Source organism: Micromonospora sp. NPDC004704 (genome assembly GCF_053601675.1).
In genome coordinates, this window is the sequence record NZ_JBSGCD010000038.1 from 1 (window position 1) to 56,704 (window position 56,704).

The window sequence follows — 56,704 nt, forward strand, 5'->3', positions numbered from 1 at the left end:
CAACCGACCCCGCCGCATCCTCGGCTACAAGAAACCCAAGGAAATCTTCGCCGAGCTACTAACCAGCCCGATTGCTTCCACCGACTGAGCACGGGCACTCTTTCTCTGTAAGTGTGCGGATCTTGGGGGGAGGGAGGGGAGGGGGTGTGCGTGCACGAGGGGTCCGCGCGGGGGCGCGGTAGCGTGGGCGGGTGCGAGAGAGCGGGCGGGGGACCGGAACGGTACGGCGATCGGGGCTGCGGCTGCGACCGGTGTACCCGGCCGGCTGGTGGTTCGACGCCCTGCTCCTGATCGGCCTGGCCGGCATCACCCTCGCCCTCGCCAACGGCCACCTCTACGGTCTCGACCAGTCCGTACGCGAGTGGAGCGACACCCACCGCCCCGATGTCGCGTACTGGATCGCGCGGGTGTTCAACTACCTCGGCCAGGGCGGTTGGCTGCTCACCCCGCTCGCCGCGATCCTCGGCATCGCCACGGGCCTGCGCTCCCGCTCGATCCGCCCCCTGCTGGTGGTCGCCGCCGCGTTCGTCGCCACCTACGTCACCATCGGGCCGTTCAAGGTCTGGACCGACCGGGCCGCCCCCAGCTCAAAACTGCCGCCCGAAGAGTCCGTCAAGATCTTCAACAACCATCTGCCCGTGGGCGAATACAGCATGTCCTACCCGTCCGGGCACGTCGCCAACGCCATCATCTGGTACGGCGTGATCTCCCTGCTCCTGGTCGCGCTGCTGCGTACGCTGGGCCGACCGGACCCGCCCACGGGCCTGGCACTGGCGATCCGGATCGCGCCCCCGGCGATCGTCTTCTGCACCACCACCTACCTGAGCTTCCACTGGATCACCGACAGCGTCGCCGGACTACTGCTCGGCCTCTTCGTCGACCGGATCCTCACCCGCGTCCTCTGGGACGACATCCCACTGCCGAGGCTGCCCGGCAACGTCGACCGACCCGGAGTGTTCACCTCCACCTCCTAGGCTCCCGCCCGTGGAACAACAGCGGACGGCATCGGGGCAGCTCGACCGGCGACTCGGCGTACCCGACGCGGTGGTCATCGGGCTCGGGTCGATGCTCGGGGCGGGCGTTTTTGTGGTCTTCGCCCCGGCGACCGCCGCCGCCGGCAGCGGGACCGGCCTGCTGATCGCACTCGCAATAGCCGGATTTGTCGCCTACTGCAACGCGACCAGTTCGGCCCGGCTCGCCGCCCGCTACCCCGAATCCGGCGGCACCTACGTCTACGGCAGGGAACGGCTCGGCGACCTCGCCGGCTTCCTTGCCGGCTGGGCCTTCGTCGCCGGCAAGACCGCGAGCTGCGCCGCGATGGCGCTCACCATCGGCGCCTACCTCTGGCCGGGCCAGGCCAGGACGGTCGCGGTGGTGGCCGTACTCGCCGTCACCGTGGTCAACCTCGGCGGGATCTCCAAGACCGCACGCGCCACCCGGTGGCTGGTCGCCGCAACCGTCACCGTGCTCGTCGCGGTCACGGCCGTCGGCCTCACCACCGGGTCCGCCGACGCGTCCCGGCTCGCCGACACCGCCGGCACCAGCGGGTACGGCGTACTCGGCGCCGCAGGGCTGCTCTTCTTCGCCTTCGCCGGGTACGCCCGGATCGCCACCCTCGGCGAGGAGGTACGCGACCCGGAGCGCACCATCCCGCGCGCGGTGCCGCTCGCACTCGGGCTGGTCCTGCTGGTCTACCTGACCCTCGCCGCGGTGACCCTGTCCGTGCTCGGCGCCGACCGGCTCGCCGCCTCGTCGGCACCGCTGGCCGACGTGGTGACCGCCGCCGGCCTACCCTCCCTCGCCTGGCTGGTACGCGTCGGCGCGGCGGTCGCCGTCACCGGCGTACTGCTGGCGCTGGTCGCCGGGGTCGGCCGGACCATGCTGGCGATGGCCCGACGCCGTGACCTGCCCGGTGCGCTCGCCGCCGTACACCCCCGTCGACGGGTCCCGCACCGGGCCGAGCTGCTGGTGGCGGGCGTGGTGATCATCCTCGTCAGCCTCGGCGACCTCCGTACGGCGATCGGCTTCTCGAGCTGCACCGTCCTGGTCTACTACGCGATCACGAACGCCGCCGCCCTCACCCTCGGCCGCGACAACAGCCGCCGACTCCCCGTACAACCGCTAGCCGTCCTGGGCCTGCTCGGCTGCCTACTCCTGGCCGCCACCCTCCCACTAACCAGCGTCCTCACCGGCCTTGCCGTCCTGGGTGTAGGCGCCCTAACCCACACCCTCACCACCACCCCCCGCCGCCCCACCCCCTGAACGCGATCTAGGGCAAATGGTGGCTAGTTGATCTCCACTAGCCACCATTTGCCCTAGATCGCGGACGAGAACGCAGCGGGTTAGCGGAGCCAGGTACCGGCGCGCATGACCCGGACGACCTGCAGGTCCTCGTTGAGTTCGACCAGGTCGGCGCGGTGGCCGGGCAGCAGGGCGCCGAGGTTGTCGCTTTGGCCGATGGCGCGGGCGGGGGTGGTGGAGGCCATCCGGCAGGCGTCGGGCAGGGCGATGCCGGCGTCGACCGCGCGGCGCAGGGCGGCGTCCATGGTGAGGGTGCTGCCGGCGATGGCACCATCCCGGGCCAACCGGGCCGCCCGGTCGGCGACGACCACCGTCTGGCCGCCCAGTTCGTACTCGCCGTCGGGCATGCCGGCGGCGGCCATCGCGTCGGTGATCAGGGCGGACCGGTCCGCGCCGCCGACCGAGGCGGCGAAGTTCAGCGTCCCGTCGTGCAGGTGGATGCCGTCGGCGACCAGTTCGCAGACCACACTCGCCGCGCCGAGCAGCGCGAAGACCGGGCCGGGTTCGCGGTGGTGCGGGGCACGCATGCCGTTGAACAGGTGGGTGGCGACGGTCGCCCCGGCGTTCACCGCGGCCATGGTCTGCTCGTACGTGGCGTCGGTGTGCCCGACCGCTGCGACCACACCCCGGTTGACCAGCAGCCGGATCGCGTCCAGTGCGCCCGGACGTTCCGGGGCGATGGTGACCATGCGGATCGCGCCCTCGCCCGCGTCGAGCAGTTCGCCGAGTTCGTCGAGCGACGGGTCGCGCAGGAACTCCGGGTTCTGCGCACCGCACCGGGCCTGCGACAGGTACGGGCCCTCGAAGTGGATCCCGGCGAGCACCCCCTCCTTGACCAGCGGCGCGAACGCGGAGGTTGCCTGGTGCATCAGCTCGGTCGGTGAGCTCACCAGGCTGGCCAGCAGGGTGGTGGTGCCGTGGGAGAGGTGGAAGTCCGCCGCCCCGCGGGCCGCTTCGGCGTCCCCGGTGGTGAAGGTGTGCCCGCCGCCGCCGTGGGTGTGGATGTCGACGAAGCCCGGCACGATCCAGTTCCCGTCCCGGATCGACGGATACTCGGCAACCGCGGTGATCCGCTCGCCGTCGAACTCCACACACCCCTGCCGGATGACTCCGGTCGGGGTAACCACCTTGCCAGTCACGCGATCCGTCACGAGGGCTCCTACTACCTGTCGGGGATGGGGGCGGTGTCGATGGCGTCGAGGGCGAGCAGTGCGGCACCGAGGCAGCCGGCTTCGTCGCCGAGGGCGGCCCGTACCAGCTTCGGTTCTCGGTGGAAGGTCAACCGGGCGCGCAGGGCGGCGCGCAGCGGAACGAGCAGTTCGTCACCCGCTTCGGCCAGGCCGCCACCGACCACCACCACCGCCGGGTCGTAGAGCGCCTGGGCGATCAGCAGCCCGTCGGCGAGCGCCTCGACGGTCTCCTGCCAGATCCGGGTGGCGAGCTTCTCCCCGGCCGTCGCCCGGCGTACGACCTCGGCCGCGCTCGCCGGTTCGCCGGCCAGTTCGGTGTAACGGCGGCCGACGGCGGCGGCCGAGGCGATCGCCTCCAGGCAGCCGACCTGGCCGCAGCCGCAGCGGGGTCCGTCCGGTCGGACGACGATGTGCCCGAGTTCGCCGGCCGCGCCGTGGGCGCCGACGTACGCCGTACCGTCGATGGTGAGGGCTGCGGCGATGCCGGTGCCGATGGCGACGAAGAGGACGTACCGGCCGCCCTGGCCGGCACCGATCCGCGCCTCGGCGATGCCGCCCGCGCGTACGTCGTGGCCGAGCGCCGCCGGCAGCCCCAGGCGCTCGGTGACCAGGGCCCGCAGGGGTACGTCGCGGAAGCCGACGTTCGCCGACCAGACCGCCACCCCGGCGGCCTCGTCCACCACACCGGGCACCGCGATGCCGACCGCGACCGGGTCGAGCCCGTCGGCGCGGGCCCGGTCGGCCAGGCCCTCGGCCACCCCGAGGATGGTCTGCACCACGGCTTCGGGGCCGCGATCGGCGCGGGTGGGGTGCCGTTCGGTGTGGTGGTTGGTGCCGTCCGGTCGGACCAGCGCGCACTTGATGCCGGTGCCGCCCACGTCGAGCGCGATCACCACGGTGGGGTGGGCGGAGGGGGTGGACCGGGCCGCCGGGGCGGCCCCGGTCACGTCAGCACCACGGAGCGGGTGAGGTTGCGCGGGGTGTCCGGGTCCAGGCCACGGCTGACGGCGAGGGCCACCGCGAACCGCTGGGCCAGGATCAGGTCGGCCATCGGGTCGAGCGGCGTACGCCCGGCGGCCCAGTCACCGAGCACGGTGTGGGTGCCGTTGGTGCGACTGTGGACGAAGGCGGCCCCGGTGCCGGCGATCTCCTCGGCCAGCCCCTCCGGGATGTCACCGAACGCCCACACCATCCGCCCCGGGCCGGCGATCGAGATCGGGCCGTGCCGGTAGTCCATCGCCGGGTACGCCTCGGACCAGAAGGTGGCCGCCTCCCGGCACTTCAGGGCGGCTTCCTGGGCGAGCCCGATGGTCCACCCCCGACCGAGGAAGGTCGCCTGTTCGATCTGGGCCGGGTCCACCGGCAGCGGTGCGCGTACGGCCACCTCGGCGTCGTGGGCCAGTGCGGTGAGGTTCTCGCCGAGATGTGCCCGGAGCAGCGCGAGTGCGCTGGTGGCGAAGCGGGTCTGCACCACTGACCGCTCGTCGGCGAACGGGAGTCGTACGTCCGCGCTGGCGAGGTCGACGGCGGGCGAGTCGGGGTCGCCGACGATGACCGTGGCGGGAGTCCGGCCGTGTACGGCGGCGAGCAGGTCGAGGACCTCGGTGGTGGTGCCGGAGCGGGTGATCGCGATGATCCGGTCGTAGTGGCGTCCGGCGGGGAACTCCGACGCCTGGAACGCGTCGGTCTCGCCCTGGCCGGCGCGTTCGCGCAGGGCGGCGTACGCCATGGCGATGAACCAGGAGGTGCCGCAGCCGACAACGGCGACCCGCTCGCCCCGTCGGGGAAGTGCGTCGGCCGACGGGCCGGCGAGTGCGGCGGCCTGTAACCAGCAGTCGGGCTGGCTGTTGATCTCCGCGTCGACGTACGCCATCAGGGCTCCTCGCTGGCGAGAAATGCTGCGCGATACCGTTCGTTCCGCACGTCTTTCGCGCGTTATTCTGCTCGAAACATGTTCGACCTGGCAACTGTGCGCAGGTTCGCGCAAGCGCTCTCTTTGCGCCACCGTAGTTTCGCGCACTAGTGTGCACGCAATCAATCACCGTACGTGCATGGAGGCTCGCGGTGGACCGGTACGCGAGATGGAACGCCCTGCTGGAGCTGCTGACCGAGAGCGGCCGGGTCAGCGTGGAGGACGCCGCCGCGCGGCTCGACGTCTCGCAGGCGACCATCCGGCGTGACTTCGACCAGTTGGCCCAACAGCAGATGATCAACCGGACCCGGGGTGGCGCGGTCGCCAACGGGGTCTCGTACGACCTGCCGCTGCGCTACAAGACGGCCAAGCACTCGGCCGAGAAGCAACGCATCGGGACCGCCGCCGCCGCACTGGTCTCACCCGGCATGGTGGTCGGCCTCAACGGCGGGACCACCACCACCGAGGTCGCCCGCGCCCTCGCCGTACGTCCGGACCTCAACACCAGCGCCGACGGTGCACAGCTCACCGTGGTCACCAACGCCCTGAACATCGCCAACGAGCTGTTGGTCCGGTCCCGGATGAAGGTGGTGGTGGCCGGCGGCGTCGTCCGGCCACAGTCGTTCGAACTGGTCGGCCCGCTCGGCGGGGCGCTCCTGCGCGAGGTCACCCTGGACGTGGCCCTGCTCGGGGTGGACGCGATCGACGTACAGCTCGGGGCCGCCGCCCACCACGAGGGTGAGGCGTCGATGAACAACCTGATGGTGGCCCGCGCGAAACGCGTGGTGATCATCGCGGACTCGTCCAAACTGGGCGGTCACGCCTTCGCCCGGATCTGCCCGGTGGAACGGGTCGAGACCCTGGTGACCGACTCCGGGGCGGATCCCGCCATCGTCGAGGGCTTCCGCCAGGCCGGCGTACACGTCATCACCGCCTGACCAGTATCAGGCATTTTGGGTGTTCGGGACCTCTCCCGCTGACATATCGACTACGGTGGCGCCAGTCATGACCGTTTGCACGGGAGGTCGGCGTTGACGGCCGTACTGGAGATCGAGGGTCTACGGAAGACCTACCGGAGCAGACGCCGTGGCACCCGGCACGCCCTGGACGGATTCGACATGCTGGTCGAGGCGGGGCAGGTGCACGGCTTCCTCGGTCCGAACGGCTCCGGCAAGACGACCACCCTCCGTACGCTGCTCGGTCTGATCAAGGCCAACGGCGGCCGGATGGCGCTCCTCGGCCGTGAGGTGCCGGCCGCCCTGCCCGACGTCGCCGGCTCGGTCGGCGCGATCGTGGAGAGCCCGCAGTTCTTCCCGAACTTCACCGCGCAGGACACCCTCTCCCTGCTGGCCGGTGCCGGCGGGGTCCCGCAGGCACGGGTCGCCGAGGTCCTCGAACTGGTCGGGCTCCGGGACCGGAGCAAGGACCGGGTCAGGTCCTACTCGCTCGGCATGAAACAACGCCTCGCGGTCGCCTCGGCCCTGCTGAAGAACCCGCGCCTGCTGATCCTCGACGAGCCGGCCAACGGCCTCGACCCCGGCGGCATCCGGGAGATGCGGGCGCTGATGCGCAACCTGGCCGAGTCCGGCATGACCGTCGTGCTCTCCAGCCACATCCTCGGCGAGGTCCAGCTCATCTGCGACTCCGTCACCATCATCTCGCGCGGCCGTCGGGTCGCCGCCGGTCCGGTCTCCGAGGTCCTCGCCCAGCACGCCGGCAGTGGCCTCCGGGTACGCCTGGAGGCTGCCGCCGAACTGCCGCTGGCGGCCGAGGCGCTGACCCAGGCCGGTGCACGGGTGAGCACCGAGACCGACCATCTGATGGTCTACGGCGTGGAGCAGCCCGCCTGGGTCAGCCGCACGCTCGCCGGCCACAACCTGTACGTCAGCGAACTCGCCCCGGTCACCGCCGACCTGGAGAGCGTCTTCCTGGACCTGACCGCCACCGCCCCGGTGCCCGGTCAGCACCGCCAGGTCGACGAGTCCGCGCTCGTCGGCGGCACGGGCACCGATCCAGGGCCCGCCGGATCCGGCGGTACGCCGGGAGGTTGGGGAGTATGAGCCTCTACACGACCGAACTGCGCCGGATCTTCAAACGCCGGGTGACCCGGCTGATGCTGGCCCTGCTCGTCCTCGGGCTGGCCGGGATCGCGATCGCCTTCACCGTGAACAGCCACAAGGTCGGCCCGGCGCAGGTGGCCGCCGCCGAGGTCCGGGCCGAGGCGGCGTACCAGGAACAGATGCGGTACCACGCGGAATCCGTACGCGCCTGCGAGGCGGCCCAGGCGGCCGGTGCGGGGACCGACCAGTTCCCGCCCGACTGCGGCCGGGAGTGGGCGCCGACCAGGGACAACTTCCAGGCGCAGTGGTTCATGCCGTACCAGTTCGATTTTCGTGAGGAGTTCGGCGCCTTCATCGCGATCTTCGCCGGCATCCTGGCGCTGTTCGCGTTTGTCGTCGGCGCCTCGTACATCGGGGCGGAGTGGCACACCGGCGGGATGACCAACCTGCTGCTGTGGCGGCCGAAACGGCTGACCGTCCTGTTCACCAAGCTGGCCGCGCTGCTCAGTACGCTGCTCGGCCTCAGCCTGGTGCTCGGTGCACTGTGGACGGCCGCGTTCTGGCTGATCGGCCGGTTCGACGGGATCACCGGGAAGATGACGCAGGGGGTCTGGGAGTCGTTCGCGCTCTCCGGTCTCCGCGCGGTCGGCCTGGTGCTCGCGGTCGGCGCGATCGCCTTCGGGCTGGCCTCCCTGGGCCGGCACACCGCGATGGCGCTCGGCGTCGCCGTGGGCGTCACCGTGGTCAGCGAGATCGGCGTACGGACCATCATGGGCCTGATCGGTACCCCGTTCGGTGACCGGTACGTCCTGTCCACCTATGCGCTGGCCTGGTTCGAGAAGAGGTGGACCCTCTTCGACTACGACGCGTGCAACTTCCGGGGAGGCGAGTGCGTACCGGGTGAACTGGTCGTCACCTGGCAGGACTCGGGCCTGGTCTTCGGCATCGGCACGGTGGTGGTCCTCGCCGCCGCGATCTGGTCCATGCGCCGCCGCGACGTCACCTGATCCGGCTCTCCTGTTCCCGTCCTGGGTAATGAGCTTCATCATCTGCCGTACTTGCTGGCTATATAAGTGCGAGTTATAGTTACGGTTGTGTGGGAGGTAAAACTGCACCCCGAGGTTGAGGCATGGTTTCTCGACCTCTGCCGGGTCGATCCCGCCAGTGCCGACCTCGTTGCCGAGGCCATCGACTTACTTGTCGAACAAGGGCCGGCGCTGGGTCGCCCACTCGTAGATCGTCTGAAGGGCAGCAGGTTCCATCACATGAAGGAACTGCGGCCCGGCTCGTCCGGCTCGACGGAGGTCCGCATGATCTTCGCGTTCGACCCTGTCCGGGAATCTGTGGTGCTCGTTGCAGGAGACAAGTCGGGGCAGTGGCAGGCCTGGTATCGCAGCGCCATCGCGCTGGCGGATGATCGCTTCGAGGAGCACCTCATGAGGTTGAAGGAGGAGCAGCGATGAGCGCGGCAGCGAACTGGCGCGAGGTCAAGGCCAAGGCGCGAGCCGCCGACCCCGAATGGGACAACGCCGACCGGGTTACCCGGCGCACGCACATGCGCGAGCAGATGCTCGCCGCAGTGAGCGGTGCGCAGTTGGCCGAGATCCGCAAGCAGCTGGGCATGACCCAGACACAACTCGCCGAGGCAGCCGGACTGTCACAGGCTCGTATCAGCCAGATCGAGAACGGTGCGGTAACCAGCCTGGAGAGCCTGCGGGCGTATGTCTCGGGCCTCGGCGGACACCTGGACATTGTTGCCCGGATCGGTAACATCCAGCTCAACGTCGCCTGACGGTCGAACAAGACCGTACGGCGGGGATCTGGGAGTTCGGGCCGGGCGCGATTAGGCTGGTGGGGCCGTGCGACGGGTGCGGCTGCCGAGGTCTGCGAGGAGCGCCATGAAGCCGGGTGCTGACGCTCCAGCCACCGACGACGACAATCCCGCAGCGACGCAGACCACCGCGCCGGTCGTACCGGGCCAGCGGATCGGCCCGGAACATCGGACCGAGCCGGAGCCGGCCGATCACGAGCCCGACGACGCCGAAGCGGCCGAGGAGCCGGCAGCCGCGAAGACCGTCGGGCTGACCGAGCGGGAGCAGGAGATCCTCGTCTTCGAGCGGCGGTGGTGGAAGCACGCCGGAGCCAAGGAGCAGGCGATCCGGGACTCCTTCGACCTGTCCGCGACCCGTTACTACCAACTGCTCAATGCGCTGCTGGACAACCCGGCCGCGCTCGCCGCCGAGCCGGTGCTGGTGGCCCGACTGCGCCGGCTGCGCGCCGCCCGCTCCCGTACCCGCCGCCGCTGACAGCCGATCACGCTGGCGGCAGGACGGGAACGGGTGTTACTTCTCGTACGTCCGAAGGCCGTTGCCGAGCGCGATGAACGTGGGCGCCCACTCGCCGACGAAGATGCCCCAGCGGTCCGCGCGGTCGATCTCCGCACCCTTTTCGAACTGCTTGGACATCAACCAGCAGCCGAATGACAGGGCGATGCTGGCAAAGCCCGCCGCATAGCAGTGGTCCGACTTCAGCCCCATGTCGTGCAGCTTCTGCAACATCTGGCCCCCCAATCGCGCGGTGTCGTCACCCGGGCGTGGGCGGGCACACCGTTCACGCTTGACGTTACCGTCGGTGACGGCGAAGGATCCTCGTGTTCGCGATAACCGTCCGCCCGGCACGTACTTTCGCCGGCTGCGCGGGTATTCCGCGCGTGGGAAGGGACTCATTCCCTGAGAGTGTCGGGTCCGTTCGGGTAGACATGGATCAAGGCGAAACTTCCTCGACAACCCTTCGATCGAGCGCAGCCCCGCTGCCTCGCGGCAGAGCCGGAGACCTCAGGATGATGCAGGTATGGTCCGCCTCCGAAGCGGCACCGGACCGACTGGCCAACGAGGATCACGTCTTCCAGTACGGGCAGCTCGTCGGCGTACTCGACGGGGCGACCGTGCCGGAGGGCTTCGACACCGGTTGCGTACACGGTCCCGCGTGGTACGTCCGCCGGCTCGCCGCGCGGATCGGCCTGGTCGCGGCGGACCGTCCCGGCGCCACCCTGATGGAGATCCTCGCGGGCGCGATCGACGCCGTACGCGGGGACCACGGCAACCGGTGCGACCTGGGTCATCCCGGCACCCCGTCCTCCACCGTCTGCATGATCCGGCAGGGCAGCGAGCACGTCGACTACCTGGTGCTCTGCGACAGTCCGCTGGTCGTGGACCTGGGCAGCCGGTTGCAGGTGATCACCGACGACCGGTTGGACACGACCATGGTCGGGGTGAAGTCGGCCGCGTTCGCGGGCGGGGCGGGCAACGACGACAGCGACCCGCAGGCGGGGTTCCGCCGCTCGGTGACCTGGCAGCGGCAGCAGATGAACACCCCGGGCGGCTACTGGGTCGCCGCCGCCGACCCGGACGCCGCGTACCACGCCATCGGCGGCGGGCTGTCGCTGACCGGGCCCGACCGGGTACGCCGGGTCGCCCTGCTCACCGACGGTGCGTCGTACGCGGTCGACAAGCTGGGCCTGTTCGACTGGCACAACCTGTTGGCCCTGCTCACCGCCGAGGGACCGAGCGAGTTGATCCGGCGGGTCCGTGCCGCCGAACAGGACAACGGCGACGGCCAGGACCGGCACCGTTTCAAGCGGTACGACGACGCCACGGCCGCCCTGTGCCGCTTCGACCGCTGACCCGCTGCTCGTCCGCTCTCACCGATCCCGTCCCAGATCGGAGTGCCACCGGAGCCGATCGACGTGGCGGGGCTACTGTCGGTCACCACCGCCCCGGCCGTTCATGCAGCCACGCAGGCTGTACCGGACAGGGCCTCTTGGCGTAACGGCCGCGCTTGGCCAAAGCGGTGGACGAGGCGGGTGCGCGCCGGGAACACTCCGAACGTGAGCAGCAACGTACAACTGACGCCGATCGACGAGCAGACCCTGGAGCCGTTGCTGTCAGTAGCCGTCGCGGAGGCGGAACCCGACGACGTGATGCCGCCGGTCGAGGCACCCGCCGGGTGGTCGCACGCACGGCGGGAGGCGTTCCGGGAGTTCCACCGGGCGCGCTTCGACGGCCTGGACGGCAACGCCCGTACGCTGATGTTCGCGATCATGGTCGACGGTGACGTGGTGGGTATGATCCGGATGAGTCACCACGACAGACCGGCGACCATGGAAACCGGGATGTGGCTCGGCAAGTCGGCCCGGGGTCAGGGCATCGCCGCCACCGCGTTGCGACTACTGCTCGCCGAGGCGGTCGGCGCCGGCGCCCGCCTGGTGGTGGCCGAGACCACCGCCGACAACGCCCCCGCCCTCGGCGTCCTGCGCCGCGCCGGCGCCGAGTTCGAACGCGACGGCGACGTGGTCCGCGCCCGCATCCGCCTCGGCTGACCACCCCGGCTCCCCACCCACCCCACCCGCCCCGCCCGCCCCCGCCCGCCCCACCCGGCGATCTTGCAGTTTGGGTGCCTGAAATTGCGGCATTAGTTCGGACTTGTGAACCACCACAACTGCAAGATCGCGGGCTTCGTGCGGTGGGGAGGGGGAGGGGGTGGGGTGGGGGTTAGGCGGTTTTGAGGCGGCTGCGGTAGGCGCGCATCGATGCCTGTGAGCCGCACGCGGCACTGCAGTAGAGGCCGGAGGTGTTGCGGGTCTTGTCGAAAAAGCCGGAGTGGCAGGAGGAGTTCTTGCACACCTTCACCCGCGACCAGCCGCCCCGGGCGGCGAGGTCCGCGACGGCGGCGAAGAGCGAGCCGAACGCCCCCGGTACGCCGGACTGGGACGCGACGAGCGTGCAGCCCTCGGCACTGATCCTCGGGGTGAGCGGGTAGCGCTCCGCGATGCGCTGGAGATATGCCTCGGCGTCCGGAACCGCCATTTCGTCGTCGACGCAGCCGGCGTGCGACCGGAGGATCGTGACGAAGGCCGCGCGCAGCTCCTGGGCGGCGACCGCATCGGAGTACGTGGCGGAGGGAGCGGCGTCGGCGAGGCCGGCTCTGGTCAGCCAGTCGGCCAGCCCGGTCCGGCCCTCGAGCAACTCGGGTTGTCCGTCGCCCGTGGGGCGGGTGTTGACGAAGCCCAGGATCAGATCCGAGCTGTCACACACGCTGGGCGCACAGGCGTCCGCCTCCGTTCCCGGCATGGTCAACCACCTCCTCGTGCGACAAAACTACCGTACCTCGGGCCTGATGCCGAGGTGATGGGCTAAGTCCCTACGACAATAACGTACGCGATGCCGCTCGACTTGCCGTTAGGACTGAAGGTGGTACGGTCGTTGCAGCGGCGCGGTTCGTGGCGCGCCCGACACCGATCGGCTGCCCGTTGTGGGGCCGCGTCACCCAGGGAGTATTCATGCCATCGATTCTTATGATCCTGACCTCGGCCCGCACCTGGAGCCTGCGGGACGGGGGTCAACGCCCCACCGGCTTCTGGGGCGAGGAGTTCGTGGTGCCGCACCGCCTGCTCACCGAGGCCGGAGTGGACGTCACCATCGCCACCCCCGGCGGACTGGTCCCCGTCGCCGACGAGTTCAGCCTGGTGCCGGAGACGAACGGGGGCGACGTCGAGAAGGTGGCCGACCTCAGGGCGTACCTGGAGCGGGTCGCCCACCTGCTGGAAAAGCCCGCCCGGCTGGAGGACATCGACCCCGCCGACTTCGACGGTGTACTCATCCCCGGTGGTCACGGCCCGATGCAGGACCTGGCGGTGAACCCCGACGTCGCCCGGGTGCTGGCCACCCTGCTGCCCGACGAGAGCAAGGTGGTCGCCGGTCTCTGCCACGGCCAGGCGAGCTTCTTCTCCGCCGGCAACCCGGACGGCAGCTGGCTGTTCAAGGGACGCAAGCTCACCGCGTTCACCGACGAGGAGGAGACCCAGACCGGTCTCGCCGCCAACGCCCTCTGGCTGTTGGAGGAGCGGCTCCGTGGGGGCGGCGCCGAGTTCTCGTCCGGTCCGGCCTGGGGGTCGTACGTGGTGGTCGACGGCAACCTGGTCACCGGTCAGAACCCCGCGTCCGGCGAGGCGGCGGCCAAGGCCATCCTGAAGGAGCTGGCCGCCCGCGCCTGAGCGCCCGGCACCGGCCGCGAAACGCACCCGCCGGCTCACGGCGCTGTTCTGCCGTGAGCCGGGGAGTCGCGTCGGCGTTACTTCTGGTACCCGTTGTTGTCGCAGGTCCTGCGCTGGAAAACGCAGTTCTTGGTGCGCTTGTTCATGGTGGTGGTGTCCCACATGACAAACGCGTCACCGTGCATCGACGAGGCGCTCTTGCCCTCCTTGTCGGAGGAGAGGTAGTAGCCCGCGGGGGTGCCCTTCACCCCGTACTGGATGTCGAAGGTGATCGCCGGGATCTTCACCGGGTGACTCGACGGGCAGGCGTCGCCGGAGGGGTACGCCACGTGGTCCTTGTGGTTGGGGCTGTCCAGGTGCTTGCCGTCCCAGCAACCCGGGAACTGCATCATGAAGTGCAACGTGGCGTCCCCGCCGCAGATGGGCCAGTTGCCGTTGGTGCTGCGGGCGATGCCGTCGAGGTCGCCGGGGCCGTAGAAGGCGCAGTAGAACTGGCCCTGCGCGCCGCGCGGCGTCGGCGTCCTCTTCTTGGCGTCGCCACTGATCATGCGCAGACCGTTCGGCATCGGCAGCTGACCGGCCGGGTTCTTCGTCTGCGCGCGGTAGTAGACGCGGAAACCCGTGGTCTCGACCGGCTGGCCGGTTCCGTTGTCGTAGAGCGTCGGCACCCAGTAGGCGGAGTGGTCCTGGATCGGCTTGCAGGAGGTGGCCGTGAACTTCGTCAGGTCCTCGGCCACGGTGTGCGCGTCAACGGCCTTGTTGCCGACGAACGAGTGCATGTGCGAGGCGCCCGGAAGGCCGGGCACGACGATCGGGTCGTCCGGCAGCCGGTGGCTGTACTGGCAGTCCGCGCGGAACTCCGGCAGATTGCCCACGCCGGCCGGAACGGGGTCGATCTTCAGCGCGTTGTACGCGTTGACCTGTGCCTTCCACGCCGCGTCGTCAACCGGGAGCCAACCGGGCGCGGTGTTCTTCGGCCTGGTCACGGCCTGCGGCCCCGTCGCCCCCGCCGCTGCCGACGGCGACGCCCCGCCGGCCGGAGGGGCCGACGCCGACGCCGCCGGGGTGGCCGACGCGAGCGAGCCGAGCGCCTCCGTCTGCCCGGGCTGACCGTTCGTCTGCCCGGTCGACGGCGAGGCGTACGCGAGGGCGTTGGCCGCGTTCGCCGGATCGGGCTCGGCGGCCGGGTCGCCACCCAGGTACACGGCTGCGGCCGCGACGACGATCACGACAGCGGCCGCGCTGGCGGTCACACCGGCGGCCATGCCCAGCCTGTTACCGGCGAGCCGCCCCAGGAGGCCGGGACGTGGCGGCGGACTTGCGTCGGGTTCGCGGAACGAGCTGTATGACACGGGTTACTCCCCAACAAGCAAGACACGACAAGCTGACCGGACGGCCACGGCCGCCGTATGTTAGGCGCTTTCGACCCGTACCCGAAAGTTTCTTAAAGCCTTCTTAAAGCGGGTAGCGAGAATTGTCCTTCGAAGGCATCGAAGGACCATTCCTGCACATGGGGATTACGAAAAAACAACTGACAATATCGTGGGTCAGCCGGGACTGTGCTGCTCCGCGTACGCGGCGAGCCAGGCGACCTGTACGGGATCGAGCGACGCCCGTACCCGTTTGCGGGCGGCGGCGACGTGCGCGGCGGTGACCGTGGCCGCGGACAGTGACTCCCGCATCGCGACCAGCGCGGCCTCCCGGATCAGGGCCGCACAGTCGGCCGCCGAGAACCCGTCCAGCGACTCCGCCACCGTCACCAGGTCCACGTCCGGTGCGAGGGGGACCGGCTTCGCCACCGCGCGCAGGATGTCGGCCCGGCCACCGGCGTCCGGTGGCGGTACGTAGACCAGCCGCTCCAGTCGACCCGGACGCAGCAGAGCCGGGTCGACCAGGTCGGGCCGGTTCGTCGCACCGACCACTATCACGTTCCGCAGGGTCTCCACCCCGTCGAGTTCGGTCAGCAGGGCGGCGACCACCCGGTCCGTGGTGCCGCCGTCGGTGGCCTGGCCACGGGTTGGGGCGAGCGCGTCCACCTCGTCCAGGAAGATCAGGGTCGGTGCGGCGTCGCGGGCCCGGCGGAACAGTTCGCGTACGGCACGTTCGCTCTCGCCGACCCACTTCGAGAGCAGTTCGGCGCCCTTGACCGACAGCACGTTCGCCCGCCCCGAGCCCGCGAGCGCGGTGACCAGGAACGTCTTGCCGCAGCCGGGCGGGCCATAGAGCAGCACCCCGCGCGGCGGCTGCACCCCGAGACGGGCGAACGTGTCCGGGTAGGTGAGCGGCCAGAGCACCGACTCGGTCAGGGTCTCCTTGACCTCCGCCATGTCACCGACGTCGTCCAGCGTCACCGTCGCCAGCCGCAGCGTCGACGACGACATCGACGTCGGGCGGACCACCTCCAGCGCGGCGGTGAAGTCGAGCATCGCCACCACCGGCGAGGCGTCCGTGCGTTGGCGCAGCGCCGCCCGGACCCCGGCCTCGCGGGCCAGCGCGGCCAGGTCGGCGGCGACAAATCCGGGCGTACGGGCGGCGACCTCGTCCAGGCGTACGTCCTCGGCGAGCGGCATCTGCCGGGTCAGTACGGTCAACTGCTCCCGCCGCAGGGCGGTGTCCGGCAGCGGAACCGCCAGTTCCAGCGACAGCAGGTCCGGGGCGCGCAGCGACGGGTCCACCGCCTCCGGGCGGCTGGTCGTGCAGACCACGGCCGCACCGGCCCGGATCGTCTCGCCGAGCAACTGCCGGAACACGGTGGCCAGCGGACCCGGCTGCTCGTACGGGGCGAGCGCCTCGACATCCGTCACCAGGAGTACGGCCGGACCGTCGGCGCGTACCGAGGTGGTGACCTCGTCCAGCCGGCGGGCGGCGGCGTCGTTGGTCAGGGCCGCCAACTCGGGTGCCCAGACCGCCTCCACCCGCGCTCCGACCGTCCCCGCGACCGCTCGGACCAGCGCGGACTTGCCCGACCCGGCCGCACCGGTGATCAGCACACCGAGGGAGACGGTGGTGCCGAGCCGCCCCAGCACCTCCCCGTGGTGGAAGCCGAGGTCGAGCAGCTCGCTCAGCGCCTGCGCCTGCGCCCGTACGCCGGGCAGGTCGGCCAGGCTCGGCGTCGGTTCCACCACCGGTTCGGCGGTGGCGGTTCGGGGCGGTGTGCTGTTCGCGAGGGGGGCGGTGTTCCGGTCGGGGAGTGGCAGCCGGGCCCGTTCCGTGCCGCCGTTCGCGGTCGCCCCGGTGCGGGCGGCCGGTGCCGGGGCTGTGCTCGCCGGGAGGTCGTCGGACCAGCCGACAACGGTGTCCATGGTGACCAGGGCGGCGGACGGGGGCTCGGCGGCGGTGACGGTGACCAGGGTGCTGGTCCAGGCGTACCCCATCGTGTTGGCCAGGCTCCGGCGGGCGGCGTCGAGCAGGGCCCGCACCCCCTCGTCCGGCAGCACGTCCCGGGGCAGCAGCGACACGTCGTCGCCCACGGTGACCAGCTTGCCGAGCAGGGCGAGCCGGAGCAGCTCCGCCCGTACGACCGCGCTGACCTCCGGGGGTCCGGCCAGGACCACCCGACGGGCGGCGACCACCGGCGCCGGTGCGACCGTCACCGGGTCACCGGCGCGCACGCCCAGGTTGCCGAGCAGGAGATCGTCGGCGTGCAGCAGGTCCCGGCCGGTGCCCGTCTCCGCACGGGCCACGATGCCGGCGGTGGTACGGCGACCGGTCAGCCGTACGGGATCACCGGGATGCAGCCCCAACGCGGTCAGTACGGTCGGATGCAGCCGGACGATGCCCCGGCGGGCGTCCAGGGTCGCCGATCGCAGGTTCGCGGTGAGAATGAGATCGGGCTCGGCCACCGGCCGAGCGTAGCCGCCGGAAGCACCCCGGATCCGTCTTCCCGGGCTCGCCCCGTCGTTACGGCCCGGCCGGGCACGTCACTGCTCGTCGGAGCCGCCGAGCAGCGACGGGTCCCGCCGGATCAGTTCGGCCAGCCGGGCGGCCGAGTCGACCGACGACTCGCCGGGCGCCGCCGCCCAGCCCGGCATCGGCTGCACCGGCAGCGGCCAGGTCGGCGGGGCCGGAGCCGGTACGGGTGCGGGTGCCACCGGTTCGTCGGCCGGGACCACCGTCACCCTCCCCTCCGACCAGCCGACCCGGATGGCGGCGTGCGACGTACCCTGCTCCATCGACAGGCGGACCGTGAGGCCCGGATGGTGGGCGACCACCCGCCGGACCGCGTCTGCCACGTCGTCGACCGGGGTGCGCTGCGCCGGCACGGGCGGCCGGACGCTCTCGCCCGCGGACCGGAGGTTCTCCGTCGACGAGCGGATCGTCTCGGCCGGAGGGCGGAGACCGGCGTTCGGGGACCGGGTGGGTTCGGCCTGGTAGCGGTTGCCCTCGACCGGATAACGGCCGCTGTCGGCCGGCGGGTGGTTGCTCTCGGCCGCCGGGCGGGGGGCGTCGACCGGGGGTCGATCACCCTCCGTAGGCGCGCCGGAGCGCCGCCGCAGCAACTCCTCCCGCCGGGCCATCCGGGCCAGCGCGTCGTCCAACTCGCCTCGCATCACGCCACCTTTCCCGACCGTCGTGCCCTGGTCACGGGCTACGACTCCCGCTCCCGGATCGCCCGGTCCAGCGCACGGTCCAGGACGACCAGCAGGGCGTCGCGTACCGATAGCCGATCCCGGGCGTCGAACCGCACCAGCGGCACATGTTCGCCGATCGCCAGCGCCCACCGGATCGAGTCCAGGTCGTGGGCGAGTTGTCCGTCGAACGCGTTCACCGCGACGACAAAGGGCAGTCTCGCGCGCTCGAAGAAGTCGATCGCAGGGTAGCAGTCATCCAGCCGGGCGCTGTCGACGACAACCAGCGCCCCGAGGGCCCCCCGGGCCAGGTCGTCCCACATGAAACCGAACCTGGACTGACCGGGAGTGCCGAAGAGGTAGAGCTTCAGACTGCGGTCGATGGTGACGCAGCCGAAGTCCATCGCCACGGTTGTCGTGGTCTTCTCCGACCGGGTGCCGGGGTCGTCCACGCCGATTCCGGCGGTGGTCATCTCCGCCTCGGTGGTCAGCGGTGCGATCTCCGAGATGGCACCGACCGTGGTGGTCTTCCCGACGCCGAAACCACCGGCGATGAGGATCTTCACCGGGATCGGCGCGGACTTGGGACGACCCGGTGCGGCTCCGCCGGCCCCCATCGGCTCCCCGTAATCGAGTCCGGCGCTCGGTCGGGCGTGCCGGGCGGCGGGCGCGGACGGCCCGACGTACCCGGCCGGGATGGCGTTGCCACCCGGTCCGCCGTGGCTGGCCGGTCCGCCGTACCGACTCGGCGCACTGTTGACGGGGGAGCTGGCGGCCGTCGGGGCGGCCAGCCACTCAGGAGATCGCACGAAGTCCATCGATCACTCGCAGAATGAGGTCGGGGTCGTGGGCATCCTCGATGTCATAGGTGTGCACATCGAGGTGACCGGTGGCCCGGAGGTCACCGACCAGAATCTTGGTTACGCCGAGATGCAACCGCAAGCGAGCGGAGATCTCGGCCACCGACATCGGTTCGGCGCAGAGCGTGACGATGTCCTGTAGCTCCGGTGCGAGTCGACCCAGCGGCGGACTGGTCCAGGAGGGCCCGTCCGGCCGGGCGGTGACCTGCGTCTCCAGGCAGATCGCCGGGTCGACGCTGTCCACCCGGCCGGCGGTGAGGACAAACGGCCGCAGCCCCTGCGGCACCGGGGCGCCGAACCCCGACTCCGCGTTGGAGACGTCGCTGTCGATCTCCGGATCGGGTTCGCCGGGTCTCGACGCCGCCGCCTGCAGGTAGGGGCGGATCCGGATGGCCGGCTCGGGCTCTCTCCCCGCGCCGGCCGCGGGCCGGGTCACGACTGTACGGAGTTCTTCAACTCGACGATGAGCCGAGGCGTGAGCGCACTTCCCGCCCGGCCCGCGAAGAGCGTCATCTCGTACGCGACCGTGCCCAGGTTTGCTGAGCGGTCAGCGACGACGCCGAGTACGGAGCCACTGCTGATCGAGCTGACCAGCAGATAACCGTCGGTCATGTCCACGATCACCCGATTCAGTCCGCCGAGTGAGTACCAGTTGGCCGCGCCCCCGGCGAGGCTGGTCATGCCGGAGACGACCGCTGCGAGTCGCTCCGCGTTGGACCGGTCCTTGATCGCGGACATCGCCATCAGCAGTCCGTCGGACGAGACCGCGATCGCCTCGACCACCCCGGCCGTGTTGGTGGTGAACGAGTCCAGCAGCCAGTTGAAGGTCCGGGCTTCCTGGCTGAGCTCTCCGGTGGCCGCACCGGACTGCTCACGGTCGATGCTGTCGCGGATGAAGGGGCTGGTCATCGTGGTGTTTCCTCTTCGTGACGGTGGTCGGTACGGACTTCGCTCAGGGCACGGGCCACCCCGGCCTCGAACTGGGTGACGAGGTTCCGGACCTCATCCGGGTTGTCGGGGCGGCTGCCGGACCGGTGCCGGTCCCAGCGGGGTGCCGGTCCGGTCGGCTCCAGGTTGCGGCCCGGTACCCGCCGGGTGAGCTGCACCGGTCCCGCCGCTACCGGGGCCACCTCCGGTGCCACGCCCCGGGTCGCCCCCTCCGGCTCCCCGACCGGGGAGGTCGTTCCCGGCTGCTGGCGCTGCGCCCGTCGTACGCCGGCTTCGAACTCCTCGATCAGCGCGCGGACCACGGAGGGGTCGGCCGGCTGGGGGCCGCTGTTGCGACCCGGTCCCCGGCCGGCCGCGCCGGGTCCGTTGTTGGCGGGCAACTGGGCGCCGGGGACCCGCTGACGCAGTCCGAGTGCCTTGGCGGCACCGGCTTCGTCGGCCACCGTCGCCGCCTCCCGGGTGTCGCCCGACCCGGCCGGGGCGGTCGTACCGTCGACCGGTGCCCCGGCGAACGCGTTCCATGGCACGCCCGCCGCCAGCGACCGGCTGGCCCGGTCCAGCAGCGCCGCGTCGAACACCGGCTCCACCAGGCTCTCGACCGGCAACGCCTCCAGTTCCGTACGGACACCGGCCGGCGCCTCGACTCCGCTGCGCCCGGCTCCCGGTTCGGGTTCACCCTGGCCGCTCGGCGTGAGCTGTGCCGGTGCGACCTGGGGTGCCGTGAGCTGCGAGGGCTCAAGCTGGCCCGGCTCGGTCTGGACCGGCTGGGCCTGCGCCGGCGGAGGCAGGACCGGTTCGGCCTGCACCGGTGGGACCAGTGGCGTGCTGACCAGCGCCCGGACCGGGTCGGCGACCGGTCCGATCGGCGCCGGTTTCCGGGTCGGCAACGTCCCGGCCGGGGCCGGATCCGCGTTCTGCACGACCTCCGCCCAGGTCAGTGATGGCGTCGGTACGGTGGCCCGCGCCACCGCGACCGCCGACGACTCGGTCCGGCGGGCCACCAGGAGCCGGTCCGCGATCTCGATCTCCACGGTCACCCCGCCGCCGGAGGTGGCCGACAGGGTCACCTGCCAGCCGTGCCTGCGGGCCAACCGACCGACCACGAAGAGTCCGAGCACCTCGGTTGGGGCCAGGTCGAGCCGTTCCCGCAGGGTCAACCGGGCGTTCTCCTCGGCCAGCCGTTCGCCGGTCATGCCGATGCCGTGGTCGACCAGGGTCAGCTTCACCCCGCCCTCGACCACCTCGCCGGTGACCGTCACCCGGGTGTGCGGCGGGGAGAAGGCGGTGGCGTTCTCCATCAACTCGGCCAGGGTCAGTACGAGGTCACCGATGACCGCCGGTGCCACGCCCATGTCGACCCGTACCTGTACGTCAACCCGGGTGTAGTCCTCGATCTCGCCGAGGGCGAGCCGGACGACGTCGCCGAGCGGCATCGGCGCCACATGCCCGTCGGCGCCGGCCGAGCCGGAGAGGACGACCAGGCTGCTCGCGCTGCGGCGCAGTCGGCTGGAGACGTGGTCGAGGCGGTAGAGGTGCTGCAGGCGGGTGGGGTCGGTCTCCTGGTGCTCCAACCGGTCGATCAGGGCGATCTGCCGGCCGACCAGGTTCTGCGTCCGCCGGCCGACGTGACCGAACATCTGCGCCACGTTGCGCCGGCTCGCCGCCTGCCGTTCGACCAGGCGTGCCGCCGTACCCTGCACCCGGTCGAAGGCGCGGGCGAGGTCGCCGATCTCGTCGCGGGCCCGGATGTCGACCGGGTCCAGTCGGATCGAGGTGGCCGACTCGGACTCGTCGTCGGCGATCCGGACCAGTTCCCCCTCGGCGACCCTGGCCACCCGGTCGGCGGACTGGGTGAGCCGGATCAGCGGCCGGGCGACCGTACGGGCCACCGCCAGGCTGAGCAGGACCACCACCAGGAGGGTGAGCAGAACCAGCCCGCCGACCCAGTACGCAGTGGTCAGCGCCGCCCGCTGTTCTGCCGTCACCTGGCGGATGACGTCGGTGACGATCCGCTTCTCCACGAACTGCCCGAGGGTGATCAGGGAGGCGACGGCGGGGAAGAGCCGTTGCATGCTGAACCCGGCGATCGTGCCCTCGGGGTCCTGGACGAACCGGGTGAGGAACTCGCTGCTGGTCCGGTTCGCCACCGCGTCCTCAACCAGCCGGTAGAGCGCGTTCTGTTCCGGCGTGGCGAAGGCGCTGAACCGGGTCGTGTTGACCGTCAACGCGGCCATGTTGCCGACGTACGCGGTGATCGCGGCCTGGTTCCTGCTGGCGACCACGAGCACGATGATCGACGCGCCGGCGCTGATTCCCTCGTCTGTACGGAGCACCGCGTCGAGTGCGACGACCTGGCGCCCCTGCGACGTGGCGGTGTCCACCCCGTCCATCAGGTGTAGGGATTCGATCAGCGCCACGTTGACCGGCCCGAACTTGCCCAGGACCTGCTCCGGGGTGGCCTTGCGGCTGAGCACCGCGGTACGCAACTCGGCGAGCTGCTGCACTCCGGTGATCGCGGTCGACACCCGGTCGGTGAGCTTGTCCCCGAGGTCGGCGCGCAGGTCGGCGATCTCGTCGCTGACCGTGGCCGACTGCTGGATCAGCGTGGACCGGGTGGCGTGGCCGAGCAGGTAGCCGATGGAGAGCAACCGTTCCTGCTGCAACTCCTGCACCAGCGAGCCGATCCGGCCTGCGGTGCGTACCGCCTCGGCGGTGTCGGCGGCGCGGCTGGCCTGGCTCACCCGTTCGACGACCACCGGTACGGCCAGGCCGACCATGGTGATCAGCGGGGTGATGACCAGCAGCGCGAGCTTGGCCCGGATCCGGAGCCTACCGAGCAGCATCGGAACGCCCCCAACCGCCGGGGCCGTCGGAACCGGCACCGGCCGTGGCGACCGGACGGCCGGGCGGTTGCGTGCCCGGTGCGCCGGCCGGTCCGGAGGCGGACCATTCGACGAGTGCGTCCCAGCGGCCCGGTTCGGTGCTGACCGGCTCGGCCGCCGGGCCGTCCGGGGTGCCCGGTGCGGCCGGTGCGGTGCCGCGACGACGGCCGCTGAGCACGATCGCCGTGGCCAGGCCGGCCATGAGCACCAGTGCCAGGGCGGCGGCGCCGTAGGTGACCTGCTGGTCGCGGGCCAACCGGTTGTTGCGGGCGTCGATCAGGGCGGAGAGTTCGGTGAGGATGATCGCGGAGAGTTGCTCGGCGGCGGCGTGGGCGGTCACCCGGGCCCCGGCGATCTGGGTCAGATCGGCCTGGGAGGTGCCGTCGGTCAGCGCGGCCGACGCGCTGAGTGCCTCGGTCGCGCGCTGGTAGCTGTCGAGCTGGTTGAGCAGGTTGCCACCGAGGTTGGGGCTGTCGGTGCTCTCCACCGCGGACTGCAGGGAGTCGATCAGGTCTCCGGCCGGGTCGAGCAGCGACGTACGGGCGGCGGTCAGCTCGGCGACCGTGGTCAGGCGTTCGGTCGACCGTCGGGCCGCTCCGATCACCGCGAGGTCGGCGAGCCGTCCGGCGGCGACCATCGCGTTGGGTAGTTCCTCCCCGACGGCATCCTGCAGGTAGTACGAGTCGGCCTCGGGGTCGCGCATCAGTCCGGAGCTCTCCCGCACCTTGGCGTAGAGGGCCAGCAGCAGGTCGGCGGCCTCGCGGTAGACGGTGTACGCGGCCTCGGGGTTGCCGGGTCCGCCGCGATCGGGCAGGGCCTCGATCTTGGCCCGTACGCCGGCCCACCGCTCGCGGGTGCGCAGTTCGGCGCCGAGCCGGGTGTCGACGGCGGTGGTCCGTTCCACCGCCGTGGCCAGGGCCTCGCGCAGCACCGGGCGGCCGGCCACGGTCGCCGACTGGGCCTCGGTGAGGGCCACCGTCACGTCGGCGAGCGAGCGCAGATACTCGACCCCGTGCTGTTCCCGGCCGGCCAGTTCCTGATCGGCGTCGACCGATCGCTGTAGCTGCACGAAGAGCACGGCAACCGGCACCAACAAGATCACCACGAGGAACAGGCGCAGTGCGTTACCGGGCGCGTTCGGCCATCGTCGGGGCCGCTGCGCGGGAACTGTCATCGTGTATCTCCTCCGGCGACGGCCAAGGTCCGGTGGTGGGCGCCGAGGCCGCCGGGGTCCCGCCCACCGGAGCGGAAAACTAACCGAACGCCCGACTCCGTCCGTCCATCACGAACAGTCAGTTTCACGTCAGTTGCGGACCTGTGGTCGCGGGTACTCATATTCGTGACTCTGCGTGCTTATTGTCGAGCGACATGTATCGATTGAGCTTAATGTCCTGGTAGATCGGAATTCACATAGTCCGAATTTGTCCTCCCGTGCTCGGCCTTGGGATGTTCGTACGATGCATTTCGATCACCGATCGGGTTGACCGGACGGACGTACGGCGGATCTCAGCCCCCGCACAGGTTCCGGCCCGTACGGTGTGCCCATGCCTTCCGCGCTGCCGTCCCGGCTCCGCCGTGCCCTCCACCGTGTCCGGTCGGAGGCGAGCCGCCCGGGGCGACGTCGACTCGGCGCGTCCGCCCTGGTCATAGCGCTGCTCGCGGCCCTGGTCGGGTGGGCGGTCTGGCCCGAGGGCGTCTCCTTCCGTACCGAGGACCGCATGATCAGCCTCCGGTCCGGACCGGACGGCAACCAGCCGATCGACCTCGACACCACGCTCTACCTGCCGGACGGGGCCACCGCCGCCGACCCGGTCCCGGCGGTCCTGTTGCCGCACGGCTTCGGTGGGACAAAGGAATCGGTCCGCTCCGACGCCGAGGAGCTGGCCGAACACGGGTACGCGGTGCTGGCGTACACCGCGCGGGGGTTCGGCCGCAGCGGCGGGGAGATCCACCTGGACAGTCCCGACTTCGAGGTACGGGACGCCTCCCGACTGCTCGACTGGCTCGCCGCCCGGCCGGAGATCCGTACCGACGCGACCGGTGACCCGAGGGTGGGAGTCGTCGGCGGTTCGTACGGCGGCGGCCTGGCGTTGCTGCTCGCCGCCGCCGACCCGAGGGTGGACGCGATCGTCCCGATGATCACCTGGCACGACCTGGCCGCGTCCTTCCTGCCCGAGTCGAGCGGCGGATCCACCCTGGAGGGGGTGTTCAAGAAGGGCTGGGCGGGCGTCCTGTTCGGCAGTGGCGGCAACGGTCCCGGCGGCCTCGGCGGTCTCGGACCGGGCGGCACCAACCCGGCCGGAGGGCCCGGCAACACCGCGTCGACCACCGGGCCGACCGCCGCCCCGACGGTCACGCCCAGCGTGGCCCCCTCGACCCGCCCCGGTCCGGGGATCGGGCCGGGGACCGCCCCCGGTGTCGGGGTGAACAATCCGGGCTGCGGCCGGTTCGCCGCCGACGTCTGTGCCGCCTACCTGGAGATCGCCACCACCGGGCGGGCCACCGAGCAGGCGGTCGCCCTGCTGCGCCGGTCCAGCCCGGCCGGCGTACTCGACCGGATCAAGGCGCCGACGCTGCTGATCCAGGGCGAGGCAGACACGCTCTTCCCGCTCAGCGAGGCCGACGCCAACGCCCGTGGCATCGCCGCCGCCGGAACCCCCGTACGCGTGGCCTGGTTCACCGGTGGGCACGACGGCGGTGCCGGCCCCCAGACCGACCAGGACCGGACCAAGTTCCTCACCGTGCAGTGGCTCGACCACTACGTACGCGGCGACGCCGCCAATCCCGGCACCGGGTTCACCTGGTCCCGGCTGGCCGGCTTCGACGCACTCGACCGGGGCCTGGTCGCCACCGGCTTCCGGACCGCCGACTACCCCGGCCTGACCGGCACCGACACGGCGGCCGGCGGCGGCACCCGCACGGTCGCGGTGGGCGGACCACCGCAGCAGATCGCGAACCCGCCGAACGGCAACCCGGCCGCGATCTCGACCGTGCCGTTCGCCGGTGCACTGTCGAGCGTGGTCGGCGGGGTGGCCGGGGACCTGCCCGGCCAGCACGCCCGGTTCGTCACCGAACCGCTCACCGATCCGGTCGACGTGGTCGGCGCGCCGACGGTGTCGATCCGGGCCGCGTCACCGACCGGCGAGGCCGTCCTCTTCGTCAAGCTCTACGACATCGGCCCGGACGGAACAGCCGAACTGCCCAGCGGCCTGATCGCCCCGGTCCGGCTGACCGGCCTCCCGGCCGACCTGTCCGGTGCCGCACCCGCGCGGGTGACCCTGCCGGCGATCGTGCACCGGGTCGAGGCCGGACACCGGTTGGCGCTGGTCGTGGCCACCTCCGACCAGGGCTACGCCACCCCGGTCGAACCGACCGTCTACTCGGTCGCGCTCGGCGGCGACCGGATCACCCTGCCCACGGTGACCGGGGAGCCGATCCCCACCACCGGAGTGCTCTGGCGCTGGGCGCTGGCCGCCCTGCTCGCCGCGATCGCGGTCGGGCTCGTCGTGGTCCTGCTGGTGGTCCGCCGCCGGCACCGCCGCCACGACACCTCGGTGACCGCGGAGTACGCGGACATCCCGCTGGTCATCCGCGACCTGCGCAAGGAGTACGCGGACGGCTTCGTCGCCGTCTCCCGGGTCGACTTCGAGGTGCACCGGGGGCAGGTGGTCGGCCTGCTCGGGCCGAACGGTGCCGGCAAGACCACCACCCTGCGGGTGCTGATGGGGCTGACCCAGCCGACCGCCGGCAGGATCTTCGTCTTCGGGCACCGGCTGGTCCCCGGTTCGCCGGTGCTCTCCCGGATCGGCTCGCTGGTCGAGGGGCCCGGTTTCCTGCCGCACCTGAGCGGGATCGAGAACCTGCGGTCGTACTGGCGGGCGACGGGGCGGCCGCTCGCCGACGCCCACTTCGAGGAGGCGCTGGAGATCGCCGGCCTCGGTGACTCGGTACACCGCAGGATCAGGACGTACAGCCACGGGATGCGGCAGCGGTTGGCGATCGCCCAGGCCATGCTCGGCCTGCCCGAGCTGCTGGTGCTGGACGAACCGACCGACGGGCTCGACCCGCCGCAGATCGCCGAGATGCGCCGGGTGCTCCGCCGGTACGCCACCGGCGGCCGGGCGGTGCTGGTCTCCAGCCACCTGCTGGCCGAGGTGGAGCAGTCCTGCACCCACGCGGTGGTGGTCAACAAGGGCACCATCGTCGCCTCCGGGCCGGTCGACGAGATCGTCGGCGAGTCGCCCAGCGTGCAGTTCGACGTCAGCGACCCGGCCGCCGCGCGTGCCGTACTCGATCGGCTCGACGGGGTGGAAGTGCTGTCGAACGGGGACGGGACGCTGGTGGTGGACGTGAACGGGACCGCCCGCAGCGAGGTGGTCGCCGAACTGGTCCGGGCCGGGGTGGGGGTCGACCGGGTGATGCCACGGCGCCGACTGGAGGACGCGTTCCTCGCCCTGGTCGGCGACAACTCACGGGGAAGCGGGGACCGCTGACATGGCCGGCACGGATCAGGTGACCGTCGAAAGCGCCGGTGCGGCAGCCGGCTACCGGCCGGGGGCGACCCTGTCGGTGGTTACCGAGTGGCGCCGCCAGTTCGCCCGGCGACGTACGCAGTTGACCCTGGCGGCGATGGTCCTGCTGCCGCTGATCGTGCTGATCGCGTTCCAGTTCAACTCGGGCGGGGACGACGACAACGGCAACAACGAGTTCGCCAGCCTGATCGACCTGGCCACCTCCGGCGGGCTCAACTTCGCCCTGTTCTGCATCTTCGTGTCGTCGTCGTTCCTGCTGGTCGTCGTGGTGGCACTGTTCTGCGGCGACACGGTGGCCAGCGAGGCGAGCTGGGGCAGCCTGCGTTACCTGCTGGCGGTGCCGGTGCCCCGGTCGAGACTGCTGGCGGTGAAGCTGATCGTGGCGCTGGCGTACTCGGCCCTGGCCCTGCTGCTGCTCGCCGGCACCGCCCTGGTCGCCGGCATCCTCCGCTACGGCTGGGAGCCGTTGCAGAGCACCGTCGCCGCCCAGATCCCCGCCGGTGAGGGCCTGCTCCGGCTGCTCGGTGTCCTCGGCTATCTGGCGGTGGCGCTGCTGGTGGTGGCCGGGCTGGCGTTCCTGCTGTCGGTCTCCACCGATGCCGCCCTGGGCGCGGTCGGCGGCGCGGTGCTGCTCTGGATCCTCTCCAGCATCCTGGACCAGATCGAGGCGCTCGGTGTGGTCCGCGACTTCCTGCCGACCCACTACAGCACCGCCTGGCTGGGCCTGCTCTCCACCCCGATCCAGACCGACGACCTGGTACGCGGCTGCATCTCGGCGATCAGCTACGCCACCATCTTCTGGAGCCTCGCCTTCTGGCGCTTCACCCGCAAGGACGTGGTGAGCTGACCGCGCTGCGGCTCGGGTCCGGGCTGCCCGTTCCCGTGGACGTGTTGTTTAGTCCGACCTATACTTTGTCTCGTGTCGAGGTCGGTGCCGCAGCGGTGGGCCATCAAGGTGACCGGCGACGTCCGGGAGTGGCTGCGAGAAATGAGGCGCACAGATCCGGATGCCTACCGGTCGATCAACATCGCTCTTGACATCCTCGCCGAAACCGGGCCGGGGCTTGGTCGGCCGCTCGTGGACACCCTGCGAGGCTCCTCGATGGCGAACCTGAAGGAGTTGCGGCCCCGGTCCGGCCGCGACGTCGCGGTACGCATTCTGTTCGTGTTCGATCCCTGGTCCCAGGCTGTGCTGTTGGTTGCCGGCAACAAGGCCGGGAACTGGGTCAACTGGTACGACGAGGCGATCCCGCTCGCGGAAGACGTGTTCGCTGACTGGCTCATCGGTGAGACCCAGCGTAGGCAGGAGAAGCAGCAATGACCGATTTCCACGACTGGGACGAGATCCGTGCCGAGTTGTACGACGGCGACGAGGCGGCGCTGGGGGTCGAACGTGCCCGTACCGAGGCGTGGATCAGCGCCTTCCACCTGGCAGAGGAGCGTAAGCGGCTTGGTCTGACCCAGCGGGACGTCGCCGAGGCCATGGGGGTGACGCCGGGACGGGTCAGTCAGATCGAGAACGGTGATCTCGACGTCAACGAGGTCGCGACGCTGGCCCGGTACGCACAGGCACTGGGTGCGAAGCTACGAATCATCTTTGACTACGGCACCGACCTGCGGCAGATCGCCTGAAGGGGACTTGGGTGCCTTCGACCGGCTCCGCCCGGCGTGGACGAGCCCGGTGGGGTCTGGGTCACAGGGAGTGTGGGGATGCTGGGCTGGGGCGGGATTCACCCGTAGGATCAGGCGTACAACTGAATACCTCATCCAGAGGGGCAGAGGGATACGGCCCGATGAAGCCCCGGCAACCACCCACCGGCTCGATGACGAGTCGGTCGTGGCAGGTGCCAAGTCCGTCCCCGCCGCACCGCGCGGCGTTGGGAAAGATGAGAGGACGGCATCGCATGACTGCGATCCTTGGCGAAACCCAGACTCCCACCACCGGCGAAACCCCAACCAATCCGGCGCGCGCGCTGGTCTGTCGGGGCTGCGGGGCGCAGTATCCGCTGATCGCGCAGCATGCCTGTTACGAGTGTTTCGGCCCGCTCGAGGTCGCCTACGACCAGGAGGCGCTGGCGAAGGTCACCCGGGCGGACATCGAGGCCGGGCCGCAGAACATCTGGCGGTACGCCGCACTGCTCCCCGCCGGGCAGGACCCGACCACCCGGGTCACCCTCGACCCCGGCCTGACCCCGCTGGTCGCCGCCCCGCACCTGGCCGCCGAGCTGGGCATCACGGCGCCGCTCTGGGTCAAGGACGACAGCGCGAACCCCACCCACTCGTTCAAGGACCGGGTGGTCTCGGTGGCGCTGACGGCCGCGCGCGGCCTCGGCTTCAACCGGTTCGCCTGCGCCTCCACCGGCAACCTGGCCAACTCCGTCGCCGCCCACGCGGCCCGGGCCGGGGTCCCCTCGATCGTCTTCGTCCCCGCCGACCTGGAGCAGGGAAAGATCATCACGACCGCGGTCTACGGCGGTGACCTGGTCGCCATCGACGGCTCGTACGACGACGTGAACCGGCTCTGCGGCGAGTTGGTGGAGACCGACGAGTTCGAGGACACCGCGTTCGTCAACGTCAACGTCCGCCCCTACTACGCCGAGGGTTCCAAGACCCTGGGGTACGAGGTGGCCGAGCAGCTCGGGTGGCGTATCCCCGAGCAGGTGGTCATCCCGATGGCCAGCGGCGAGCTGCTGACCAAGATTGACAAGGCGTTCAGCGAGCTGGTCGAGATCGGGCTGGTCGAGGCACCGGCCAACGGCTGGAAGGTCTTCGGCGCCCAGTCGGCCGGGTGCAACCCGATCGCTACCGCGCTGCACCAGGACACCGACACGATCGTCCCGGTGAAGCCGACCGGCATCGCCAAGTCGCTCAACATCGGCGACCCGGCCGCCGGGGTGTACGCCCTGGAGGCGGTGCGGCGTACCGGGGGTTGGATGGAGTACGCCGACGACGACGAGATCCGTGACGGGATCCGGCTGTTGGCGCGTACGACCGGGGTGTTCGCCGAGACGGCGGGTGGGGTGACGGTGGCGTGCCTGCGCAAGCTGGTGGCGAGTGGACGGCTCGACCCGGCGGCCGAGACGGTTGTCTACAACACCGGTGAGGGACTCAAGACGATCGATGCGGTGGCGTCGCTGGTGGGACCGACGTACCAGGTGAAGCCGTCGCTGAAGGCCGCCCGCGAGGCCGGTCTGCTGGGCTGAACCCGCTGGTCCGACGGCTGATGGAGGCCCGCTTTTCGGAGCCTGCCATCAGCCGATCGGACTGGGGCAACTAGGTTGATCGGTGGATGTGTCGGATGCGGTGGGTAACTGCCGATTTGCCACCCGTTAGCAAAATACCCCGACGAGGGCTTGACGGCGCGAACCGGGCGACGCAAAATGCTCCGTGCGGGAGGGCGTATCGCCGTAGACTTTTGAAGTTCTTACGACCCAGCGCCGGAGGCGTTGTGCGATCGTCCTCCCGACCAACCACCCCGGACTAATTCACTCGCGTTCATCGCGTGGGCCGGGCACCCTCGGGGACATGGACACTGCCGCCACCCCCGCCGGCCTCACCATCACACCACTCGACGTCGCCGACGACCTCGCGGTCGAGCAGGCGTACGCGGTCAGAGCCGCGACCCTCGCCGCCGATCTGCCGGACTTCCCGCCGCTCTGTCGCCAACGCTTCCTCGGCCAGCTACGCCATCCGATGCCCGGCGAGGAGGACCGGTTCGTCCTCGCCCACCTCGACGGCCGGGCGGTCGGATACCTGAGCATCGAGCTGCCCCAGTTGGAGAACACCGAGAACGCCTCGCTGGACATCCAGGTGCTGCCGGACTACCGGCGCCGGGGGATCGGTCGGGCGCTGTACGGGTACGCCCTGCGTACGGTCCGGGAACTGGGACGTAAGCGGGTCAACGGGGTGTCCCAGGCGCCGCTGCCCGGCGAACCGTCCCAGGTCGAACCCGGTGCGGAGTTTGCCACCTCGCTCGGGGCGAAGAACGCACTGGTCGACGTCCGGCGCCGGCTCGACCTCGGCACGCTGGACCAGGCGCACCTCGACGACCTGCTGGCCGCAGCCTGGCTCCGGGCCGACGGGTACTCGCTGGTGCGGTGGATCGGGCCGGTACCCGACGAGTACCTCGACGACATCGCCTATCTCGACGGCCGGCTGGTCCAGGACGCGCCAATGGGTGACCTGGAGTGGGAGGCGGCCAAGCCCGACCGGGAGCGGATCCGGGCGGTGGACGAGGCGCTGGTCCTGCGCGGACGGCGGAACTACCACAGCGTGCTGCGCCACGACGACTCCGGCAGGGTGGTCGCCTGGACGATGATCGACGTCGGCGCGACGCCCGACTGGCACGCGTTCCAGCAGATCACCATCGTCGACCCGGACCACCGGGGCCACCGGCTCGGGACCATCGCCAAGATCGAAAACCTGCGGTACGTCAGGTCGCACGAACCCGCCCTGCGGATCATCGACACCTGGAACGCGGGGGTCAACGACCACATGATCTCCATCAACGAGGCCATCGGCTTCCGCCCGGTCGAAGCCTGGAACAACTGGCAGTTGAGCCTCTGACCGGCCGCCGGAAACGGTGGAGGGCACAGCGAGGGGGTGTCGGGTGCGCTGGTGCATGATGACGGGATGACGGAGACCCCGCATCCCCTCTACGCCACGCACGCCGACACCCTCGCCCGGGCGCTGACCGCGATCACCGAACGTGGGTACTGGTCGGCCTTCCCCGAGTCGCCCAGCCCTCGGGTGTACGGCGAGACCGCCGCCGCCGAGGGCGAGGCGGCCTTCCGCGCCTACCTGGACGCCGACTTCCCGCTCGACCAGCCCGGCACCACGGGCCGGGTGGCCACCGAGGCCAGCCCCCTCGGCATCGACCTGGGTGTGCGCTACCCGCACGGCACCGCCGACGCGCTGATCGGCGCCGCCACCGCGGCCCTGCCGGCCTGGCGTGACGCCGGGCCACAGGCTCGGGCCGGTGTCTGCCTGGAGATTCTGACCCGGCTGCACCGGCACATCTTCGAGCTGGCCAACGCCGTACACGCGACCAGTGGGCAGGCGTTCGTGATGGCGTTCCAGGCCGGCGGGGCGCACGCCCTGGACCGCGCGCTGGAGGCGATCGCGTACGCGTATGCGGAGATGACCCGGCACCCCGGCACCGCCGAGTGGGAGAAGCCGGCAGGCAAGGGCGACCCGCTGCGGATGGTGAAGACCTTCCACGTGGTGCCCCGGGGCGTGGCGCTGGTGATCGGGTGCAACACCTTCCCGACCTGGAACTCGTACCCCGGTCTGTTCGCCTCGCTGGTCACCGGCAACCCGGTCCTGGTCAAGCCGCACCCGGGCGCGGTGCTCCCGCTGGCCGTCACCGTCCGGTACGCCCGCGAGGTGCTCGCCGAGGCCGGGTTCGACCCCAACCTGGTGCTGCTCGCCGCCGAGGAACCGGGTGAGAAGCTCGCCACCACGCTGGCGCTGCGCCCCGAGGTCCGGATCATCGACTTCACCGGCTCGACCGAGTACGGCGACTGGCTGGAGGACAACGCGCGCCAGGCCGCGGTCTACACCGAGAAGGCCGGCGTCAACACCATCGTGGTCGACTCCACCGGCGACTTCGCCGGCATGTGCCGCAACATCGGCTTCTCGCTGACGCTCTACAGCGGACAGATGTGCACCACCCCGCAGAACATCCTGATCCCGACCGCCGGGATCGAGACCGACCAGGGGCACAAGACCTTCGACGAGGTCGCCGCCGGTATCGCCGGTGTGGTCGAGAAGCTCACCGGCGACCCCGCCCGCGCGGTGGAGTTCACCGGGGCGATCGTCAACGAGGGTGTGCTGGCCCGGCTGGACGAGGTGGCTGGCGTCGGTGAGGTCGTCCTGGCGTCGCGTACGGTCGAGCACCCGACGTACCCCGGTGCGGTTGTGCGTACGCCGACGATCGTGCGGCTCGGCGCGGACGCCGCGTCGACCTACGGCCGGGAGTGGTTCGGACCGATCTCGTTCGCGATCGCCACCGACTCCACCGCGCACAGCCTGGAGATCCTCCGGGAGACCGTGGGTGAGCGGGGGGCGCTGACGGCGGCGGTCTACGCCACCGACGAGAAGGTGCTCGACGCGGCCGAGTCGGCGGCGGTGGACGCCGGGGTGCACCTGTCCTGCAACCTCACCGGCGGCGTTTTTGTCAACCAGTCGGCGGCCTTCTCCGACTTCCACGCCAGCGGTGCCAACCCGGCGGCGAACGCCGCGTTGACCGACGGCGCGTACGTCGCCAGCCGTTTCCGGGTGGTCCAGTCCCGCCGCCACGTCTGACCAGGTGTCGGAAAGGGCTCCTTCTCCGTACGGGAAGGGGCCCTTTCCGGCGTCGTGACCTGCGGTGACGGCCGGGTCAGGCGCGGCGGCGCAGCTGTAGCTCGGTCAGGGCCGCGATCCGGGGGTGCGGCAGCCGGACGCCTGTGTCCACGAAGCCGAGCCGCTGGTAGGCCCGGATCGCCCGGTCGTTCCCCACCACCACCTCCAGCATCAGTTCCGGTCGCCCGGATGCCCGGGACCAGGCCGCCACCGCCTCGATCAGATCGGCGAGCAGGCCGGTGCCCCGCCACGTCGGGGTGAGGTAGACGGCAAAGATCACGGTGAGACCCGGCTCGGCGGGTGCCGCGTGGCCACCGGCGTGCCCGACGAGCCGGCCATCGGGGTGGCCCGACGGTGGTTCGGTGACGAATGCGGCGATCTGGCTGCCGAAGGCGTTCTGGCGCACCCGGTTCGCGTACTCGGCGTGTGGCCGGGCCGCCGCCTCGGCGACGGTCTCCAGGAAGGCGAGCGGCGAGTCGGCGAGCATCTCCAGCCGCAGCGCACGCATACGGGCGGTGTCGGCGGGCCGGATCCGCCGGACGACCGGCCGGGGGTCGGACGCCTCGGGTGGGGCGGTCGTGGCGGACGCAGGCAGGCTGGTCATGGGGCATGCCTACCCTCGACCGACCCCGGCGGGCAACCGGATTGCCGATCACGGTCGTGTGTCGCACCCCGCGAGATACATGATCAATTGTACGACGTAAAGACGTCTGACGATGCCAGCACAATCGCCGCCAGTGGGGGTACGTGCCTCGCCTGATGTCCCTTTTGGGGTAGTGCACTGCGGTCGGACCTCGTGTAGCGTGCGATTTCGGTTGCTGAATTCGAGGATCGATATGGGTCCCGAGTCGGCGGCTCCGGTCGGCGTACGCCGGCACCGGGGGTGTTTGACCCAGCACGATCGAAGTGAGGAAGTGCACCGTGGCACAGGGCACCGTCAAGTGGTTCAACAGCGAAAAGGGCTACGGCTTCATTGCGGTCGACGGCGGGCAGGACGTATTCGTCCATTTCTCCGCGATCGAGATGGATGGCTACAAGGCGCTCGACGACGGACAGCGGGTGGAGTTCGAAATCGCCCAGGGCCAGAAGGGGCCTCAGGCAGAGAAGGTGCGCCTCCTCGCCTGACCGGTTCGCCTGAACCGATCGGTCGGGTGTCCCGGTCGAATGAACCGATAATCGCAGCCGGATCCGATATCGACAGGGCGCCGGTCTCCCGTGGAGTACGGCGCCGCTGTCGCATCCCTGCCCCCGACCGATGGCCCGCCGCCGCGTGTCCGTCGATCCCGGGTCCCGGTCCGGCTGTGCTGCTCCCGCTGACGACCCTCCATGGCGGGATGGCTCGTGTGGTGTCCGAGCCTGTGCCGTTCCGGGCCCGTTCATCACGTTTGGCGGACATGACCGGCGCGTCCGCTCGATGTTCACCCGTTTGTTGCCCGCCTGCACCCGTACGTCGTCCGCGTGACGCCCCTGGCGCGTCAACCCGTACGGACCGCCGTGGGCTTGCCCGGCTCCGGGACGATGTGGCTGGTCGGCGGGGTGACCGATCGCGCGCGGAGGTACGGCCGACCGGCCCCGCTCCGGCCCACTCGCTTGCACTCGCCATGGGAGAGTGCTAAACAAGTGATTGGCACTCGCGCGGTGTGAGTGCCAGAGGTCGGGGCGGTTAGGGCCACGGTCGCGTCACCGGTGACGGAGGCGGGGCACAAGGCCGGTCGTCGCGGGCTGTCCGGCCCGACCGACGGACGTCACTGCCGCCTAGTGCGCGGGAGTCGGTCCGGTGCGATCGCGCCGGACCAGACCGCGCGCCAGCGCAGTAGTGACGTCCGAAGGTGCGAAGTCAGGCGGCCGATCCGGGACCAACCGGCTCGGGTGGCCGTGAGTGTCCAGGAGGACAACGCCGTATGGCCAAGATCATCGCGTTCGACGAAGAGGCCCGCCGTGGCCTCGAGCGGGGCATGAACCAGCTCGCCGACGCCGTCAAGGTGACGCTCGGCCCCAAGGGCCGCAACGTCGTGCTCGAGAAGAAGTGGGGCGCCCCCACCATCACCAACGATGGTGTGAGCATCGCCAAGGAGATCGAGCTCGAGGACCCCTACGAGAAGATCGGCGCTGAGCTGGTCAAGGAGGTCGCCAAGAAGACCGACGACGTTGCCGGTGACGGCACGACGACGGCGACCGTCCTGGCCCAGGCGCTGGTCCGCGAGGGCCTGCGCAACGTCGCGGCCGGCGCGAACCCGATGGCCCTGAAGCGGGGCATCGAGGCTGCGGTGGCTGCGGTGGCGGAGGAGCTGGCCAAGCTCGCCAAGGACGTCGAGACCAAGGAGCAGATCGCCTCGACCGCGTCGATCTCCGCCGGTGACACCACCGTCGGTGAGATCATCGCCGAGGCGATGGACAAGGTCGGCAAGGAAGGCGTCATCACCGTCGAGGAGAGCAACACCTTCGGGCTCGAGCTCGAGCTCACCGAGGGTATGCGCTTCGATAAGGGCTACATCTCGCCGTACTTCTGGACCGACCCGGAGCGTATGGAGGCCGTCCTCGACGACCCCTACATCCTGATCGTGAACAGCAAGATCGCTTCGGTGAAGGACCTGCTCCCGATCCTGGAGAAGGTCATGCAGTCGGGCAAGCCGCTGCTGATCATCTCCGAGGACGTCGAGGGCGAGGCCCTGGCCACCCTCATCGTCAACAAGGTGCGGGGCACCTTCAAGTCCGTCGCCGTCAAGGCTCCGGGCTTCGGCGACCGCCGCAAGGCGATGCTGACCGACATCGCGATCCTCGCGGGTGGCGCGGTCATCAGCGAGGAGTTGGGCCTGAAGCTCGACGGCATCGGCCTCGACATGCTGGGCCGCGCCCGCAAGGTCGTGGTGACCAAGGACGAGACCACGATCGTCGACGGTTCCGGTGACGCCGACCAGATCCAGGGTCGGGTCAACCAGATCCGCGCCGAGATCGAGAAGAGCGACTCCGACTACGACCGCGAGAAGCTGCAGGAGCGCCTGGCCAAGCTGGCCGGCGGTGTTGCGGTGATCAAGGTCGGCGCGGCCACCGAGGTCGAGCTCAAGGAGCGCAAGCACCGCATCGAGGACGCCGTTCGCAACGCGAAGGCGGCCGTCGAAGAGGGCATCGTCCCCGGTGGTGGCGTCGCCCTGGTGCAGGCCGGCAAGACCGCCTTCGACAAGCTGGACCTCTCGGGTGACGAGGCGACCGGTGCGACGATCGTCAAGATCGCGCTCGACGCCCCGCTGCGCCAGATCGCCGTCAACGCCGGCCTCGAAGGTGGCGTCGTGGTGGAGAAGGTTCGCAACCTCGAAGCCGGCCACGGCCTGAACGCCGCGAACGGTGAGTACGTCGACCTGCTCAAGGCCGGCATCATCGACCCGGCCAAGGTGACCCGTTCGGCGCTGCAGAACGCGGCCTCGATCGCGGCACTGTTCCTGACCACCGAGGCAGTGGTGGCCGACAAGCCGGAGAAGAACCCGGCCCCGGCTGCTGCCCCCGGCGGCGGAGACATGGACTTCTGAGTCCGACGCAACATCGGTAAGGGGCGGGCCGCGACTGCGGTCCGCCCCTTACGTCATGTTGGCAGTCGCCGCTGATTGCGCTGCTTGTCCGCTCGGGAGAACGGCTTTCTGATCTGGATCGGCGCGTCGACCATCTCCAGCGGTTCGTCGGATGAAAGCTCGTCCAACCGCTCCATTTCCGCCCGCTGCTCCGCGTCGCCGTAATCGAGGCGATGTGCCGGCGTTTCGGCGGGGATCTCCGATGCCATCCTGGCCCAGGTGGCCGGAGGGAGATCGTCAGTCGGTTCGTCGTCCTTCGCCATGGCTGCCTCCTTGGCTCAAACGGTAGGAGCCGAAGAGGCAGCAGTGCTGAGAAACGGCGCTATAAACGGATATCTCCTATTCGCCCTTTTAGGGCGGGTCTCGGATCCGGTGCCGGTCAGAGTTGCTTGCGGTAGAGGAAGAAGACCCGCTCGATCCGCGCACCCGAGTTGGTGGCATAGAACGGAACCGGGCCGACCCAGCCGATCTCCGCCCGCTGGTGTCCGGCCGCCCGCTGGTCGGCCAGGCACCGCCGCAGCAGCACCCCACCGATCCCCAGCCCCTGCGCGGCCGGTGCCGTACCCATCGGCCCGAACCAACTCGGCCGGGACGACCCGTACGCGGCGAAGCCGAGCACCTCCACCTCCGGGCTGCCGGCGGTGCCGTTCGAGCTGTCGGCGGCGGTGTCGACCCGGTCGCGTACGGCGATGTGGCAGCCGGCTCCCGTCCGACCGATCGAGTCGGCGACCTCGCCGCCCCAGGCCACCCCGAAGGTCTCCTGGGCGAAGCCCACCAGCATCGCGGCGTCGTCCGGCTCGGCCCGGCGTACGGTGATGCCCTGCTCGGCCAGCCGTTGCTCGGCGGACTCGGTGCTGCGCAGTGCCGGCGACTCGTCGTACGACAGGTCGGCGGTCATGTTCCAGGCGGTGTTCTCCTGCTCGTAGCCGAGCGCCATCGCGGCGCAGATCGCGGGCGTGTAGCGCACGTCGATGCCGGGCCAGACGTAGTGGGGCGGATTCCCGGCCAGCAGCACCTCACCCGCGCCGAGACCGGACAGCGCACCCTCGATCCGGGCCAGCAGAGCCCGCCCGATCCCGCGTCGGCGGTGCGTGGGGTGCACCGCGATCAGGTCCACGTGACCCAACGACGAGTCCCGGTGGGCGATCGAGCCGAGCACCACGCCCACCGTGTCGGACCCGACCACCGCCACGAAACCGACCGTACGGCGGCGGGTCGGAGCACCCGGCAGCGTGGTGGTGTCCCGCAACCGGGCCACGATCACGCCCGCCTCGGCCGCGTCGTCCGGCAGGTCCAGCGCCTCACCGCAGAGGGCCACCACCGCGGGCACGTCGTCGTCGGTCAGCTCGATGATCGAGAAATCGTGATCCACGACCGCCGACCCTAGGACATGCCGTCCCTGCTCTGCTGCCCGCCCCTCAGCCCTGCTGGGCGGCCCGGACGGCGGCGTACGCGTCGACGAGGCCGGCGCCGGTGAGGTTGCTCGGCGGGCCGCAGGTGGGTTCCGACACGGCCGAACCACCGTCCGGTGACGGCACCGGGGTGGCGGTGTCCCGCAGGATCCGCCAGGTCCGGTCCAGGTCACCGACCAGTGCCGGGTTGGCCGACCACATCAGCGCCACCACCCCCGCCACGTGCGGGGTCGCCATCGAGGTGCCGCTGAGGGTGGCGTACCCGCCGCCCGGCATCGCCGACAGCACGTCGGCGCCCGGCGCGACCAGATCGGGCTTGGCCGCGCCACCCGCCGCCGGCCCCCGGCTGGAGAACGGCGCCACCTGCCGGTCCCGGTCCACCGCACCGACGGTGAAAACATCCGCGTACGGGGCCGGCGGGTCGTCGATCGATCCGCAGACCGGCCCGGTGTTGCCGGCTGCGGCGGTGAAGAAGATGCCGGCGGCGGCGAAGGCGGCGGTCGCCGGACGGAGTGCCCCGGCGTCGCAGCCCTCGATCGGCGGGCAGCCCCACGAGTTGGTCAGCACCTGCGGGGCCCGGTCCGGTCGGCCGTCGGCGAAGGGGTCACCACCGTTCGGGAACGGTGCCAGCATGAACTGGAGACAGTCCAGGTAGTGCGCCGGATTACCGAGGTTGCGGTCGAGGTTGACGCAGCCGATCCAGCGGGCGCCGGGAGCTACCCCGACGTTCTCCGTACCGACCGCGGTCGCGAGCGTGTGCGTACCGTGACCGCCCTGGTCGGTGGGGGAGCGGGTGCCGTTCCACGGGTCGTACCAGGAGTCGTCCCCGCCCCGGAACCCGGCGGCGAGGGCCGGATGGCGGCCGTCCACACCGGAGTCCGAACTGCCGACCACGATGCCCGAGCCGGTGGCCCGCAACTGCGACCAGACCCGGTCGGCGCCAATCCCGGTCAGGTTCCAGGGCGGTACGGATGGTCCGGTCGCGCCACCGTGGCTGGTCCCCGGCGGCTCCGGCAGCGGGCGCAGTTGCTGGCTGAGCAGCACCCGGTCGACGTCGTCCCGACGGGACAGCCAGGCGCGTACGGCCGGGCCACCGTCCACCTCGATCGCGTTGACCAGGTAGTACGGCGTGTAGTCCAACCGCCACCGGTCGAGTTGGCGGCGCAGGTCCACCTGGGTCCGGGACGCGGTGTCGACCAGCCGCCGGTAGACCTCACCGACCCGGTCCGGCTGACCGGTCACCCCGGTCGGACCGGCCCGGAGGTCGCCGAGGGACGCCTGCTCCTTCAGCACCACGAAGAGTTTCTCGCCGTGGAAACCCGGCTGCCCCGGTCCGACGTAGACGGCACCGGCGGCCAGCAACACCACCGCCAAGGTGACCGCACCCACCCACCGGCGGGGAATCCAGCCCCGGGTACGGCCGAACGCGACCCCGTACGCGGTCCCGAGCAGCAGCGCCACCGCGAGCGAACCGCCCGTGGCGACCGCCGCCCAGAACGGTATGTCCCGGCTGCTCGACAGCAGGATCGAGATCTCCTCCGGGTCCACGAAGGCCAACGGACCGAGTACGGCGAGGCCGACCAGCCAGCCCACAGGGGCGGGGTCGGCGGACGGGTCCGCGTCCGGTCGGGTGAGTCGGCGGAGGGCGAGTCGGCGCAGGGCGGCGAGGGTGAACCCGGTTGCCGGCAGGACGAGCAGCGTGGCGAGTTGCGTACCGGCTTGCCCGGTTCCCCCCGCGACCAGCGCGAGGGCGACGCCGACGACCAGGCCGCCGAGCAGCACCAACCGGGCCGGGCCGGCGGGACCACCGTCGGCGGTGTGCTCGTACCCGGTCCAGAAGTGCCCGTCGAGCAGGTTGGCGACGAGCCACCCGATGGTCGCCGAGGCGGCCAGGGCCAGCGCGGTTTCGAGCAGACCGCCGAGCGCGCCGAACCAGACCCAGGGCAGCAGCAGCGCCAGCCCGGCGGCGATCGCGAAACCGGTACCGGCGGACCATGCTCCGGATCTCGTGCGGGGGCGGCCGGCGCGCCAGCGTACGAGTGCTGCCGCCATGGCGGCGATCCCGGCGAGCGCGGCCAGGTAGGCCTCGTTCTGCGCGGGTGGGATGGCCCGGAGCAGGCCGAAGGCGCCGAGGGCGAGCGCACCGACCAGCCACACCCGCCCGGCGGCCCGTACCGGGACGGCTCGGGGCAGTACGGCGAGCAGCACCGCCGGTACGCCGACCAGCACCGTGTTGACGATTCCGGTCAACGGCCACACCCAGGCCGGCTGGGTCAGCCCGGCGACCAGCAGCACCTGTTCGACCAGCCAACCGACGGCCTGGGCGCCGACCGTCACCGCGACCGCCCAGCAACCGACGAGCACCGCGGCCACCACCGGCCACGGACCCCCACCCGGCCGATCCGCCGACGGCCCCGGCGACCAGGGCGGCGGGCCGCCCGGTGGAGGGGACGGTTCGTCGGCGGGCTGCGGGGGTCCGACCTGCATGTCCGAAACAGTACGACGGACCGGAAGCGCGACCTGTTCACCGGATGCGGTTAACGTGGACGGGTGCGCGATCCGAACATCTCCCGGTACACCGCCGGCCAGCTCTCTCCGATCCGTCGGGCGGCGGATCTGCGTCGCCTGCGCGGCGAACGGTTCGACGTACTCGTGATCGGTGGTGGGGTGACCGGCGCGGGTGCCGCCCTCGACGCCGCGTCGCGCGGACTCCGGGTCGCCCTGGTCGAGGCGCGGGACTATGCCGCCGGTACGTCCAGCCGATCCAGCAAGCTGATCCACGGCGGCCTGCGCTACCTGGAACAGCTGGAGTTCGGGCTGGTCCACGAGGCGCTCACCGAACGTGGTCTGCTCGCCACCCGGCTCGCTCCGCACCTGGTCCGGCCGGTGCCGATCCTCGTCCCGCTGCCGTCGGGCGCCGGGCCGTCGGCGCTGCCCGCCCGCGCCTGGCGGCGCTCCTACTACGGCGCCGGGGTGGCCGCGTACGACGCGTTCGCCGGCCTGTTCGGCGGCGGTCGGGGCATGCCGCTGCACCGCCACCTGAGCCGGGAGGGAGCCCGCCGGCTCTTCCCGAGCCTCCGGGCGGACGCGGTCGCCGGGGCGATTCGCTACTACGACGGCCAGGTCGACGACGCCCGGCTGGTGGTCACCCTGGCCCGCACCGCGGCCAGCCTGGGCGCGGCCGTGGTGACCAGCACCCGCGCCGTCGGCCTGATCCGGCAGGCCCGGGAGGTGACCGGGGTACGGGTACGCGACATGGAGGCCCGGCCCGGCTCCCCGGACGCCGAGTTCGAGGTGTACGCCCGTACGGTCATCGCCGCGACCGGGGTGTGGAGCGACGACATGTCGCGGATGCTGGGCGACATCGGCGCCCGCCCCGGACTCCGGGTGCGTTCCTCGAAGGGCGTCCACCTGGTGGTGCCGCGCTCGGCGATCACCGGCGAGGCCGGGCTGATCCTGCGGACCGCCACCTCGGTCCTCTTCGTGCTCCCCTGGGGCGGCCACTGGATCATCGGCACCACCGACACCGACTGGCGGCTCGACCGGGCCCACCCGGCGGCCTCCGCCAGCGACATCGACTACCTGCTCGAGCAGGTCAACACCGTACTCGAACGGCCGCTCGCCACCTCGGACATCGAGGGCGTCTACGCCGGGCTGCGTCCGCTGCTCTCCGGCGAGGCGGACTCCACCTCCAAGCTCTCCCGCGAGCACGCGGTGGTCGAGCCGATGCTCGGGCTGCTGCTGGTAGCGGGCGGGAAGTACACCACGTACCGGGTGATGGCCAGTGACGTGGTCGACCGGGCGGCCCGCCGGCTCGGCCTGGTCCGCCCGTCCCGTACGGCCGACCTGCCGTTGCTCGGGGCGGACGGGTTCCCGGCCATGTGGCGGGACCGGGCCGACCTGGCCCGCCGGCACGAGGTGCAGGTCGGGGTGGTGGAACACCTGCTGGAGCGGTACGGCACCCTCACCGTCGACCTGCTCGCCCTGATCGCGGCCGATCCACTGCTCGCCGCGCCGCTCGCTGGTGCGCCGGAATACCTCGCCGCCGAGGTCGCGTACGCGGCCAGCGCCGAGGGGGCCCTGCACCTGGACGACGTACTGACCCGGCGTACCCGGATCTCGTTCGAGACCGCGCACCGGGGCACCGAGTCGGCCGAACACGCGGCCGAGATCATGGGACGGGTCCTCGGCTGGGACGCCACGGTCCGGGCCCGCGAGGTGGAGCACTACCTGGGCCGGGTCGAGGCGGAACGGCAGTCGCAGCGGATGCCCGACGACGCCACCGCCGACGCGGCCCGGCTCGGCGCACCGGACGTACGCGGTTTCGCCGCCGACCGGGGTGCGGGGGCCGACGTCGCCGGGGCCGAGGCGGCGAGCTGACGCCGGTGCCGACGGACAACGGGTCCGGCGCGCCCGTGCTGGGCTGCGCCGGAGCCGGTCTGCCCGTACGGTGTGTCGAATGAGCGCCCGGCTGTGGCAACGTGCGGTGCCCGTCATCGCGATGAGCCTGTTCCTGATGCCGTTGGCGGCCTGCGGGGAGGCCGACCAGGACCCGCCCGTCTGGGAGGCCGGCTCGCCGACCACGGCGAGCGAACTGCCGACCGAGGCCGCGCCGCCGCCGAGCCCGGCGACGCCCTCGCCCACCGCCGCCTTGCCCACCCCGAAGGCCAGCGCGACGCCCCGGCCGAGCGCGAGCCGGACCACCAAACCGCCGGCCATCGGCACCGCCCGAGTCTCGGTCGTACGGACCGCGGCCGGTCAGGGTGCCCGGACCCTGTCCGTGGAGGGCGACGGGCGGTGGAGTTACCTGGCGGGTACGCGGGACGACAACGGCACGCTGAACCAGTCCCAGCGGGAACGGTTGCAGGCGCTGCTCGCCGACCCGAAGCTCGACGCCGAGGCTCGGGAGCGGGACCGGCCTCGGTGCCGCGACGCCGCGTCGTACGCGCTCAACACCGGCTCGACCACCGTGCTCTGGCAGGCCTGCTCCAACGGGGCACCGGCGACCGCCACCGCGATCGTCCGGCTGCTGGAAGGCGCCACCCCGCTCTGACCGCCCGGAATCCGGGACGCCGAAATCGAATGGTCCGCTCCTAACCCCCACCGCCCCCCGCAACACCGATTCCTTCGACGATCTTGCACTTGTGGCGCCCGGATCAGGGCAATTATCCAGATTTGTGAGCCACCTCAACTGCAAGATCGTCGTGCCTGGCCGGTGTGTGGAGGGGGAGGGGGTCGGCTAGATGACCTTGCCGGGGTTGAGGAGTCCGGTGGGGTCGAGCGCGTTCTTGATTGCGTGATGGACCCGGATGCCTACCGGGCCGATCTCGCGGGCCAACCAGTCCCGCTTGAGCAGGCCCACCCCGTGCTCTCCGGTGCAGGTGCCGCCGAGCGACAGGGCGAGTTCCATGATCGCGTCGAACGCTCGCTGGCTGCGGGCGACGCTGTCGGGGTCGGCGCGGTCGACCACGATCAGCGGGTGCATGTTGCCGTCCCCGGCGTGTCCGACGACGCCGATCAGCACCTCCTGTTCGGCCGCGATCCGCTCCACTCCGTCGAGCAGCGCGGCCAGGGCGGTTCGGGGCACGGCCACGTCGTCGAGGAAGAGGCCGCCGTTGCCGCCGGGGAAAGCCTCGGCGGCGTACCGCTCCATCGCCGGGTGGGCCAGGCGCCGGGCCTGGAGCAGTGCCGCCGCCTCCACCGCGTCGCTCGCGGCGAACACCTCGTCCGCGCCGGCAGCGGTGCAGACCTCGGCGAGCCGGTCGAGGTCGGCCGGGGCCCGCGACCCGGTGTCGACCGCCGCGAGCAGCAGGGCACGTGCATCCGTACGCAGACCCATCGGCCGGTACGCCTCGATCGCCCGCAGGTGGGTCTGGTCCAGCAACTCCAGCAGGCTCGGGGAGAGCCCCTGGGCGGAGATCTCGGCCACCGCCGCCCCGGCCTCGGCGATCGACCCGAAGACCGCAACCAGGGTCAGTGACTCCTCCGGGGCGGGACGCAGCGAGACGGTGATCTCGGTGATCACCCCGAGGGTGCCCTCCGAGCCGACGAAGAGCCGGGTCAGGTCGTACCCGGCCACCCCCTTGGCCGTACGCCGGCCGGTGCGCAGGACCTCACCGGAGGCGAGGACCACCTCCAGGCCGAGGACGTACTCGCCTGTGACGCCGTACTTGACGCAGCACATGCCGCCCGCGTTGGTGGCCACGTTCCCGCCGATGGTGGACGACTCCCAGGAGCCCGGATCGGGCGGGTAGCGCAGCCCGTACTTCGCCACCTCGCCGGCCAGGGCGGCGTTGACCACGCCGGGTTGCAGGACGGCGATCCGGTTCACCGGGTCGATCTCCAGGATCCGGTCCATCGCGGTGGTGCTGACCACCACCGCCCCGTCGACCGCGTTCGCTCCGCCGGCCAGGCCGGTCCGCGCCCCCTGCGGGATCACCGGTACGCCGTGCGCCGCCGCCACCCGCACCACGGCGACCACCTCGGCGGTGCCGGTGGGGCGTACCACCACCGCGGGCAGCCCCGACGCGCACAGATCGGCCTCGTCGTGGCGGTACCCGGCGAGCAGGTCCGGGTCGGTCAGTACGGCCGCCGTACCGAGGGCCGCACGAAGGTCGTCGAGCAGGGGGGATCCGGCCATGGGTGGCAGGCTAACCGCCGGACTACCGTGACGGCCATGGTGTACGTCGACCCACCCGCCTGGCCCGCCCGTGGCCGACTCTGGTCACATCTGGTCAGTGACGTGTCCTACGCCGAGTTGCACGTGTTCGCGGAGATGGTCGGCGCACCCCGCCGGGCGTTCGACCGGGACCACTACGACCTGCCGGACAACCGGTTCGCGATGGCGGTCTGGCTCGGCGCCCAAGTGGTTCCCGGCCGCGAGATCGCCCGCCTCCTGCGCGCCGCCAACCTCCGCCGCCCCAAACACCTCGCCTAACCACCGCACGCGTGGCCCCGCCACTCGTAGAGAACCCGCCCTCTTGTAGAGAAAGAGTGGTTATCCGGCCCGTGATAGCCCCTCTTTCTCTACAAGAGGGGTGTCTCGTCGGAGTGGAGAGGGCGGGGCTCGTCGGGGTGGGAGAGGGCGTGTCTTCTCGGGGTGGGAGGGGGCTGGGTGTCAGGGGTGGAGGTGGGTGAGTTCGCGGGTGAGGTTGTCGCGGGCGGGTTGTTCCCAGCGGGCGGCGAGGTGGGGCAGCCGGTAGCGGGTGGGCAGGTCGAGCAGGTCGCGGAGCACCGCCGCCCGACCGGCCCGGAAGTTCTCGTCCGGCACGTGGTGGTACTCGCGGCGGATTGCGGCGGCGTACTCGTCGTAGGCGGCGGCGGGAGCGGCGAGGATGGCGAGGTCGGCGTCGCAGAGCAGCGCCCCGGCCCGGTCGGTCGGCTCGACCCGGTGTCCGGCGGTGAGCAGCACCAGGCGTTCGACCTCGGTCACCGCCGAGGCCGGCAGTCCGAGTCCGGTCAGTAGTTCGGTGGCGAGGGCCGCGCTGGCCCGTTCGTTGGTGTCACCGGGCGACTGCGGGTCGTAGACCGCGTCGTGACACCACGCCGCGAGGCGTACTGAATCGGCGTCGCCGGTCCACCCCGCCTCGGCGTCGACCACGTCCAGTACGGCCACCAGGTGCCCGACCGTGTGGTACTGCCGGTGCGGCTCCTCCCACCGCCGGAGCAGGTCCTCCCCGGCCGCGCTCAGATCAGGCTCGGCGGCGGTGGCCCCCGCACCCCGTACGGCGGCCCGCCACCGTTCGACCAGTCCGGTCACCGGATCGCCCCGATCACCGCGGTGACCGGCGACGGGGTGCTCGACCCGGTCGTGACCGATGTCGGGGCGAATGCGGTGCGTGTTGGGGATTGAGTGGGTTGATGTTGGGTAGTCCCGGCCATGGAGTCCGCCCGGAACAAGGTCCGCTCAGCCGCAGACCTTGACAGTGAGCGGGTCAACCACGTGGTGAGCGAGCTTGGCGAACGCTCGAAAACCACGGTGCAGGACCGGGTGCACGCCGTACGGGCCAACTTCGTACTCGCCCTCCAGGCGGGTGTGGCCGCCCTGCTCTCCTGGTACATCTCGCACGACGTCCTCGGCAACACCGACCCGGTCTTCGCGCCGATCTCGGCGGTCGGCACGCTCGCCGCCTCGCTCGGCCAGCGGCTGCGCCGGACCGTCGAGCTGATTCTCGGGGTCGCGGTCGGGATCGGGATCGGCGACCTGCTGATCATCGTGGTCGGCAGCGGACCCTGGCAGCTCGGACTGATCGTCACCCTGTCCATCATCGTCACCATCTTCCTCGGCGGAAGTGTCGCCGTCGTGACGCAGGCGGCGGCCACCGCCGTACTGCTGGTGGCGCTGGCACCGAAGATGAGCAACGTCGAGTTCCCACGGGTCATCGACGCGCTGGTCGGTGGCGGGGTCGGGCTGTTCGTGGTGGCGCTGCTGCTGCCACTCAACCCGCTCCGGATCGTCGACCGGGCGGCCAGACCGGCGCTGGAGACCCTGGCCGAGCAACTGACCGTGACCGCGGAGGCGCTGGCAGAACACGACCCTGTCCGGGCCTCGACGGCGCTGGACCGGCTCCGCCGGGTCGAGGAGTACATGGACGGCCTGCAGGAGGCGCTGGAGGGGGGCAGGGAGACCGCCACCCTCGCGCCCGCCCGGTGGAACCGCCGCCGGGCCCTCACCCGGTACGCGGAGAGCGCCGAGTACATCAACCACGCCGTACACAACAGCGGGGTGCTGGTCCGGCGGGCGGTGACCGCGCTGGAGGACGACGAGCCGATCCCGGCCGCGATGGCGTCGGCGGTGCGGCAGTTGGCCGACGCGGTCCGGCTGCTGCACCAGGAACTCGGCGCGGGGCTGGACCCGGAGGCCGCCCGGGAGCGGGTGCTCCGTTCGGTCACCGCGGCCGGTCGGGCGTACTCCGACGGGGTCGGTTTCTCCGGCAGCGTGGTCGTCGCCCAGATCCGGACCACCGCCAGCGACGTGCTCCGGGCCACCGGGATCGAGCGGACCGAGGCGAACCGCCTGGTCCGCCGGGCGGTGAGCACCCAGACCAGCCCGACCCGCAGCTCCCGCCCGTCGGCACACTGACCCGACCAGCCAATCCGCCGGCCCGGCGAGTTGATCGCGCGGCCGGTCGGCAATCCGGCCCGGTCGCGCAGCCGTCGGCCGCCGAGCTGACCGTGCGGTTTCGCGGTCAGCCCGGGGCGCGGCGGGTCAGCTCAGTTCGGTGAGGGCGGCGAGTAGCCGGTCGACGTGGGCGGCGGTGCTGCCCAGGCCGATGCTCGCCCGCAGGGCGGTCGGCGGCAGGTCGGACCGGCCACTGCGCGCGGCGGCCTCGCCGAGCAGCCGTCGGGCCAGCGGGTGGGCGCAGAACAGGCCGTCGCGCAGGCCGATTCCGTGCCCTCGGGCCAACTCGGCGGCGACCTCGGCCGAGTCCCGACCGGCGACCACGAAGGAGACGATGCCGACCCGTGGCGCGTCGGCGTCGAAGGTACGCAGCTCGACGATGCCCGGCAGGGCGTGCAGCCCGGCCCGCAACCGGGCCAGCAGGTCCTGCTCGCGGGCGTGCAGGTCGGCCCGGTCCGCCTCGCCGAGGGCCGTACAGACCGCGGCGAGGGCGACCGCACCGAGCAGGTTCGGGGTGCCGGCCTCGTGGCGTCCGGGGCCGTCCGCCCAGCGCACGTCGTGGGTGGCGGTGCCGACACCCAGGGTCGCGCCGCCGCCGAACAGGTACGGCGGTGCCGCGTCCAGCCAGTCCGCCCGTCCGGCGAGCACTCCGGTGCCGAACGGTGCGTAGAGCTTGTGCCCGGAGATCGCCACGTAGTCGATCTCCGATCCGGCGATGTCCACCGGCGCGTGCGGGGCGAGCTGGGCGGCGTCGACCGCGATCCGGGCGCCGTACCGGTGGGCGACGGCGGCCAGCTCGGTCACCGGCCACCGCTCGCCGGTGACGTTGCTGGCGCCGGTGACGGTGACCAGGATCGGGTCGGCCGGGTCGGACTCGCGGCGCAGTTCACGCAGTGCCTGGCTCAGGGCCGTCACGGCCGCGGCGGGCGAGGCGGGGACGGGCAGTCGTACCGTGTTCGGCCAGGGCAGCAGGTTGGCGTGGTGCTCGCCGCCGAAGGTGACCACGGTGGTGCCGGTCGGGACCGCGCGGGCGAGCAGGTTGAGCGCGTCGGTGGTGTTCCGGGTGAAGATCACGTAGTCGTCGGCCCGGGTGCCGAGGAAGTCGCCGACCGTCTGCCGGGCCCGCTCGTACGCGAGCGTGCTGCGCTGGGACAGCGCCCCGGCGCCCCGGTGCACGCTGCCGTACCAGGGCAGGAGCTCGGCCACGGCGTCGGCTGCGGCACGGGCGCAGGGTGCGGTGGCCGCGTAGTCGAGGTTGACCAGGTCGGGCACGCCGAGGACGTCGAGCGGTCCGGTGGCGGCGAGCGGCGCGACGGTGATCCCGGTCGCGGCCGTCGGGCGCGGCGCGGTGCGCGGGTCGACCGGGGAGGAGACGGGTACGAGAGTGGAACGCATGGGTACGACCTCCGGCAATCCGGGACCCCGGTTGCTGAGGGTGGGGTCCGCGCTTGCCCAGCACACGGATCGGGCTGGGCCCGGTCATCACCCAGGGCACCCCACCGCGAACTCGACGAGGGTTGCCGGCCAGCAAGCTGGGGCTTCGCCCACCGTCCGGTCGAACCATTCGGCGTCTCGCCGGTGGTCGGTCGGGTCGGTGTGCGTTGGTCGCTGGCACTCGTGACCTGCCTGGCAGCATAACCGGACGGATTGCGGTCCGACCAGCGGGTCGAGGGGTGACTACGCTGGCGTCATGGCCGACACCCCGCCCGGCGGAGATCCCTACTCGCCGCCGCCGATCCCGCCTGCCGCGCCGACCCCGCCGGTCAGCGCCATCCCGCCGAGGGTGGCGAAGTTCTCCGGCCGGGGGCTGACCTGGCGGCGTGGTCTGGTGCTCGCCGGGGTGATCCTGCTGATCGCCGGCTGTGCGGTCTACATGGCGATAACCCTCGGCGACGACCTCGGCCTGCAGGCGCTGATCATCGGGCTGGTGGCCGCGATCCTGCCGGTGCCGGTGCTGATCGCCTGCTTCCTCTGGCTCGACCGGTACGAGCCCGAGCCGATGGTCTACCTGATCTTCTGCTTCGCCTGGGGTGCGTTCGTCGCCACCGCCGCCTCGCTGAACGTGAACCGGGAGACCGCCGAGCTGTTCGCCGGATGGGGGCTGCCGGACTCGCTGGTGGCGGTGCTCGGGGCGCCGTTCATCGAGGAGTTGACCAAGGCCCTCGGACCGTTCCTCCTGCTGCTGTTCCGCCGCCGGGAGTGGTCCGGCATCACCGACGGGATCGTCTACTGCGGACTCTCCGCGGTCGGCTTCGCCATGGTGGAGAACATCCTCTACCTCGGCGGGTACGGCTACGCCGCCGGTGCCGACCAGTACGGCCCCGCGACCGGGGTGCAGAACGTGTTCGCGATCTTCATCGTCCGGATCCTGCTCACCGGGTTCGCCCACCCGCTGTTCACCGCGATGACCGGGATCGGGCTCGGTATCGCGGCCCGCTCGGCGGACCGGCGGATCCGGATCTTCGCCCCGCTGGCCGGTCTCCTGGCGGCGATGATGTTGCACGGCACCTGGAACCTGATGCCCTCACTGGCGGCGGCACTCGGGCAGAACCTGATCGTGCTCTACGGGTACATCGGCGTGATGGTGCCGATCTTCCTCGGCATGGTCGGGCTGGCCGTCTGGCTGCGCGGCTGGGAGGGCCGGCTCACCGAGCGCCGGCTGCCCGACTACGTACGCGCCGGCTGGCTCAGCCCGCCCGAGGTGGCGGCCCTGGGCAGTCTCGGGCGGCGGCACTCGGCCCGGCGCTGGGCCCGGCGGGTCGCGGGGGAACCGGGCCTGAAGGCGATGCGCGGTTTCCAGTTCTCGGCCACCCGGTTGGCGCTGCTGCGCGACGGGATGCTGCGCGGGCTGGACACCAAACCGGCCGACCGCGCCCGGACCGCGTACGAGGAGCGGCAGTTGCTCGACGCGATCACGGCGTACCGGTGGGCGTTCGTGGGGCGGGACCCGCAGGCACCGGTCGGGGTCTGGGACGGGGCCCGTTACCACCTGAACTTCCCGGACGGGGTGCCGCGCACGGTGGAGGCGCCGGCCGAGCCGGTGGTGCCGATCCCGGTGGTGTTCACCCCGCCGCCGGCTCCCAGCCCCTACGGTCCCTACGGCCCGCCGCCGCCCGGTTACAGGTAGAGCCCGGTCGAGTCGGTGTCCACCCGCTCGGCGGCGACCGCGTGCACGTCGCGCTCGCGGAGCAGGACGTACTCCCGGCCGTGCAGTTCCACCTCGGAGCGGTCGTCGGGGTCGAACAGGACCCGGTCACCGGAGACGATCGAGCGGACGTTGGGTCCGACACCCACCGCGGTCGCCCAGGCGAGGCGGCGTCCGATCGAGGCGGTCGCCGGGATGACGATGCCGGCGGTCGAGCGCCGTTCACCCTCGCCAGCCTCCAGGCGTACCAGGACGCGGTCGTGCAGCAGGCGGATCGGTAGGCCGTTGTCGAGGTCTGGGTCGGCGGTCACGACCGGAACGGTACCGCTGCGACCGTGGCGACGGTGGTGGAGGTCGAGGTCACGGTCGGCGGGAGGGTTGCGCAGCCGCCGGTAGGGGCAAACTGGGGGAGAATTCAGGGCTCCGTCGGGACGTTCCGTCGTGTTCCTGCCGGTTACCGTAGGTAAGCCGGTTCGCCAGCCAGGAGGTGTGCGCTTGAGCCGCTTCGAGCAGCTGCGGGCAAGGGCCCGCCGCGCGTACGAGTCCGGCCGCGCCTCGGTCCGGGCCGCGCGCCCGGCCGCCGGTGAGCGGGTGACCGTGGCCGACGAACCCCCGGCGCCGGAGCAGTACGTGTCGCCGGTGCCGCCGCCCCGGGCGCCGATCGGCGGTGACGAGGTCGCGTCGGTGCACTCCTCCACGTCCAGCCGCGACGACGCGGACGTGCCGAGGGCGCTGCGGATCGCCGGCGCCTGGTCCTGGCGACTGCTCGCGATCGGCCTGGTCACCTATGCCCTGCTGAGGGTGATCGGCACGATCCGGATCGTCATCATCCCGCTGATCATCGCGCTGCTGCTCTCCGCCCTGCTCGCCCCGGCGGTGGGCTGGCTGCTGCGGGCCCGGTTCCCGCGTTCGCTGGCCACCGCACTGGTGCTGGTCGGTGGCCTGGCCGCAGTGGTGGGCACGCTCACCCGGGTGGTGACCGAGTTCGTCGGCGGGGTGCCGGAGCTGAGCAAGAACGCCTCGGAGGGCATCCGGCAGATCCAGGACTGGCTCCGTACGGGACCGCTGCACCTGTCGGACAACCAGCTCAACTCGTACATCGACGAGGCGCAGAAGTGGATTGACGAGAACACCCAGGCGCTGACCAGCGGCGCGCTCTCCACCGCCACCACCCTGTTCGAGCTGCTCACCGGTGCCCTGCTGGTGCTCTTCGCGACCTTCTTCTTCCTCCGCGACGGGGGCAGGATCTGGCGCTTCATGGTCCGGCTGCTCCCGGTCAACGCCCGCTGGCGGATCGACGACGCCGGGCGGGCGTCGTGGGCCACCCTGGTCGCCTACGTACGCGCCACCGTGCTGGTCGCCTTCATCGACGCCGTCGGCATCGGGATCTTCCTGGTCATCTTCGATGTGCCGTTCGCGTTCCCGCTCGCCGCCCTGGTCTTCCTCGGCGCGTTCATCCCGATCGTCGGGGCCACCCTCTCCGGGGCGGTCGCGGTGCTGGTCGCGTTGGTCGACAGCGGCCCGGTCACCGCGGCGATCATCCTGGGCGTGGTGATCGGGGTGCAGCAGATCGAGGGCCACATCCTGCAACCGCTGATCATGGGGCGGGCGGTGGCGATCCACCCGCTCGCGGTGATCGTCGGGATCGCCGCCGGAGTGGTGCTCGCCGGGATCGTCGGCGCGCTGGTCGCCGTACCGCTGATCGCCGTACTCAACACGGCCGTGCGGCGGTTGGCCCACCGGCGCCCGCCCGAGGTCCCGCCGGACGCGGTGGTGGTCGCCTCCACCGCTCCCTGATCCAGATCAGTCCTTGGCGAGGCGTTGCAGTGCGCCCCGGGCGACCTCGGGCCGGGTGGTGTACCAGAACGGTGGCAGCGAGCGGCGCAGGAACGCACCGTAGCCACGGGCGGTCTCGAGCCGGGAGTCGAGCACCGCGACCACGCCCTTGTCCCCGGTCGACCGGATCAGCCGACCCACACCCTGGGCCAGCCGGACCGCCGCGATCGGGACGCTGACCGCCGCGAAGCCGGATCCGCCGGAGGCGTCGACCGCCGCCGCGCGGGCTGCCGCCAACGGCTCGTCGGGTCGGGGGAACGGCAGCCGGTCGATCACCACGAGCTGGCAGGCGTCGCCCGGCACGTCCACGCCCTGCCAGAGCGACATCACCCCGAACAGGCAACTCGCCCGCTCCTCCCGGAACCGGCGGACCAGCAGCGGCAGCGACTCCTCACCCTGGAGCAGGACCGGCAGGTCGGTCCGCGCCCGGAGCAGCTCCGCGGCCTGCTGCGCGGCCCGCCGGGAGGAGAACAGCCCGAGGGTACGGCCACCGAGCGCGGTCACCAGTTCGAGCAGTTCCGTGCCGGCCGCGTCGGGCAGGCCGGAGGCGGCGGGGCGGGGCAGGTGCGCGGCGACGTACAGGATGCCCTGCCGGCCGTAGTCGAAGGGTGAGCCGACGTCGAGCGAACGCCACCCCGAACCCGACTCGCGCTCGATCAGGGCTGCGTCCCCGGCAGCCTTCGGCGCGGGTTTGGCCTTCCGGGCCGGGGCGGTCGAGGCGGCCAGCGCGGAGGCGGCCGGCGACGGCGGGTCCACGGTCACCGGGCCGAGGCCGAGGGCGCGGGCCACGGTGTCGAACCGGCCGCCGAGGGCCAGCGTGGCGGAGGTGACCACCACGGTGCGCTCGTCGTACAGCTCGTTGGCGAGCATGCCGGCGACGGAGAGCGGCGCGACGACCAGGGCTCGGCGTCCCGCCCCCGGACCGTCCGACTTCTCCACCCAGGCCACGTCGTGCTCGCCCTCCTCCAGCAGCCGCTGCGAGGTCTTGGACAGGTCGTCGAGGACCGCCTTGGCCTGCTGCTTGCGTACCGGATCGGGGTCGTCGGCCTTGATGTCGCCGACCTTGTCCAGGGCCGCGCGGGTGGCCGCGTCGAGCAGGGTGCACGCCTCCCGCAACGGACCCGGCAGCCCGGCGGTGATCCGCCCGGCCGGCGCCTCGGCCAGCCCGACCGAGAGTGCATCACCGGCGGCGATGAGCGACTCGGCGATCTCCGGGGTCAGCAGCGGCCGGGCCCGGCGGGCGGCCCGGTCGACCAGCTCCGGTACGAGTTCGGCCTGCGAGGCGGAGGAGACCCGGTCGGCCAGCTCGTGCGCCTCGTCGACCACCAGGAGCTTGTGCGGCGGCACGATGTGCCGGTCGGCCAGCAGGTCGACGGCGAGCAGGCTGTGGTTGGTCACCACGATGTCGGCCTCGCGGGCCCGGACCCGGGACGCCTCCGCGAAGCACTCCGGCCCGTACGGGCACCGCCCGGCCCCGACACACTCGCGGGCCGGCATCGACACCAGCCGCCACGCCTGGTCGTCGACGCCCGGATCGAGCTCGTCCCGGTCGCCGGTCTCGGTCTTGTCCGCCCAGGCACGCAGCCGCTCGACCTGCTTGCCCAGCCGGCCGGCCTCGCCGAGCCACTTCATGCCCCCGCCGCGCCCGGGCGTGTCGAAGAGGGTGTCCTCCGGCTCGTCCTCAGTGGAGTTGTCCAGCCGGGCCAGGCAGAGGTAGTGGTGCCGGCCCTTCAGCACGGCGAACGTCGGCCGACGGCCGAGGACCGGCTCGACCGCGTCGGCGAGCCGGGGGAGGTCGTGCTCGACGAGCTGGGACTGCAACGCCAGGGTGGCGGTGGAGACCACCACCGGGCCGTCGACGGTCAGTGCCGGCGCGAGGTAGGCCAGCGATTTGCCGGTGCCGGTGCCCGCCTGCACCAGCAGGTGCTCGCCGGTGGCGATGCTCTCCTCGATCGCCGAGGCCATGAGCTGTTGACCGGGCCGGGCCGAGCCGCCGGGCACCGCGCCGACCGCGGCGGCGAGCAGTTCGTCGGTGCTCGGCCGACCGGCGCGCCGCCGCCGACGGGTGGCCGGTGCCGGGGCCTTCGCGGAGTCGGCGCTCCCGGAGTCGGCGGTGTTGTCAGCGGTGGTCGGAGCGGTCACCGTAGGACCGTACCTGGCCGTCCCGACACCGACCGCGCACCTCGGTTGGCGAAGGGTCTTCGCACGGGCGCGGGGTGGGCGGCATCGGTTAGGGTGCGGGCATGTCGAGCGATGTGGTCCGGGTCGTTTACACCAAGTACGACGGCACCGCGCACCGGGACTACCCTGCCCGCCGGCTGACCGAGGACGACCTGGGTGTCTGGCTCGGGGTGACCGCCGGAACCGAGTCGGTCTACCACGGCCGACCCTCCGTGGAGCAGATTCCCTTCGTGCTCCTCGTGCCGCATTCGGCGTGGTGGACCGGCATGTTCAACCCTCCGCCGAGGACCAGCGAGGTCTACTGCGACATCGCCAGCCCGGCCCGCTGGGAGGGGGACACGGTCAATTTGATCGATCTCGACCTCGATGTGGTCCGGCGTCGGGGGACCGGTGCGGTGGAGTTGCGCGACGAGGACGAGTTCGCCGACCACCGGGTCCGGTTCGGTTACCCGGAGGACGTGGTGGTCCGGGCCGAGGCGGCGGCCGAGTGGCTCTACGACGCGCTCGGCGACGGGACCGAGCCGTTCGCCACGGCGTACCGGAAGTGGCTCGCCCTGGTGCTCTGAGCGCCGCCTCCGGGCGGCCATGCCCGAGCCGGGCGGGTCAGCGTGGGGCGGGCCACTGCGGCGTGTCCGGTCCGAGCGCCGGCACTCGGCTCAGCTTCTCCGGGTTCTGTTGGTGGAAGATGCCGGTGATCCTGCCGTCGGCGACCGTGTACCAGGTCACCAGCCGCAGCCGCCGGTCGTTGCGGTAGTCCCCCTCGACCTGGAGCCCGAGTGAGCCGTTGACCAGCACGGGCAGGGCCCGCGCGGCGGTGGTGTCGAGCACCGTACGGCGGACCAGGCCGAGCGCGAACCGGGCCACCTTCAGCACCCCGACAACCGGGTTGCGGGCGCTCGGGGCTTGACCGCCGCTGTCGCCGACGAAGACCACGTCCGGGGCGAGCACCGCGACCAGCCGGTCGAGGTCGCCCGATTCGGCGGCGGCGAGGAAGGCGGCGACCACCCGCTGCTGCTCGGCCAGGTCGGCGGTGTGCCGGGCCCCGCCCTCGGCGACCGCCCGCCGACCCCGGGAGGCGAGCTGCCGGGCGGCCGTCGGTGTGCCGTGCAGCACCTCGGCGATCTGGGTGAACGGCACCGCGAAGACGTCGTGCAGCACGAACGCGACCCGTTGTTCGGGGGTGAGGCGTTCCAGCACCATCAGCAGGGCGATCCCGACCTCCTCGGTCTGCGCGGCCCGTTCGGCCGGGTCGGGGGCGAAGCCGCCGGGGTCGGGGAGGTGCCCGGCGGCGCCGGGGGCGGCCAGTCCGGGCGTGTCGGGCAGCCGGCTGATCACCGGTTCGGGCAGCCACTGACCGACGTACGCCTCGCGGCGTACCCGGGCCGAGCGGAGCAGGTCGAGGCAGATCCGGCCGGTGGCGGTGGTGAGCCAGCCGCGCAGGTCGCGGATCTCGGCGCGGGCCGCCGGGTCGGCGAGTGCCCGTGCGTAGCGCAGCCAGGTTTCCTGGACCGCGTCCTCGGCGTCGGCGCGGCTGCCGAGCATGCGGTACGCCACCGCGGTCAGGTGGTCCCGCTCGGCCTCGAACTCGGTCGCCAGGTCCCGCACGGCCGCCCCCCTGCCTGGATCGCTCTCCCGGTCGGTGCTCCGCCCCGAATTCTCCCCCTACCCCGACGGGGCCTGCCGACGAGCTACTCCCGTGGAACCGGCCGACGTGCTCCTGCCGGGAACGGGCCGGCGGGAGGGGACTCGGGGCTCGCGTCGCGGCGGGGCCTCCGGTCGGCGATGATCGGGGTATG

General features: G+C 71.6%; 50 protein-coding genes and 2 riboswitches. Of the genes, 27 read left to right on the forward strand and 23 right to left on the reverse strand.

Annotated features, from left to right (window positions below):
* The first annotated feature begins 191 nt into the window (after positions 1–191).
* Together ACWEFB_RS32375 and ACWEFB_RS32380 are read left to right on the forward strand one after the other, a co-directional pair.
* Complete coding sequence (locus ACWEFB_RS32375; RefSeq protein WP_452291543.1) at positions 192–974, forward strand: phosphatase PAP2 family protein; 783 nt, start codon at positions 192–194, stop codon at positions 972–974.
* 91 nt (positions 975–1,065) lie between these two features.
* On the forward strand, positions 1,066–2,262 hold the full coding sequence (locus ACWEFB_RS32380; RefSeq protein ID WP_452291628.1) for an APC family permease: 1,197 nt from the start codon (positions 1,066–1,068) through the stop codon (positions 2,260–2,262).
* An 80-nt stretch (positions 2,263–2,342) separates the two neighbouring features.
* Here the strand turns inward: ACWEFB_RS32380 and nagA are convergent, their stop codons facing one another.
* Genes nagA through ACWEFB_RS32395 form a run of 3 tightly spaced genes read right to left on the reverse strand, consistent with a single transcriptional unit; the run spans position 2,343 to position 5,364 of the window.
* Positions 2,343–3,452 carry an N-acetylglucosamine-6-phosphate deacetylase gene (gene nagA / locus ACWEFB_RS32385; protein ID WP_452291545.1) on the reverse strand — a complete coding sequence of 370 codons (1,110 nt, stop codon included), beginning with the start codon at positions 3,450–3,452 and terminating at the stop codon, positions 2,343–2,345.
* A gap of 11 nt (positions 3,453–3,463) precedes the next feature.
* The gene (locus tag ACWEFB_RS32390) at positions 3,464–4,438 is read right to left on the reverse strand and encodes an ROK family protein (protein WP_452291547.1); all 975 of its coding nucleotides are present in this window, start codon (positions 4,436–4,438) and stop codon (positions 3,464–3,466) included.
* A complete protein-coding gene (locus ACWEFB_RS32395) occupies positions 4,435–5,364 on the reverse strand; it encodes an SIS domain-containing protein (protein ID WP_452291549.1) in 930 nt (309 codons plus the stop codon). The genes ACWEFB_RS32390 and ACWEFB_RS32395 overlap by 4 nt, the downstream gene beginning before the upstream one ends.
* A 191-nt stretch (positions 5,365–5,555) precedes the next feature.
* Here ACWEFB_RS32395 and ACWEFB_RS32400 point away from each other — a divergent pair, with 191 nt between their 5' ends.
* The 6 genes from ACWEFB_RS32400 (at position 5,556) to ACWEFB_RS32425 (ending at position 9,769) form a co-directional block, all read left to right on the forward strand.
* The gene (locus ACWEFB_RS32400; protein ID WP_326562280.1) at positions 5,556–6,341 is read left to right on the forward strand and encodes a DeoR/GlpR family DNA-binding transcription regulator; all 786 of its coding nucleotides are present in this window, start codon (positions 5,556–5,558) and stop codon (positions 6,339–6,341) included.
* Between the two features lie 180 nt (positions 6,342–6,521).
* A complete protein-coding gene (locus tag ACWEFB_RS32405; protein ID WP_452291631.1) occupies positions 6,522–7,463 on the forward strand; it encodes an ATP-binding cassette domain-containing protein in 942 nt (313 codons plus the stop codon).
* Complete coding sequence (locus ACWEFB_RS32410; RefSeq protein ID WP_452291552.1) at positions 7,460–8,470, forward strand: ABC transporter permease subunit; 1,011 nt, start codon at positions 7,460–7,462, stop codon at positions 8,468–8,470. Before ACWEFB_RS32405 ends, ACWEFB_RS32410 begins: the two co-directional genes overlap by 4 nt.
* A gap of 87 nt (positions 8,471–8,557) precedes the next feature.
* Positions 8,558–8,926: a type II toxin-antitoxin system RelE/ParE family toxin gene (locus ACWEFB_RS32415; protein WP_452291554.1), complete on the forward strand. Its 369-nt coding sequence runs from the start codon at positions 8,558–8,560 to the stop codon at positions 8,924–8,926.
* Positions 8,923–9,255, forward strand: coding sequence for a helix-turn-helix domain-containing protein (locus tag ACWEFB_RS32420; RefSeq protein ID WP_452291556.1), 333 nt, complete (start codon positions 8,923–8,925; stop codon positions 9,253–9,255). The genes ACWEFB_RS32415 and ACWEFB_RS32420 overlap by 4 nt, the downstream gene beginning before the upstream one ends.
* A gap of 106 nt (positions 9,256–9,361) precedes the next feature.
* A complete protein-coding gene (locus ACWEFB_RS32425; RefSeq protein ID WP_452291558.1) occupies positions 9,362–9,769 on the forward strand; it encodes a DUF3263 domain-containing protein in 408 nt (135 codons plus the stop codon).
* Between the two features lie 36 nt (positions 9,770–9,805).
* Here the strand turns inward: ACWEFB_RS32425 and ACWEFB_RS32430 are convergent, their stop codons facing one another.
* Positions 9,806–10,021, reverse strand: a complete 216-nt coding sequence (locus tag ACWEFB_RS32430; protein ID WP_326562283.1) for a hypothetical protein — start codon at positions 10,019–10,021, stop codon at positions 9,806–9,808.
* Between the two features lie 281 nt (positions 10,022–10,302).
* Between ACWEFB_RS32430 and ACWEFB_RS32435 the strand changes: the two genes are divergently transcribed.
* Both ACWEFB_RS32435 and ACWEFB_RS32440 read left to right on the forward strand, forming a co-directional pair.
* On the forward strand, positions 10,303–11,145 hold the full coding sequence (locus ACWEFB_RS32435; RefSeq protein WP_326562284.1) for a hypothetical protein: 843 nt from the start codon (positions 10,303–10,305) through the stop codon (positions 11,143–11,145).
* Positions 11,146–11,349: 204 nt separating this feature from the next.
* On the forward strand, positions 11,350–11,841 hold the full coding sequence (locus ACWEFB_RS32440) for a GNAT family N-acetyltransferase (protein ID WP_452291561.1): 492 nt from the start codon (positions 11,350–11,352) through the stop codon (positions 11,839–11,841).
* A gap of 172 nt (positions 11,842–12,013) precedes the next feature.
* Here ACWEFB_RS32440 and ACWEFB_RS32445 read toward each other — a convergent pair whose 3' ends face one another.
* Entirely contained in the window at positions 12,014–12,592 is a 579-nt protein-coding gene (locus tag ACWEFB_RS32445; protein ID WP_452291563.1) for a CGNR zinc finger domain-containing protein, read from the reverse strand.
* 209 nt (positions 12,593–12,801) lie between these two features.
* Here ACWEFB_RS32445 and ACWEFB_RS32450 point away from each other — a divergent pair, with 209 nt between their 5' ends.
* The gene (locus tag ACWEFB_RS32450) at positions 12,802–13,515 is read left to right on the forward strand and encodes a type 1 glutamine amidotransferase domain-containing protein (protein WP_452291565.1); all 714 of its coding nucleotides are present in this window, start codon (positions 12,802–12,804) and stop codon (positions 13,513–13,515) included.
* A gap of 77 nt (positions 13,516–13,592) precedes the next feature.
* Here ACWEFB_RS32450 and ACWEFB_RS32455 read toward each other — a convergent pair whose 3' ends face one another.
* The 8 genes from ACWEFB_RS32455 to ACWEFB_RS32490 all read right to left on the reverse strand — a co-directional run bounded on the left by ACWEFB_RS32455 (position 13,593) and on the right by ACWEFB_RS32490 (position 23,947).
* Positions 13,593–14,867: a DUF1996 domain-containing protein gene (locus ACWEFB_RS32455; protein ID WP_452291567.1), complete on the reverse strand. Its 1,275-nt coding sequence runs from the start codon at positions 14,865–14,867 to the stop codon at positions 13,593–13,595.
* Between the two features lie 195 nt (positions 14,868–15,062).
* Positions 15,063–17,357 (reverse strand): AAA family ATPase, encoded by a 2,295-nt coding sequence (locus tag ACWEFB_RS32460; RefSeq protein ID WP_452291569.1) that lies wholly within the window; start codon positions 17,355–17,357, stop codon positions 15,063–15,065.
* A gap of 78 nt (positions 17,358–17,435) precedes the next feature.
* Positions 17,436–18,065: a hypothetical protein gene (locus ACWEFB_RS32465; RefSeq protein ID WP_452291571.1), complete on the reverse strand. Its 630-nt coding sequence runs from the start codon at positions 18,063–18,065 to the stop codon at positions 17,436–17,438.
* Positions 18,066–18,103: 38 nt separating this feature from the next.
* Positions 18,104–18,901 carry a GTP-binding protein gene (locus tag ACWEFB_RS32470; protein ID WP_442792102.1) on the reverse strand — a complete coding sequence of 266 codons (798 nt, stop codon included), beginning with the start codon at positions 18,899–18,901 and terminating at the stop codon, positions 18,104–18,106.
* The gene (locus tag ACWEFB_RS32475) at positions 18,879–19,379 is read right to left on the reverse strand and encodes a DUF742 domain-containing protein (protein ID WP_326562291.1); all 501 of its coding nucleotides are present in this window, start codon (positions 19,377–19,379) and stop codon (positions 18,879–18,881) included. The genes ACWEFB_RS32470 and ACWEFB_RS32475 overlap by 23 nt, the downstream gene beginning before the upstream one ends.
* Positions 19,376–19,852 (reverse strand): roadblock/LC7 domain-containing protein, encoded by a 477-nt coding sequence (locus ACWEFB_RS32480; RefSeq protein ID WP_326562292.1) that lies wholly within the window; start codon positions 19,850–19,852, stop codon positions 19,376–19,378. Before ACWEFB_RS32480 ends, ACWEFB_RS32475 begins: the two co-directional genes overlap by 4 nt.
* Positions 19,849–22,734: a nitrate- and nitrite sensing domain-containing protein gene (locus ACWEFB_RS32485; protein WP_452291574.1), complete on the reverse strand. Its 2,886-nt coding sequence runs from the start codon at positions 22,732–22,734 to the stop codon at positions 19,849–19,851. The genes ACWEFB_RS32480 and ACWEFB_RS32485 overlap by 4 nt, the downstream gene beginning before the upstream one ends.
* Positions 22,721–23,947: a hypothetical protein gene (locus tag ACWEFB_RS32490; protein WP_452291576.1), complete on the reverse strand. Its 1,227-nt coding sequence runs from the start codon at positions 23,945–23,947 to the stop codon at positions 22,721–22,723. The genes ACWEFB_RS32485 and ACWEFB_RS32490 overlap by 14 nt, the downstream gene beginning before the upstream one ends.
* A 370-nt stretch (positions 23,948–24,317) precedes the next feature.
* Between ACWEFB_RS32490 and ACWEFB_RS32495 the strand changes: the two genes are divergently transcribed.
* From ACWEFB_RS32495 to paaN, 7 genes are all read left to right on the forward strand, one after another.
* Entirely contained in the window at positions 24,318–27,266 is a 2,949-nt protein-coding gene (locus ACWEFB_RS32495) for an alpha/beta fold hydrolase (protein ID WP_452291578.1), read from the forward strand.
* Position 27,267: 1 nt separating this feature from the next.
* Positions 27,268–28,152: an ABC transporter permease gene (locus tag ACWEFB_RS32500; protein ID WP_452291580.1), complete on the forward strand. Its 885-nt coding sequence runs from the start codon at positions 27,268–27,270 to the stop codon at positions 28,150–28,152.
* Positions 28,153–28,293: 141 nt separating this feature from the next.
* Positions 28,294–28,626: a type II toxin-antitoxin system RelE/ParE family toxin gene (locus ACWEFB_RS32505; RefSeq protein WP_452291633.1), complete on the forward strand. Its 333-nt coding sequence runs from the start codon at positions 28,294–28,296 to the stop codon at positions 28,624–28,626.
* Entirely contained in the window at positions 28,623–28,937 is a 315-nt protein-coding gene (locus ACWEFB_RS32510; protein ID WP_326562297.1) for a transcriptional regulator, read from the forward strand. Before ACWEFB_RS32505 ends, ACWEFB_RS32510 begins: the two co-directional genes overlap by 4 nt.
* A gap of 128 nt (positions 28,938–29,065) precedes the next feature.
* Positions 29,066–29,198, forward strand: a riboswitch (SAM riboswitch).
* Positions 29,199–29,209: 11 nt separating this feature from the next.
* Positions 29,210–30,508 carry a threonine synthase gene (gene thrC / locus ACWEFB_RS32515; protein ID WP_452291583.1) on the forward strand — a complete coding sequence of 433 codons (1,299 nt, stop codon included), beginning with the start codon at positions 29,210–29,212 and terminating at the stop codon, positions 30,506–30,508.
* Positions 30,509–30,830: 322 nt separating this feature from the next.
* Positions 30,831–31,871, forward strand: a complete 1,041-nt coding sequence (locus ACWEFB_RS32520; RefSeq protein WP_452291585.1) for a GNAT family N-acetyltransferase — start codon at positions 30,831–30,833, stop codon at positions 31,869–31,871.
* 66 nt (positions 31,872–31,937) lie between these two features.
* Positions 31,938–33,611: a phenylacetic acid degradation protein PaaN gene (paaN, locus tag ACWEFB_RS32525; protein ID WP_452291587.1), complete on the forward strand. Its 1,674-nt coding sequence runs from the start codon at positions 31,938–31,940 to the stop codon at positions 33,609–33,611.
* Positions 33,612–33,687: 76 nt separating this feature from the next.
* Here the strand turns inward: paaN and ACWEFB_RS32530 are convergent, their stop codons facing one another.
* Positions 33,688–34,254 carry an N-acetyltransferase family protein gene (locus ACWEFB_RS32530; protein WP_452291589.1) on the reverse strand — a complete coding sequence of 189 codons (567 nt, stop codon included), beginning with the start codon at positions 34,252–34,254 and terminating at the stop codon, positions 33,688–33,690.
* 317 nt (positions 34,255–34,571) lie between these two features.
* On the opposite strand from ACWEFB_RS32530, the gene ACWEFB_RS32535 reads away from it, so the two are divergent.
* Together ACWEFB_RS32535 and groL are read left to right on the forward strand one after the other, a co-directional pair.
* A complete protein-coding gene (locus tag ACWEFB_RS32535; RefSeq protein ID WP_121157415.1) occupies positions 34,572–34,775 on the forward strand; it encodes a cold-shock protein in 204 nt (67 codons plus the stop codon).
* A gap of 776 nt (positions 34,776–35,551) precedes the next feature.
* Entirely contained in the window at positions 35,552–37,174 is a 1,623-nt protein-coding gene (gene groL, locus ACWEFB_RS32540; protein ID WP_452291591.1) for a chaperonin GroEL, read from the forward strand.
* A gap of 53 nt (positions 37,175–37,227) precedes the next feature.
* Here groL and ACWEFB_RS32545 read toward each other — a convergent pair whose 3' ends face one another.
* The 3 genes from ACWEFB_RS32545 to ACWEFB_RS32555 all read right to left on the reverse strand — a co-directional run bounded on the left by ACWEFB_RS32545 (position 37,228) and on the right by ACWEFB_RS32555 (position 41,112).
* A complete protein-coding gene (locus ACWEFB_RS32545; RefSeq protein ID WP_326563114.1) occupies positions 37,228–37,422 on the reverse strand; it encodes a hypothetical protein in 195 nt (64 codons plus the stop codon).
* Between the two features lie 170 nt (positions 37,423–37,592).
* Positions 37,593–38,585 carry a GNAT family N-acetyltransferase gene (locus tag ACWEFB_RS32550; protein WP_452291593.1) on the reverse strand — a complete coding sequence of 331 codons (993 nt, stop codon included), beginning with the start codon at positions 38,583–38,585 and terminating at the stop codon, positions 37,593–37,595.
* A gap of 46 nt (positions 38,586–38,631) precedes the next feature.
* Positions 38,632–41,112: a S8 family serine peptidase gene (locus tag ACWEFB_RS32555; protein ID WP_452291595.1), complete on the reverse strand. Its 2,481-nt coding sequence runs from the start codon at positions 41,110–41,112 to the stop codon at positions 38,632–38,634.
* 78 nt (positions 41,113–41,190) lie between these two features.
* On the opposite strand from ACWEFB_RS32555, the gene ACWEFB_RS32560 reads away from it, so the two are divergent.
* On the forward strand, positions 41,191–43,005 hold the full coding sequence (locus ACWEFB_RS32560; RefSeq protein ID WP_452291635.1) for a glycerol-3-phosphate dehydrogenase/oxidase: 1,815 nt from the start codon (positions 41,191–41,193) through the stop codon (positions 43,003–43,005).
* 79 nt (positions 43,006–43,084) lie between these two features.
* Positions 43,085–43,678, forward strand: coding sequence for a hypothetical protein (locus tag ACWEFB_RS32565; protein WP_452291597.1), 594 nt, complete (start codon positions 43,085–43,087; stop codon positions 43,676–43,678).
* Positions 43,679–43,864: 186 nt separating this feature from the next.
* Here ACWEFB_RS32565 and ACWEFB_RS32570 read toward each other — a convergent pair whose 3' ends face one another.
* Positions 43,865–45,265: an FAD-binding oxidoreductase gene (locus tag ACWEFB_RS32570; protein ID WP_452291599.1), complete on the reverse strand. Its 1,401-nt coding sequence runs from the start codon at positions 45,263–45,265 to the stop codon at positions 43,865–43,867.
* Positions 45,266–45,301: 36 nt separating this feature from the next.
* On the opposite strand from ACWEFB_RS32570, the gene ACWEFB_RS32575 reads away from it, so the two are divergent.
* Positions 45,302–45,562 carry a DUF4031 domain-containing protein gene (locus ACWEFB_RS32575; RefSeq protein ID WP_452291601.1) on the forward strand — a complete coding sequence of 87 codons (261 nt, stop codon included), beginning with the start codon at positions 45,302–45,304 and terminating at the stop codon, positions 45,560–45,562.
* Between the two features lie 180 nt (positions 45,563–45,742).
* Here the strand turns inward: ACWEFB_RS32575 and ACWEFB_RS32580 are convergent, their stop codons facing one another.
* Positions 45,743–46,384: an HD domain-containing protein gene (locus ACWEFB_RS32580; RefSeq protein WP_452291603.1), complete on the reverse strand. Its 642-nt coding sequence runs from the start codon at positions 46,382–46,384 to the stop codon at positions 45,743–45,745.
* Between the two features lie 183 nt (positions 46,385–46,567).
* On the opposite strand from ACWEFB_RS32580, the gene ACWEFB_RS32585 reads away from it, so the two are divergent.
* Complete coding sequence (locus ACWEFB_RS32585; protein WP_452291605.1) at positions 46,568–47,707, forward strand: FUSC family protein; 1,140 nt, start codon at positions 46,568–46,570, stop codon at positions 47,705–47,707.
* Positions 47,708–47,833: 126 nt separating this feature from the next.
* Here ACWEFB_RS32585 and ACWEFB_RS32590 read toward each other — a convergent pair whose 3' ends face one another.
* Positions 47,834–49,141 (reverse strand): aminotransferase class V-fold PLP-dependent enzyme, encoded by a 1,308-nt coding sequence (locus ACWEFB_RS32590; protein WP_452291607.1) that lies wholly within the window; start codon positions 49,139–49,141, stop codon positions 47,834–47,836.
* Between the two features lie 44 nt (positions 49,142–49,185).
* Positions 49,186–49,307, reverse strand: a riboswitch (SAM riboswitch).
* A 129-nt stretch (positions 49,308–49,436) separates the two neighbouring features.
* On the opposite strand from ACWEFB_RS32590, the gene ACWEFB_RS32595 reads away from it, so the two are divergent.
* Positions 49,437–50,873: a PrsW family intramembrane metalloprotease gene (locus ACWEFB_RS32595; RefSeq protein WP_452291609.1), complete on the forward strand. Its 1,437-nt coding sequence runs from the start codon at positions 49,437–49,439 to the stop codon at positions 50,871–50,873.
* Here ACWEFB_RS32595 and ACWEFB_RS32600 read toward each other — a convergent pair.
* Positions 50,864–51,202, reverse strand: coding sequence for a GroES family chaperonin (locus ACWEFB_RS32600; protein WP_326562313.1), 339 nt, complete (start codon positions 51,200–51,202; stop codon positions 50,864–50,866). The genes ACWEFB_RS32595 and ACWEFB_RS32600 overlap by 10 nt on opposite strands.
* A 178-nt stretch (positions 51,203–51,380) precedes the next feature.
* On the opposite strand from ACWEFB_RS32600, the gene ACWEFB_RS32605 reads away from it, so the two are divergent.
* Positions 51,381–52,688 carry an AI-2E family transporter gene (locus ACWEFB_RS32605; RefSeq protein WP_452291611.1) on the forward strand — a complete coding sequence of 436 codons (1,308 nt, stop codon included), beginning with the start codon at positions 51,381–51,383 and terminating at the stop codon, positions 52,686–52,688.
* A 6-nt stretch (positions 52,689–52,694) separates the two neighbouring features.
* On the opposite strand, the gene ACWEFB_RS32610 is transcribed toward ACWEFB_RS32605, so the two are convergent.
* Positions 52,695–54,869, reverse strand: a complete 2,175-nt coding sequence (locus ACWEFB_RS32610; RefSeq protein WP_452291613.1) for an ATP-dependent DNA helicase — start codon at positions 54,867–54,869, stop codon at positions 52,695–52,697.
* A 101-nt stretch (positions 54,870–54,970) separates the two neighbouring features.
* Between ACWEFB_RS32610 and ACWEFB_RS32615 the strand changes: the two genes are divergently transcribed.
* Positions 54,971–55,474, forward strand: coding sequence for a DUF402 domain-containing protein (locus ACWEFB_RS32615; protein WP_326562316.1), 504 nt, complete (start codon positions 54,971–54,973; stop codon positions 55,472–55,474).
* Between the two features lie 37 nt (positions 55,475–55,511).
* Here ACWEFB_RS32615 and sigJ read toward each other — a convergent pair whose 3' ends face one another.
* Positions 55,512–56,513 (reverse strand): RNA polymerase sigma factor SigJ, encoded by a 1,002-nt coding sequence (gene sigJ / locus ACWEFB_RS32620; protein ID WP_452291616.1) that lies wholly within the window; start codon positions 56,511–56,513, stop codon positions 55,512–55,514.
* Positions 56,514–56,704 lie beyond the last annotated feature (191 nt).

Bases quoted from the DNA above. Each gene is read 5' to 3' on its own strand.
- ACWEFB_RS32410 (WP_452291552.1), top strand. From the start codon at position 7,460: ATGAGCCTCTACACGACCGAACTGCGCCGGATCTTCAAACGCCGGGTG.
- ACWEFB_RS32555 (WP_452291595.1), bottom strand. From the start codon at position 41,112: ATGCAGGTCGGACCCCCGCAGCCCGCCGACGAACCGTCCCCTCCACCG.
- paaN (WP_452291587.1), top strand. From the start codon at position 31,938: ATGACGGAGACCCCGCATCCCCTCTACGCCACGCACGCCGACACCCTC.
- ACWEFB_RS32590 (WP_452291607.1), bottom strand. From the start codon at position 49,141: ATGCGTTCCACTCTCGTACCCGTCTCCTCCCCGGTCGACCCGCGCACC.
- ACWEFB_RS32575 (WP_452291601.1), top strand. From the start codon at position 45,302: ATGGTGTACGTCGACCCACCCGCCTGGCCCGCCCGTGGCCGACTCTGG.
- ACWEFB_RS32490 (WP_452291576.1), bottom strand. From the start codon at position 23,947: ATGACAGTTCCCGCGCAGCGGCCCCGACGATGGCCGAACGCGCCCGGT.
- ACWEFB_RS32420 (WP_452291556.1), top strand. From the start codon at position 8,923: ATGAGCGCGGCAGCGAACTGGCGCGAGGTCAAGGCCAAGGCGCGAGCC.
- ACWEFB_RS32520 (WP_452291585.1), top strand. From the start codon at position 30,831: ATGGACACTGCCGCCACCCCCGCCGGCCTCACCATCACACCACTCGAC.
- ACWEFB_RS32425 (WP_452291558.1), top strand. From the start codon at position 9,362: ATGAAGCCGGGTGCTGACGCTCCAGCCACCGACGACGACAATCCCGCA.
- ACWEFB_RS32430 (WP_326562283.1), bottom strand. From the start codon at position 10,021: ATGTTGCAGAAGCTGCACGACATGGGGCTGAAGTCGGACCACTGCTAT.
- ACWEFB_RS32615 (WP_326562316.1), top strand. From the start codon at position 54,971: ATGTCGAGCGATGTGGTCCGGGTCGTTTACACCAAGTACGACGGCACC.
- ACWEFB_RS32450 (WP_452291565.1), top strand. From the start codon at position 12,802: ATGCCATCGATTCTTATGATCCTGACCTCGGCCCGCACCTGGAGCCTG.
- ACWEFB_RS32545 (WP_326563114.1), bottom strand. From the start codon at position 37,422: ATGGCATCGGAGATCCCCGCCGAAACGCCGGCACATCGCCTCGATTAC.
- ACWEFB_RS32405 (WP_452291631.1), top strand. From the start codon at position 6,522: ATGCTGGTCGAGGCGGGGCAGGTGCACGGCTTCCTCGGTCCGAACGGC.
- thrC (WP_452291583.1), top strand. From the start codon at position 29,210: ATGACTGCGATCCTTGGCGAAACCCAGACTCCCACCACCGGCGAAACC.
- groL (WP_452291591.1), top strand. From the start codon at position 35,552: ATGGCCAAGATCATCGCGTTCGACGAAGAGGCCCGCCGTGGCCTCGAG.
- ACWEFB_RS32480 (WP_326562292.1), bottom strand. From the start codon at position 19,852: ATGACCAGCCCCTTCATCCGCGACAGCATCGACCGTGAGCAGTCCGGT.
- ACWEFB_RS32595 (WP_452291609.1), top strand. From the start codon at position 49,437: ATGGCCGACACCCCGCCCGGCGGAGATCCCTACTCGCCGCCGCCGATC.
- ACWEFB_RS32495 (WP_452291578.1), top strand. From the start codon at position 24,318: ATGCCTTCCGCGCTGCCGTCCCGGCTCCGCCGTGCCCTCCACCGTGTC.
- ACWEFB_RS32380 (WP_452291628.1), top strand. From the start codon at position 1,066: ATGCTCGGGGCGGGCGTTTTTGTGGTCTTCGCCCCGGCGACCGCCGCC.
- ACWEFB_RS32505 (WP_452291633.1), top strand. From the start codon at position 28,294: ATGAGGCGCACAGATCCGGATGCCTACCGGTCGATCAACATCGCTCTT.
- ACWEFB_RS32445 (WP_452291563.1), bottom strand. From the start codon at position 12,592: ATGCCGGGAACGGAGGCGGACGCCTGTGCGCCCAGCGTGTGTGACAGC.
- ACWEFB_RS32485 (WP_452291574.1), bottom strand. From the start codon at position 22,734: ATGCTGCTCGGTAGGCTCCGGATCCGGGCCAAGCTCGCGCTGCTGGTC.
- ACWEFB_RS32435 (WP_326562284.1), top strand. From the start codon at position 10,303: ATGATGCAGGTATGGTCCGCCTCCGAAGCGGCACCGGACCGACTGGCC.
- ACWEFB_RS32395 (WP_452291549.1), bottom strand. From the start codon at position 5,364: ATGGCGTACGTCGACGCGGAGATCAACAGCCAGCCCGACTGCTGGTTA.
- ACWEFB_RS32530 (WP_452291589.1), bottom strand. From the start codon at position 34,254: ATGACCAGCCTGCCTGCGTCCGCCACGACCGCCCCACCCGAGGCGTCC.
- ACWEFB_RS32570 (WP_452291599.1), bottom strand. From the start codon at position 45,265: ATGGCCGGATCCCCCCTGCTCGACGACCTTCGTGCGGCCCTCGGTACG.
- ACWEFB_RS32465 (WP_452291571.1), bottom strand. From the start codon at position 18,065: ATGCGAGGCGAGTTGGACGACGCGCTGGCCCGGATGGCCCGGCGGGAG.
- ACWEFB_RS32470 (WP_442792102.1), bottom strand. From the start codon at position 18,901: ATGGACTTCGTGCGATCTCCTGAGTGGCTGGCCGCCCCGACGGCCGCC.
- ACWEFB_RS32510 (WP_326562297.1), top strand. From the start codon at position 28,623: ATGACCGATTTCCACGACTGGGACGAGATCCGTGCCGAGTTGTACGAC.
- ACWEFB_RS32565 (WP_452291597.1), top strand. From the start codon at position 43,085: ATGAGCGCCCGGCTGTGGCAACGTGCGGTGCCCGTCATCGCGATGAGC.
- ACWEFB_RS32500 (WP_452291580.1), top strand. From the start codon at position 27,268: ATGGCCGGCACGGATCAGGTGACCGTCGAAAGCGCCGGTGCGGCAGCC.